Source organism: Gilliamella sp. wkB308 (genome assembly GCF_001690185.1).
GTDB lineage: Bacteria > Pseudomonadota > Gammaproteobacteria > Enterobacterales > Orbaceae > Gilliamella > Gilliamella apicola_I.
This window is the reverse complement of the sequence record NZ_LZGN01000038.1, coordinates 57,672-115,342: the sequence shown is the minus strand read 5'-3', so window position 1 is coordinate 115,342 and position 57,671 is coordinate 57,672. Positions and strand designations below refer to the sequence as shown.

Annotated in this window: 53 protein-coding genes (2 of these 53 cut by a window edge); 32 read left to right on the top strand and 21 right to left on the bottom strand. The window is 35.6% G+C overall.

Features of this window, described 5'->3' with window-relative positions; genetic code table 11:
- The 11 genes in view from A9G10_RS08445 to A9G10_RS08395 are tightly spaced (at most 34 nt apart) and all read left to right on the top strand, a layout consistent with a single transcriptional unit that may run on beyond the window.
- Positions 1-1,062 carry the 3' portion of an AMP-binding protein gene (locus tag A9G10_RS08445; RefSeq protein ID WP_065559110.1) on the top strand. Its footprint begins 324 nt before the window's first position, so the window shows 1,062 of its 1,386 coding nt (coding positions 325-1,386); its start codon lies off the left edge, out of view; the stop codon is at positions 1,060-1,062.
- Positions 1,055-1,432, top strand: a complete 378-nt coding sequence (locus A9G10_RS08440; RefSeq protein WP_081299161.1) for a 3-hydroxyacyl-ACP dehydratase FabZ family protein — start codon at positions 1,055-1,057, stop codon at positions 1,430-1,432. The genes A9G10_RS08445 and A9G10_RS08440 overlap by 8 nt, the downstream gene beginning before the upstream one ends.
- A complete protein-coding gene (locus A9G10_RS08435) occupies positions 1,423-3,174 on the top strand; it encodes a glycosyltransferase family 2 protein (protein WP_065559109.1) in 1,752 nt (583 codons plus the stop codon). Before A9G10_RS08440 ends, A9G10_RS08435 begins: the two co-directional genes overlap by 10 nt.
- Entirely contained in the window at positions 3,164-3,580 is a 417-nt protein-coding gene (locus A9G10_RS08430; RefSeq protein WP_065559108.1) for an acyl-CoA thioesterase, read from the top strand. Before A9G10_RS08435 ends, A9G10_RS08430 begins: the two co-directional genes overlap by 11 nt.
- Before the next feature lie 2 nt (positions 3,581-3,582).
- Positions 3,583-4,188, top strand: a complete 606-nt coding sequence (locus A9G10_RS08425; protein WP_065559107.1) for an outer membrane lipoprotein carrier protein LolA — start codon at positions 3,583-3,585, stop codon at positions 4,186-4,188.
- Between the two features lie 4 nt (positions 4,189-4,192).
- A complete protein-coding gene (locus A9G10_RS08420) occupies positions 4,193-6,481 on the top strand; it encodes an MMPL family transporter (RefSeq protein WP_065559477.1) in 2,289 nt (762 codons plus the stop codon).
- 34 nt (positions 6,482-6,515) lie between these two features.
- The gene (locus A9G10_RS08415) at positions 6,516-7,094 is read left to right on the top strand and encodes a DUF3261 domain-containing protein (protein WP_065559106.1); all 579 of its coding nucleotides are present in this window, start codon (positions 6,516-6,518) and stop codon (positions 7,092-7,094) included.
- Positions 7,091-8,272, top strand: coding sequence for a beta-ketoacyl-[acyl-carrier-protein] synthase family protein (locus A9G10_RS08410; RefSeq protein WP_065559105.1), 1,182 nt, complete (start codon positions 7,091-7,093; stop codon positions 8,270-8,272). The genes A9G10_RS08415 and A9G10_RS08410 overlap by 4 nt, the downstream gene beginning before the upstream one ends.
- On the top strand, positions 8,272-8,742 hold the full coding sequence (locus tag A9G10_RS08405) for an ApeP family dehydratase (RefSeq protein ID WP_065559104.1): 471 nt from the start codon (positions 8,272-8,274) through the stop codon (positions 8,740-8,742). The genes A9G10_RS08410 and A9G10_RS08405 overlap by 1 nt, the downstream gene beginning before the upstream one ends.
- A gap of 13 nt (positions 8,743-8,755) precedes the next feature.
- Positions 8,756-9,487 carry a 3-ketoacyl-ACP reductase FabG2 gene (locus A9G10_RS08400; RefSeq protein WP_065559103.1) on the top strand — a complete coding sequence of 244 codons (732 nt, stop codon included), beginning with the start codon at positions 8,756-8,758 and terminating at the stop codon, positions 9,485-9,487.
- On the top strand, positions 9,484-10,710 hold the full coding sequence (locus A9G10_RS08395; RefSeq protein WP_065559102.1) for a beta-ketoacyl-ACP synthase: 1,227 nt from the start codon (positions 9,484-9,486) through the stop codon (positions 10,708-10,710). Before A9G10_RS08400 ends, A9G10_RS08395 begins: the two co-directional genes overlap by 4 nt.
- 40 nt (positions 10,711-10,750) lie before the next feature.
- Here the strand turns inward: A9G10_RS08395 and A9G10_RS08390 are convergent, their stop codons facing one another.
- Together A9G10_RS08390 and sohB are read right to left on the bottom strand one after the other, a co-directional pair.
- Complete coding sequence (locus A9G10_RS08390) at positions 10,751-11,158, bottom strand: hypothetical protein (protein WP_065559101.1); 408 nt, start codon at positions 11,156-11,158, stop codon at positions 10,751-10,753.
- Between the two features lie 45 nt (positions 11,159-11,203).
- Positions 11,204-12,313 (bottom strand): protease SohB, encoded by a 1,110-nt coding sequence (sohB, locus tag A9G10_RS08385; RefSeq protein ID WP_065559100.1) that lies wholly within the window; start codon positions 12,311-12,313, stop codon positions 11,204-11,206.
- A 152-nt stretch (positions 12,314-12,465) separates the two neighbouring features.
- Here sohB and A9G10_RS08380 point away from each other — a divergent pair, with 152 nt between their 5' ends.
- The gene (locus tag A9G10_RS08380; protein ID WP_218837375.1) at positions 12,466-14,166 is read left to right on the top strand and encodes a formate--tetrahydrofolate ligase; all 1,701 of its coding nucleotides are present in this window, start codon (positions 12,466-12,468) and stop codon (positions 14,164-14,166) included.
- Entirely contained in the window at positions 14,166-14,588 is a 423-nt protein-coding gene (locus A9G10_RS08375) for an RnfABCDGE type electron transport complex subunit B (RefSeq protein ID WP_065559099.1), read from the top strand. Before A9G10_RS08380 ends, A9G10_RS08375 begins: the two co-directional genes overlap by 1 nt.
- 62 nt (positions 14,589-14,650) lie before the next feature.
- Here the strand turns inward: A9G10_RS08375 and typA are convergent, their stop codons facing one another.
- A complete protein-coding gene (gene typA / locus A9G10_RS08370) occupies positions 14,651-16,477 on the bottom strand; it encodes a translational GTPase TypA (RefSeq protein ID WP_065559098.1) in 1,827 nt (608 codons plus the stop codon).
- Between the two features lie 155 nt (positions 16,478-16,632).
- The gene (hemG, locus tag A9G10_RS08365) at positions 16,633-17,175 is read right to left on the bottom strand and encodes a menaquinone-dependent protoporphyrinogen IX dehydrogenase (RefSeq protein ID WP_081299159.1); all 543 of its coding nucleotides are present in this window, start codon (positions 17,173-17,175) and stop codon (positions 16,633-16,635) included.
- A gap of 137 nt (positions 17,176-17,312) precedes the next feature.
- On the opposite strand from hemG, the gene glmU reads away from it, so the two are divergent.
- Both glmU and glmS read left to right on the top strand, forming a co-directional pair.
- Positions 17,313-18,689: a bifunctional UDP-N-acetylglucosamine diphosphorylase/glucosamine-1-phosphate N-acetyltransferase GlmU gene (gene glmU, locus A9G10_RS08360; protein WP_143425986.1), complete on the top strand. Its 1,377-nt coding sequence runs from the start codon at positions 17,313-17,315 to the stop codon at positions 18,687-18,689.
- Between the two features lie 13 nt (positions 18,690-18,702).
- Positions 18,703-20,535: a glutamine--fructose-6-phosphate transaminase (isomerizing) gene (gene glmS, locus A9G10_RS08355; protein ID WP_065559097.1), complete on the top strand. Its 1,833-nt coding sequence runs from the start codon at positions 18,703-18,705 to the stop codon at positions 20,533-20,535.
- A 144-nt stretch (positions 20,536-20,679) separates the two neighbouring features.
- On the opposite strand, the gene A9G10_RS08350 is transcribed toward glmS, so the two are convergent.
- Positions 20,680-20,919 (bottom strand): LPXTG cell wall anchor domain-containing protein, encoded by a 240-nt coding sequence (locus A9G10_RS08350; RefSeq protein WP_143425985.1) that lies wholly within the window; start codon positions 20,917-20,919, stop codon positions 20,680-20,682.
- Between the two features lie 1,146 nt (positions 20,920-22,065).
- Between A9G10_RS08350 and A9G10_RS08345 the strand changes: the two genes are divergently transcribed.
- Complete coding sequence (locus tag A9G10_RS08345) at positions 22,066-22,665, top strand: retropepsin-like aspartic protease (protein ID WP_065559095.1); 600 nt, start codon at positions 22,066-22,068, stop codon at positions 22,663-22,665.
- Between the two features lie 512 nt (positions 22,666-23,177).
- On the opposite strand, the gene A9G10_RS08335 is transcribed toward A9G10_RS08345, so the two are convergent.
- Positions 23,178-24,482 (bottom strand): PAAR domain-containing protein, encoded by a 1,305-nt coding sequence (locus A9G10_RS08335; protein ID WP_065559093.1) that lies wholly within the window; start codon positions 24,480-24,482, stop codon positions 23,178-23,180.
- A 451-nt stretch (positions 24,483-24,933) separates the two neighbouring features.
- On the opposite strand from A9G10_RS08335, the gene A9G10_RS08330 reads away from it, so the two are divergent.
- The 4 genes from A9G10_RS08330 (at position 24,934) to rlmKL (ending at position 30,877) form a co-directional block, all read left to right on the top strand.
- A complete protein-coding gene (locus A9G10_RS08330; protein WP_065559092.1) occupies positions 24,934-26,829 on the top strand; it encodes a PTS mannitol transporter subunit IICBA in 1,896 nt (631 codons plus the stop codon).
- Between the two features lie 77 nt (positions 26,830-26,906).
- Entirely contained in the window at positions 26,907-28,085 is a 1,179-nt protein-coding gene (locus A9G10_RS08325; RefSeq protein ID WP_065559091.1) for a mannitol-1-phosphate 5-dehydrogenase, read from the top strand.
- Positions 28,075-28,626: an MltR family transcriptional regulator gene (locus tag A9G10_RS08320; protein WP_065559090.1), complete on the top strand. Its 552-nt coding sequence runs from the start codon at positions 28,075-28,077 to the stop codon at positions 28,624-28,626. The genes A9G10_RS08325 and A9G10_RS08320 overlap by 11 nt, the downstream gene beginning before the upstream one ends.
- A gap of 130 nt (positions 28,627-28,756) precedes the next feature.
- Complete coding sequence (gene rlmKL, locus A9G10_RS08315; protein ID WP_065559089.1) at positions 28,757-30,877, top strand: bifunctional 23S rRNA (guanine(2069)-N(7))-methyltransferase RlmK/23S rRNA (guanine(2445)-N(2))-methyltransferase RlmL; 2,121 nt, start codon at positions 28,757-28,759, stop codon at positions 30,875-30,877.
- A gap of 81 nt (positions 30,878-30,958) precedes the next feature.
- Here rlmKL and A9G10_RS08310 read toward each other — a convergent pair whose 3' ends face one another.
- A complete protein-coding gene (locus A9G10_RS08310) occupies positions 30,959-31,387 on the bottom strand; it encodes a universal stress protein (protein ID WP_065559088.1) in 429 nt (142 codons plus the stop codon).
- A gap of 455 nt (positions 31,388-31,842) precedes the next feature.
- Here A9G10_RS08310 and A9G10_RS08305 point away from each other — a divergent pair, with 455 nt between their 5' ends.
- The gene (locus A9G10_RS08305; RefSeq protein WP_065559087.1) at positions 31,843-32,427 is read left to right on the top strand and encodes a Maf family protein; all 585 of its coding nucleotides are present in this window, start codon (positions 31,843-31,845) and stop codon (positions 32,425-32,427) included.
- Positions 32,428-32,461: 34 nt separating this feature from the next.
- On the opposite strand, the gene A9G10_RS08300 is transcribed toward A9G10_RS08305, so the two are convergent.
- From A9G10_RS08300 to A9G10_RS08255, 10 genes are all read right to left on the bottom strand, one after another.
- The gene (locus A9G10_RS08300; RefSeq protein ID WP_065559086.1) at positions 32,462-33,130 is read right to left on the bottom strand and encodes an ABC transporter ATP-binding protein; all 669 of its coding nucleotides are present in this window, start codon (positions 33,128-33,130) and stop codon (positions 32,462-32,464) included.
- Positions 33,130-34,341, bottom strand: coding sequence for an ABC transporter permease (locus A9G10_RS08295; protein WP_065559085.1), 1,212 nt, complete (start codon positions 34,339-34,341; stop codon positions 33,130-33,132). The genes A9G10_RS08300 and A9G10_RS08295 overlap by 1 nt, the downstream gene beginning before the upstream one ends.
- 50 nt (positions 34,342-34,391) lie before the next feature.
- On the bottom strand, positions 34,392-34,865 hold the full coding sequence (locus tag A9G10_RS08290; RefSeq protein WP_065559084.1) for a DUF4418 family protein: 474 nt from the start codon (positions 34,863-34,865) through the stop codon (positions 34,392-34,394).
- Positions 34,866-34,880: 15 nt separating this feature from the next.
- Positions 34,881-35,540 carry an ABC transporter ATP-binding protein gene (locus tag A9G10_RS08285; RefSeq protein ID WP_065559083.1) on the bottom strand — a complete coding sequence of 220 codons (660 nt, stop codon included), beginning with the start codon at positions 35,538-35,540 and terminating at the stop codon, positions 34,881-34,883.
- 9 nt (positions 35,541-35,549) lie between these two features.
- Positions 35,550-36,692, bottom strand: coding sequence for an ABC transporter permease (locus tag A9G10_RS08280; RefSeq protein ID WP_065559082.1), 1,143 nt, complete (start codon positions 36,690-36,692; stop codon positions 35,550-35,552).
- Positions 36,693-36,708: 16 nt separating this feature from the next.
- Entirely contained in the window at positions 36,709-37,995 is a 1,287-nt protein-coding gene (locus tag A9G10_RS08275; RefSeq protein ID WP_065559081.1) for an ABC transporter permease, read from the bottom strand.
- Between the two features lie 23 nt (positions 37,996-38,018).
- Positions 38,019-39,269, bottom strand: coding sequence for a Fe-S-containing protein (locus A9G10_RS08270; protein ID WP_065559080.1), 1,251 nt, complete (start codon positions 39,267-39,269; stop codon positions 38,019-38,021).
- Positions 39,270-39,367: 98 nt separating this feature from the next.
- The gene (locus tag A9G10_RS08265) at positions 39,368-39,931 is read right to left on the bottom strand and encodes an iron transporter (RefSeq protein WP_065559079.1); all 564 of its coding nucleotides are present in this window, start codon (positions 39,929-39,931) and stop codon (positions 39,368-39,370) included.
- Between the two features lie 77 nt (positions 39,932-40,008).
- Positions 40,009-41,208: an FTR1 family iron permease gene (locus A9G10_RS08260; protein WP_065559078.1), complete on the bottom strand. Its 1,200-nt coding sequence runs from the start codon at positions 41,206-41,208 to the stop codon at positions 40,009-40,011.
- Positions 41,209-41,220: 12 nt separating this feature from the next.
- Complete coding sequence (locus A9G10_RS08255) at positions 41,221-41,859, bottom strand: nitroreductase family protein (RefSeq protein ID WP_065559077.1); 639 nt, start codon at positions 41,857-41,859, stop codon at positions 41,221-41,223.
- 511 nt (positions 41,860-42,370) lie between these two features.
- On the opposite strand from A9G10_RS08255, the gene A9G10_RS08250 reads away from it, so the two are divergent.
- Positions 42,371-43,327, top strand: a complete 957-nt coding sequence (locus tag A9G10_RS08250) for a TIGR01212 family radical SAM protein (protein ID WP_065559076.1) — start codon at positions 42,371-42,373, stop codon at positions 43,325-43,327.
- A 62-nt stretch (positions 43,328-43,389) separates the two neighbouring features.
- On the top strand, positions 43,390-43,719 hold the full coding sequence (locus tag A9G10_RS13015) for a DUF2645 family protein (protein WP_081299158.1): 330 nt from the start codon (positions 43,390-43,392) through the stop codon (positions 43,717-43,719).
- Positions 43,720-44,059: 340 nt separating this feature from the next.
- Here A9G10_RS13015 and A9G10_RS08240 read toward each other — a convergent pair whose 3' ends face one another.
- Positions 44,060-44,530, bottom strand: a complete 471-nt coding sequence (locus tag A9G10_RS08240; protein ID WP_065559075.1) for a hypothetical protein — start codon at positions 44,528-44,530, stop codon at positions 44,060-44,062.
- 228 nt (positions 44,531-44,758) lie between these two features.
- Between A9G10_RS08240 and A9G10_RS08235 the strand changes: the two genes are divergently transcribed.
- The 3 genes from A9G10_RS08235 to A9G10_RS08225 are packed head-to-tail and all read left to right on the top strand — an operon-like array spanning position 44,759 to position 48,326.
- On the top strand, positions 44,759-45,883 hold the full coding sequence (locus A9G10_RS08235) for a glycosyltransferase family 4 protein (RefSeq protein WP_065559074.1): 1,125 nt from the start codon (positions 44,759-44,761) through the stop codon (positions 45,881-45,883).
- Positions 45,876-46,679 (top strand): lipopolysaccharide core heptose(I) kinase RfaP, encoded by an 804-nt coding sequence (rfaP, locus tag A9G10_RS08230; protein WP_065559073.1) that lies wholly within the window; start codon positions 45,876-45,878, stop codon positions 46,677-46,679. Before A9G10_RS08235 ends, rfaP begins: the two co-directional genes overlap by 8 nt.
- A 15-nt stretch (positions 46,680-46,694) precedes the next feature.
- Complete coding sequence (locus A9G10_RS08225; RefSeq protein ID WP_065559072.1) at positions 46,695-48,326, top strand: ATP-dependent nuclease; 1,632 nt, start codon at positions 46,695-46,697, stop codon at positions 48,324-48,326.
- Positions 48,327-48,380: 54 nt separating this feature from the next.
- Here the strand turns inward: A9G10_RS08225 and ettA are convergent, their stop codons facing one another.
- Positions 48,381-50,048: an energy-dependent translational throttle protein EttA gene (gene ettA, locus A9G10_RS08220; protein ID WP_065559071.1), complete on the bottom strand. Its 1,668-nt coding sequence runs from the start codon at positions 50,046-50,048 to the stop codon at positions 48,381-48,383.
- Positions 50,049-50,278: 230 nt separating this feature from the next.
- Here ettA and A9G10_RS12810 point away from each other — a divergent pair, with 230 nt between their 5' ends.
- Together A9G10_RS12810 and A9G10_RS08215 are read left to right on the top strand one after the other, a co-directional pair.
- Entirely contained in the window at positions 50,279-50,440 is a 162-nt protein-coding gene (locus tag A9G10_RS12810; protein ID WP_179855826.1) for a hypothetical protein, read from the top strand.
- Between the two features lie 107 nt (positions 50,441-50,547).
- A complete protein-coding gene (locus tag A9G10_RS08215) occupies positions 50,548-50,787 on the top strand; it encodes a hypothetical protein (protein WP_065559070.1) in 240 nt (79 codons plus the stop codon).
- A 481-nt stretch (positions 50,788-51,268) separates the two neighbouring features.
- On the opposite strand, the gene nfsB is transcribed toward A9G10_RS08215, so the two are convergent.
- On the bottom strand, positions 51,269-51,913 hold the full coding sequence (gene nfsB / locus A9G10_RS08210) for an oxygen-insensitive NAD(P)H nitroreductase (protein ID WP_065559069.1): 645 nt from the start codon (positions 51,911-51,913) through the stop codon (positions 51,269-51,271).
- A gap of 448 nt (positions 51,914-52,361) precedes the next feature.
- Here nfsB and leuA point away from each other — a divergent pair, with 448 nt between their 5' ends.
- The 4 genes from leuA (at position 52,362) to leuD (ending at position 57,149) form a co-directional block, all read left to right on the top strand.
- Positions 52,362-53,909: a 2-isopropylmalate synthase gene (gene leuA, locus A9G10_RS08205; RefSeq protein WP_065559068.1), complete on the top strand. Its 1,548-nt coding sequence runs from the start codon at positions 52,362-52,364 to the stop codon at positions 53,907-53,909.
- Positions 53,910-53,978: 69 nt separating this feature from the next.
- A complete protein-coding gene (gene leuB, locus A9G10_RS08200) occupies positions 53,979-55,058 on the top strand; it encodes a 3-isopropylmalate dehydrogenase (RefSeq protein ID WP_065559067.1) in 1,080 nt (359 codons plus the stop codon).
- 68 nt (positions 55,059-55,126) lie between these two features.
- Positions 55,127-56,536, top strand: coding sequence for a 3-isopropylmalate dehydratase large subunit (leuC, locus tag A9G10_RS08195; protein ID WP_065559066.1), 1,410 nt, complete (start codon positions 55,127-55,129; stop codon positions 56,534-56,536).
- A 10-nt stretch (positions 56,537-56,546) separates the two neighbouring features.
- The gene (gene leuD, locus A9G10_RS08190) at positions 56,547-57,149 is read left to right on the top strand and encodes a 3-isopropylmalate dehydratase small subunit (RefSeq protein ID WP_065559065.1); all 603 of its coding nucleotides are present in this window, start codon (positions 56,547-56,549) and stop codon (positions 57,147-57,149) included.
- Between the two features lie 319 nt (positions 57,150-57,468).
- On the opposite strand, the gene A9G10_RS08185 is transcribed toward leuD, so the two are convergent.
- A protein-coding gene (locus A9G10_RS08185; protein WP_065559472.1) for an RNA polymerase factor sigma-54 crosses the window boundary here: on the bottom strand, positions 57,469-57,671 show its final stretch. The gene runs 1,213 nt beyond the window's last position; the window shows 203 of its 1,416 coding nt (coding positions 1,214-1,416); its start codon lies beyond the right edge, outside the window — the gene reads right to left on this strand; its stop codon occupies positions 57,469-57,471.

Below are 57,671 nucleotides of genomic sequence, written 5' to 3'. Positions count from 1 at the left end.
TTTATCGATAAGAAGATCATCAATATTAATCAATTACCTTTACCAAATTTTTGCAATGAAAACCAACAATTAACTTATGATTTTAAACAGCAGACATTAACGCTCTTTACCTCTGGCTCAACAGGTCTGCCAAAACCAATTGAAAAATCGGTTTATCAGTTACAACATGAAATTGAAATACTTAATAAGGATTGGGGAAAAACAACTTATGATCTTGTCATTGCATCTGTGTCACATGAACACATGTATGGATTAACGTTTAAAATCATGTTATCACTGTGCTGTAAAATACCTTTTGTTTGTGAACCCGTGCTTTATCAAGAACATTTGGCAACATTCAAGCATAAACGTATTATATACATCACAACCCCGTCGATTATTAAAACGTTAGATAATCATTTACCCGTGATAAATTGTGATAAAGTGATTTCATCCGCAGGTAAACTAAGTTATCAAGAATCACAATTTTGTTTCGAAAATTTGGGCGTTTTACCAAATGAAATCTATGGTTCAAGTGAAACCGGTATTATCGCTACTCGACAACAAACCCAGCCGAACACGCCATGGACGATCTTTTCTTCAATGCGAATTGAATATGATCAAAGTTTGCAGCATGCCATTTTATACACGCCATTATTAGATCAACCTGAAGTTTTGAATGATAAAATTAAAATAGTCAATAATCAGCACTTTCATTTATCGGGACGGAAAGACAAAATAATTAAGATCTCTGAAAATCGAGTATCACTTACCCATATAGAAAATAAAATTAATCAACTTAACGAAGTTGAACAAGTAATAATTATTCCATTAGAACAAAATAATCGAACAATACTTGGTGCTGTAATTCAATTAACGCCAAGCTATAAAAAACTTTTGCAAACTCACAATCACTTAAAATTAACACAATATTTTCGACTTTTATTAAAAGATACATTATCATTAATTGAAATGCCCAAAAGATGGCGATTTGTTGAGTTTCTTCCTAAGAATTCTCAAGGAAAATCCAGTTACATTGAATTAAAAGCATTGTTTAATGCGTTAAAGAAGAATAATGAATAAAAAATATGTAAATGAAATAATAACCAATGTTAGCGAAATAGATCATTTGACTAAAACAGAAGCAAGCATTGAATTTACTGTTCCAGATGATCTTTTCTGGTTTAAAGGACACTTTCCGTCTCAACCATTATTACCGGGCGTTGTTCAACTAAACTGGGCGATTTATTATGCTAATCAAATCTTTGGCAAAAAATTTAATCTAATATCAATCGATATAGTTAAATTTCAATGCCCTGTTTTGCCTAATGATCCTATTATTTTAAATTTAGTTTGGCATAAACAATCCAATAAACTTGAATTTAAATATACCATTACCAACAATGATAGCCTTAAAGTTGCGAGTTCAGGAAAGCTAACCTTATGTCAGTAGCGTCATTACATTCAGCAACAGATTATTGCTTTGTTATTCCTTGTTATAATCATAGTCAAACGCTATCAGACGTACTTAAACGCATTGAATCTTATCAATTAGCTTGTATTCTAGTCGATGATGGTAGCGACCCCGATGCAGCGGAGCAACTTAAACAAATCACAAGCCAATTTACGTGGGTAACTTTAATTCATTTACCGATTAATCAAGGTAAAGGAGCGGCGGTTATGGCGGGGCTCAATTATGCTTTAAATCAAGGCTATACCTATGCGATACAAATCGATGCAGACGGACAACATGATACCAACATTATTGCCGAATTGATTCATCAGTCACAATTAAATCCGCATGCACTTATCTCGGGTTGCCCTGTTTATGATAGCTCTGTTCCTAAACATCGGCTCATTGCCCGATATATTACTCATTTTTGGGTCTGGGTTGAAACCTTATCATTTTCAATTAAAGATAGCATGTGTGGATTACGTATCTATCCTTTGCAACAAACGTGTAATTTAATTTCACATTATCAAATTGGCAAAAGAATGGATTTTGATACAGATATTATGGTGAGGTTGTATTGGCAAGGTATGCCATCGATTTTTGTTCCTACTCAAGTTACTTATCCTAAAGATGGGATTTCTCATTTTAAACCATTAAAAGATAATTTACTCATCACATGGATGCATACCCGATTATTTTTTGGAATGTTGCCACGTATCCCAACATTACTTAAGCGAAACACATCCCAAAAGACTTTACCATCACATTGGTCACAGATAGAAGAAAGAAAAGGTCTTTGGGGAATCAAATTGATCCTCAAACTTTACCAAATTTTTGGCAAAAAAGTGGCAAAAACGATCATGTTTCCAGTTATTAGCTATTTTTGGTTAACCGGAAAAAAACAACGTCAGGCATCTAAAAACTATTTGCAACAAATTAAACAATTTTATGAAAATGTCCCATTAGTTGATAAAAAACACCTTACTTCCTTTTGGCATTTTCAGCGTTTTGGCGATTCCCTATTAGATAAATTAGCCAGCTGGCAAGGTGATATCAACATTCAAGATATTTATTCATCCAGCAAACAAATATTTTTCGATTTAATAAATGAAAAACAGGGCATAGTGTTGATCTGCTCACATCTCGGTGACATAGAAATGTGCCGAGCCATTGCAGAATGTTCACATGATGTAAAAATTAATGCATTAGTGTTTAAAAAAAATGCCGCTCGATTTAACCAAGTATTAAAAGAAGTCAATCAAGCCTCAACCTTTAATTTAATTGAAGTTGATAGCTTAGGGCCAGATACAGCAATCTTACTTAAACAAAAGCTTGAAGCAGGTGAATGGGTCGCTATTGTGGGTGATAGAACATCAAGCAATCCTCACCAAAGAATTCAAGAAAACAGCGTAATCTGGGCTGATTTTTTGGGTAAACCAGCGCCATTTCCTAAAGGTAGTTTTGTTTTGGCATCAGCTTTAGGTTACCCTGTCTATTTAGTTTGGGGATTGAAACCCAATGGGCGTTATCAAGTCTATTTAGAACATTTTGCCGATAAACTAATTACATCAAGAAAGAATCGCCAAGCTGAACTGGAAATGATCATCCAAACTTACGCAAAAAGATTAGAATATTACTGCCTTTTATCCCCTTTAGACTGGTTTAATTTTTTTGATTTTTGGCAACTCAGTCAACCCGATCCCAATAAATTAAATATAAGAAATAAAAGCAATGAAAAATGATTTGAAACACAGCGTAACCATCGAATATACCACTTCATTCCATGATACAGATGCAATGGGAGTCGTATGGCATGGTAATTATCTAAAATTTTTTGAAAAGGCAAGAGAAGCCCTATTCCAAAAATTTAATTACGGTTATCAAGAAATGATCGACTCTGGCTACTTGTGGCCGATTGTTGATACGCGAATAAAATACATATCGCCGACAATAGCAGAACAAACATTAAAAATTGTTGCTACCTTGGTAGAATACGAACATCGGATAAAAATTAATTATCTCATTTTAGATGCTAAAACCGAAAAAAAAATGACATCGGGCTATACCATACAAGTTGCCGTTTCTGCTTCAACACAAGAAATGAGCTTTATCACCCCTCAAATTTTTTTAAATCAATTTGGATTATAAAAATGAATAAATTTATTGCTCTCCTATTGACTACTCTTGCAATATTTTTTTCAAGCCTGACTTACGCTATCACACTTGATGAACTGCAACGCCAATTCAGTAAAAATGAGGTGATTCGAGCTGATTTTACACAAAATCGTTATATAAATGGATTATCCAATCCGCTTCATTCAACCGGAAAGATGATTTTATCCCCAAAATGGGGACTATGGTGGCAACAACAAACACCTTTTACGATGACTTTGAAAATGAATAATCAAAGAATGGAGCAACGCATCGATGATCAAACGCCTCAAATTATTACCGCTGAAAATCAACCTCAATTATTCGAATTTAACCATTTGCTAACAGCTATTTTCACTGCTGATAAACAAAAGTTAGAAAATAACTTCATGATAAATTTGTCAGAACAAAATCATCAATGGACTCTTATCCTTACCCCCAAACTTGCGCCATTGAACAAAATATTTAAAGAGATAATTCTAACTGGTCATAAACATTTAAATACGATAACCCTTAATGATATGCAACATGATAAAACAGTGATCACTTTTTCAAAACATCAAACGGCTAATTTGACAGAACATGAACTATCATTATTCAAATAATTCAATGAAATCAAAAAAACGAGCTATTTGGTGGCTATTAGCGGTTTTGGGTTTAATGCTAGCGCTCGGTTATCTTATGTTGAATAGCAAACTCAACAGTAGTGTCCTATCACTGTTACCGAAAGAACAAACTCACGATGTGCCAACAGAACTTATTAATGGATTTCAAGACAGGCTTGATAAACAACTGGTTTGGTTAATCAAACCGACTGATCCCAATAATTTAGCCCCCATAGCATGGTGGTACCAAAATCTAAAACAACAATCTTTCATCGCTCAAGTTAATGGGCTAATTGATGAAAATTTTCAACAAAATTGGGGGGCTTATACTTATCAATATCGTTACCAATTATTGGATGTAAAAACCATTGAGCGACTTAAGACTGGTACCCAATTTAGTTGGATTCAAAGTCAACTTTATTCGCCATTTAGTGGTGTTAGTGCAACCGAACTTAACCACGATCCCTTATTACTTACCCGTTCATCTCAACTAAATCAACTAAGTGATACACATCATTTAACCGTAAAAAATAATTGGCTGGCAGCCCAAGATGCACAAGGTGATATCTGGTATATGATTTATGCCGAATTAAACGGTTCATCGTTTAATATGAATAGTTCCCATCAAATAGTGACACAACTCAATTTGTTAGCTGAGCAGTTAAAAACAAAGTGGCCTGATACTCAAATTTTAAAACGGGGCGTACTATTCTATAGTGATCACGCAAGTACTGAGGCAAAAGCAGATATTACCACGATTGGCAGTTTATCCATTATTGGCATTATTATATTAATGATTACGGTATTCCGTTCTGTCAGACCTGTTTTTCTTTCATTATTATCAATTTTTATTGGTATGATTTGTGGATTAGTTGCGGTACTCTCTATATTTGGTGAAATTCATATTATGACACTTGTCATGAGTACCAGTATCATCGGCATCACAATTGATTATTCATTGCACTATCTAACCGAACGTTTGCTTCATGGCAATCGTGAATCAGCAATGAGCAGTTTGATAAAATTAATTTCTACATTGTTCATTGCATTATGCACCAGCTTTATAGCCTATCTTATTTTATTAATTGCCCCATTTCCTGGTTTAAAACAACTTTCTGTTTTTGCTGTATTTGGTTTAACTGGTGCATTTTTAACAGTCGTATGTTGGTATCCTTTTTTAGTTAAAAAATTACCTGTTCGTGAACAAGTTGGTCAACATTTATTAACTTTTTGGCTTCAGCTTTGGCAATCGAGCGTGATGCAATGGGGCATGGTGATCTTTGCATTAATCTTCATTGCTTATGGATTAATACATTTAAAAGTTGATGATGATATTAGTAAATTACAAACTTTGCCAGCCGAACTACAACAACAGGAAAAACAGATAGTCAGTATTACACACCAATCAAACGAACAAAAGTGGTTTATTGTTTTTGGCGATAATGCTCAGCAAACATTACAGCGGCTTGAAAATTTTATCCCACAATTAGAACATGCAAAACAACAAGGCGTATTTGCACAATATCAAACAATTAATTTACCTTCTATTAAAAAACAGCAAAAAAATGTTGCGCTGATTCAGCAATATGCCCCTGAAATCCTAGCTTCATTGCAACAATTAGGTATTAATGCAAATCCACCAAACATTGTGCAACCTATTGATGTTATCACTCCCGAACAATGGCAACAAAGTGTAATTAGTCAAGGTAGAAAGTTACTCTGGTTATCATTGAAAGATGGGAAAAGTGCAACATTAATTCCCATTAGTGGTATTAAGCAATTAACTGAACTTAAAGCGTTATCCAAACCAGATCAAGGTATTTATTGGTTAGATCGTCGTTCGGAATTTAATACGATGTTTACCCATTATCGAATTCATTTATCACAGTTAATGACTGGAGCCGTATTAATTATTTGTTTGTGCTTTATTTTTTATAATATCAAACAAGGTTTGATATTTGCGTTAAAAAGCACATTACCGACACTGTTATCAATCGGTATCGCGCTATCGGTACATGGTATAATTGGACAAACAATAAATTTATTCTCAATGTTAGCGCTGATTCTTGTCATTGGCATCGGTATAGACTATAGTCTATTTTTAAGTAATGATAAAAGTCAAACTCAAAGTGCACTACTGGCAGTGACTTTGGCTGCCTTAACAACATTATTATCGTTTGGTTTACTTATTATTAGCCATACTAGTGCAATTATGGGATTTGGTTTAGTTTTAACAAGTGGCATATTTGGCGCTTTTTTATTTGCTCCGCTTGTTATAAGAAATAAAACATAGAACACAAATAAATAGAATAATCAGGAAATTTTGGATGAAGAAATATTTAGTTTTACTGGTTTTAGTATTAACAATACTCATTTCAGCGTGTGCACATCAATCAGAACAACCAAAAGCTTGGCTAACTAAACAAGTTAACATTAAATTGCCATCGCCTAAGTTTGATCAAACTTATCACGACCAACAACTTCTTAAATTTAAATACCACAATCACGAAAATTCAATTATTACTTTAGTGGATGCGAATCAAAATCAATTGAAAGTTGTTGCCCTATCTGCATTAGGAGTGCGACTATTTGAACTCGAATATGACGGAAAAAATATTAAAACGAAACAGAACATTTTTGTTAAAGAACTGCCTCCTCCTGAGCAAGTTCTATCAGATATTTTGTTTAGCATTTTACCAACCAAAGCGTGGCAATCTTCATTACCGAAAGGTTGGATTCTGGTTGATAATGAGTTTAATCGAATCTTATCAGATGATAAAAATGAACCTATACTGACCATAACTTATCAAGAAAAACTGTCTGATCAGATCCGCAAACCGATCCGAATTGAACATCAAATATTTGGATATCAAATTATTATACAAAGTATGGATACAGCTAAATGATATATATAGCGGCACTTGGTGCAATTAATGCTTTAGGTAATAACCTTACAGAGATAAAACAAAATTTAACAGCAAAATCTGGCGCCAGACACTGTCTAGTTGAAGAAAATCACTGGTTATTAAATGGGAAAAAAACCTGGTTAGGCAAAGTGAAAGATAACTTACCTGATATACCGGAACATTTATCCCAATATGGAACACGCAATAATCAATTATTGTATGCAGCTTATTTACAAATTCAGCATGAAATTCATCAAACTATCAAAAAATACGGTACTCAACGTGTTGCTATCATAATGGGAACCAGCACATCGGGAATTCATGAAGGTGATATTTATATTAAACATTGTTTAACCAATAATAATCAACAAAACTTATTTACCTACAATCAACAAGAGTTGGGGGATCCGTCTTCCTTCCTTAAGGCTTTACTAAAATTACAAGGCCCAAGCTATACCATATCAACTGCTTGTACGTCGAGCGCCAGAGCAATTATCAGTGGTAAGCGACTTATTGAAGCAGGTATTGTTGATGCTGCAATAGTGGGCGGTGCAGATAGTCTAGGCAGAATGCCTATTAATGGTTTTAATGCTTTAGAAGCTCTATCAGAAAATCCTTGTATGCCTTTTGCCCAAAATCGTAACGGAATAAATATTGGTGAAGCAGGCGCAATATTTTTATTAACGAAAACCGAAACGAGTAACATTGCCGTTTTAGGTACTGGCGAATCCTCCGATGCTTATCATATATCTTCACCTCATCCCGAAGGCATTGGTGCTGAACAAGCGATGCAATTAGCTCTTAATGATGCAAAATTGCAACCAAGCCAAATTGGTTATATCAATTTACATGGTACAGCAACCATATTGAATGATATCGCTGAAAGTAAAGCAGTCTACCGACTATTTAATCAAACATTGCCACCCTGTAGCTCAACGAAACACCTAACTGGGCATACTTTAGGTAGTGCTGCGGCCACCGAATTAGCAATTAGTTATTTATTACTTGAACAAAACATTTATCTACCTAAACAAGATTTTTCAATATCGCAATATGATGAAAATCTGGATGAAATTAACATAGTTACTCAAGAAATGATGTTAAAAAAACCGATCATAATGTCAAATTCTTTTGCATTTGGAGGCAATAATACATCACTTATAATTGGAAAAGTTTAATGCAATATCATTTAGCAAGTTATTATTTACCACATGAAAAACCAATGGTCATGATTGAAAAGGTTCACTTTGTTGATGAGCAGCAATGTATTTGCAGTGTTGAGGTCAATAAACAAGGCATACTATCCCCTTTTTTAAATGAAGATGATGCTTTACCAAATTTTTATGCCATCGAGTTAATGGCTCAAACCATAGGTGTATGGAATGGTTATCATGGCATGGTGAATTATCAGAAACCCACACTTGGTATGTTATTAGGCGGACGCGCAATTAAAAGTACGTTAAACGCCTTTCCATACAATAGTCATTTAATGATTCATGCAGATCTAGTACTTAATGATGCCAAATTGGCTAATTTTGAATGCAAAATTACGATAAATCAACAAATCGTTACAACCGGAAAATTAAATGTTTATGAACCAGATGAATGCGAATTAGACAATTTATTTGGTCAACAACGATTTGGATAGGAGAAGAACAATAATGGAAAGAACAGTACTTGTCACTGGGGCAAGTAAAGGAATTGGTCAAGCGATTGCTTACAAACTTTCACAAGATGGTTTCACTATCGCCGTTCATTACCACAGTGATAAGCAAGGAGCGCTTGATACTCAAGTCACCATTGAAAAATTGGGTGGTAAAGCACGTTTAATACAATTTGATGTCAGTAACCATTCGCAATGTCAACAAACGATTGAGCAAGATATTGCACTTAATGGCGCCTATTATGGTGTTGTTAATAATGCAGGAATCATACGAGATGGCGCCTTCCCTGCATTAACAGAAAATGATTGGAAAGATGTTATTCATACAGATCTCGACAGTTTTTATAATGTTCTTCATCCTTGTATTATGCCAATGATTGGACTACGCCGTGGCGGTCGTATTATTGTTATCTCATCTGTCTCTGGCATAGCAGGCAATCGAGGGCAAGTTAATTATAGCGCAGCAAAAGCAGGGGTAATCGGCGCAAGTAAAGCCTTAGCACTTGAACTGGCTAAACGAAAAATCACTGTTAATTGTATTGCTCCGGGATTAATTGATACTGGCATATTAGATATGGAACCCATTGCACTGCAAGAAGCAATGAAAATGATTCCATTAAAACGAATGGGACAGGTTGAAGAAGTTGCGGGGCTTGCCAGCTATTTAATGTCAGATTTAGCGGGATATATCACACGCCAAGTCATTTCAATCAATGGAGGAATGATATGACCAAAAGAGTCGTTATAACAGGTATGGGAGGGGTCACGGCATTTGGCAATGACTGGTTGAGTGTGCAAACGAATTTAAAGCAATTAAATAATGCCGTCAGATATATGCCTGAATGGGAAATTTATGACGGACTGCACACAAAATTGGGTGCCCCTATCGACAATTTTACCTTGCCAGAACATTATACCCGTAAAAAAACTCGCTCTATGGGTAGAGTATCATTACTGTCGACCAAAGCAACAGAACTCGCGTTAGAAAAAGCAGGATTATTAGATGATCCAATCCTAACGAATGGTGAAACAGGTATCGCTTTTGGTTCTTCAACAGGAAGCACTCAGCCGGTTGCTGAATTTGCAACTATGTTAAACGAAAAACATACTAACAACATAACGGCGACTACCTATATACAAATGATGCCACACACAACAGCGGTAAACACTGGCTTGTTTTTTGGATTAAAAGGTAGATTGATAACAACCTCGAGTGCTTGTACTTCCGGAAGCCAAGCTATTGGATATGCTTATGAAGCCATTAAATACGGGATGCAAACTATTATGGTTGCTGGAGGCGCTGAAGAGTTATGCCCTTCCGAAGCTGCTGTATTTGATACGTTATTCGCAACAAGCCAATTAAACGATCAACCAAAAAAATCACCACGACCTTATGATCGAGATAGAGACGGACTGGTTATTGGTGAAGGAGCCGGTGCACTTATACTTGAAGAGTATGAACATGCCAAAGCCCGAGGTGCTAAAATATATGGTGAAATTATCAGTTTTAAAACCAATTGTGATGCTAGTCATATCACACAACCACGCCAAGAAACCATTCAAATTTGTATGGAAGAAGCGTTAAAACAAGCCAAATTAGATCCTAAACAAATTGGTTACATTAGTGCACACGGAACAGCAACAGCCAGAGGCGATATAGCCGAAAGTAATGCTGTAGCCAATATCTATGGTAACCAAACCCCAATATCATCATTAAAAAGCTATTTTGGACATACACTTGGGGCTTGTGGTGCAATAGAAGCTTGGTTATCTGTCGAAATGATGCATAGTGGTTGGTTCAACCCAACTATTAACCTTGAAAATGTTGATCCTGCTTGTGGAGACTTAGATTATATTGTCGGTTCAGGTCGAAATTTGGATATTGAGTATATGCAAACCAATAATTTTGCTTTTGGCGGCATCAACACTTCAATTATTATTAAACGTATTTAATTTTTCTTGAAATAACAACTGTATAACTTAATTACAGTTGTTATTTTCTAGGTGTGTGCAACCAAGTCTTAAAAAAATCTTCTTGTTTTTTTGTAGAAACAATATTTTCATCGTCAAAATCAAAAATAGGCACTAAATCTTTTTGTTCAGCATGTTTACCAATGGTTAATTGATAAGCGACTAACCCACCCCCCATATCTCTCGCCATTCTAGATGGGTAAACGTTTTCTTTCGCTCCTTTGCAAAGAAAGGTGATATCGGTGAAATGATCCCTAATTTGACAAAAACAGTTAAAACAATCATTATCAGTTACTTCAAAACTATCATTATTGCCAAACAAAATTTTTAAATGGTATTCATCAGTTTCTGTTTTTTCAAAGTAAATTTCAGCTTTTTCCGTTTTCCCTTGACGGATTAAGGTTATCTGAATATGCTTTTCATCGGTCATTTTTATATTCAATCTACGCTCAGTTTCTTACTAATGAAAAGGGCATTACAGCCCATTTCCTTGTCTGAAAAACAATCTTTCAACGCTTTTTACCACATTTTTTGAGATTTTCTCAGAAAGTTTTTGTCTACGTTGATAACTTACAGATATAATTTTATGCGAATCTAAATGAGATAAAATAAAATCATCACTGGTACTTATTTCATCCACCAAGCCTTTATCTTTCGCTTGCATTGCAAACCAGTGTTCACCCGTTGCCACTTGATCGATATCGATATTGGGACGATACTCTTTAACAAAATCTTTAAATAACAGATGAGTTTCTTCAAGTTCTTGTTTGAATTTTTGGCGACCTTCATCAGTGTTTTCACCAAACATAGTTAACGTCCGTTTATACTCCCCTGCTGTTTGCAACTCAATATCCACATCATGCTTTTTAAGTAATCGATTAAAGTTAGGAATCTGAGCAACCACACCAATCGAACCAACGATAGCAAAAGGTGCTGCAACAATTTTATTGGCAGTACATGCCATCATATATCCACCACTCGCTGCCACTTTATCAACCACAGCAGTAAAAGGAATATTACGAGTTCTGAAACGTAATAATTGTGATGCAGCTAATCCATAACCATGTACCACACCACCAGGGCTTTCAAGTTTAATCACGACTTCATCTTCAGGTTTAATAATCGCTAATACCGCCGTAATTTCTTGACGTAATTCTTCAACTTCGTGCGCATCCATACTACCATTAAAAGACAACACAAATAGTTTGGGTTTGGTCTTTTCGCCCGTTTGGTCAATGGTCTGTGAATCAGCCGAATCTTCGGTAAGCCCTGCTTTAGGCTGTTCGCCCGCTTTTTCCTGTTTCTTTTTTTGCTTAGCTGCTAATTTTGCCTGTTTTTTCTCAAGCTTTTTCTGTTTTTTGAGATCTTTCATAAACTGCTTAGCTTCGAGCTCGTCCATGCTCGACATAAACATGTCATCTTTAACTTGTTCATACTCTTGACTGATATCCTTCACCGATAAGCGACCGGCAATCGTTGACGATTTGCGACGCTGACTTAATATGAAGATAAGCACAGCTAAAATTGCAACAACAACAGTAGCTGTTTCAGCTAAGAAAAGAGAATATACTGAAAACCAATTCATTTAACTATTATCCTTTGATTGAATATTTTGTTTATTATAACAATATAATTGAGGATTGTGCCGAAAATCAACAAAGATAAAAATTGTCGCTTTATTCGGCAATTCAAATTATTTATACTGTTAGCCCAATTTATTGTTATATGAGAACGAATATGTCTTTACGCCCAATTACCGAAATTGCCAATCACTGTAATATACCTGAAGAATTTGTCCTTCCTTATGGTAAACATGTAGCCAAGATCGATTTATCCATTATCAAAGAAAATCAAAACAAAACAACAGGAAAATTGGTACTTGTTACTGCTATTACGCCAACTCCCCTTGGAGAAGGTAAAACGGTCAATACCATTGGGCTAAGTGAAGGATTGAATTACTTAGGCAAAAAAGCGATTGCTTGCATTCGTCAACCCAGTCTTGGACCGGTATTTGGCGTAAAAGGTGGCGCAGCCGGTGGTGGGCAAGCCGAAGTATTACCGATGGAGACATTAAATTTACATTTAACGGGTGATATCCATGCGATAACAGCAGCGCATGATTTAGCATCGGCAGCATTAGATTCACGACTTTATCACGAAGATCGTCTTGGTGATGAATTCACAAACGAAACGGGATTACCTCGTTTGAATATTGATATTCATCGCATTGTTTGGAAACGCGTCATTGATCATAACGATCGAGCATTACGTAAAATCACTGTTGGCGTCGGTGGTGGTGTAAATGGCGTTGAACGTCAAGATGGATTTGAAATTACCGCTGCTTCTGAGCTTATGGCAATTTTAGCTTTAGCTTCGGATTTACAAGATATGCGTGAACGCATTGGACGTATTATTTTAGCTTATAATACTAATGGCGAACCGATAACGGCTGAGCAACTTGAAGTTGCAGGTGCAATGACAGTATTACTTAAAAATGCCATTAACCCAAATCTGATGCAAACTGTCGAAAATACACCGGTTTTAATTCATGCTGGGCCTTTTGCTAATATTGCGCATGGTAACTCTTCTGTTATTGCGGATCGCATTGCATTAAAACTTGCTGACTATGTGGTGACTGAAGCAGGATTTGGCTCGGATATGGGGATGGAAAAATTCTTCAATATCAAATATCGCCAAGCAGGAATCAAAGCCGATTGTGTTGTATTGGTAGCGACTGTACGAAGTTTAAAATCTAACAGTGGTAAATATAACATTAAACCGGGTCAACCCATTCCAAAAGAGATATCGGAATCTAATGTTGAATTACTTGAAATTGGTGCAGCTAACTTGGCGTGGCATATCAATAATGCTAAAAGTTATGGTTTACAAGTCATTGTGGCTATAAACCGCTTTCCACATGATAGCAAAGAAGAACTTGCTTTCTTACAAAAATACGCGGTTGAACATGGCGCATTGGCGTGTGAAATTAGTGAAGTCTTTACACAAGGTGGTAAAGGTGCTGAAAAACTGGCTGAGCATGTTATCAAAGCTTGTGCTATGCCGAGTAAAATTCAATTGCCCTACCCAGATAACATGCCATTGATTGATAAGATTCAAACTATGGTAAAAAAATATGGTGCTAACAAAGCAAATTTATCAGCTAAAGCATTGGAAAACATCAAAGAGATCGAAGCATTGAAACTGGATCATCTGCCACTTTGTATTGCAAAAACACCCATGTCAATTAGTGCTGATGCCAACTTAAAAAATGTTCCTACTAACTTTGATGTCGATATCAGTCATCTAGCCATATCCGCTGGTGCTGGTTTTATCCGAGTTTATGCAGGAAACGTCATGACCATGCCAGGACTTGGTACCAATCCAGCATATAGGCAAATTGATATTGACAAAGATGGTAATATTATAGGTTTAAGCTAATGCAAGAAGTGATTATGCAAACCAAACAACAATATAAAGCATTTATAGATGAACAAAACTGTATTGGCTGTGGCAAATGTATTCGCGTTTGCCCAACCGATGCAATTGTTGGCAGTAAACAAGTTTTACATACCATTTTGCCACAATTATGTACCGCATGTAGTAATTGTATTAATACCTGCCCAACGGACTGTATCACTTTAAGCACTTTAGGCATGAGACTAAGTGACACAGAAGAGTTACAGTTAACGCAGAAAAAGCAGCAACGGCTCAATCACAATCAGTTAGTTCCACCGACAATATTATTTCCTCGCTCTGTGCCAGCAAGTAATACTCAAAATGTAGTAAGCCAAACCGATCGAAAACAGTCGATTGCTGATGCTATTGCTAGAGTAAAAGCCAAAAAAAACCTCGCTAAATAGCGAGGTTTTTATTTAAGACTTAATGCCAACCAATTATTCATTCGGTTAACATCAAACATGTATTAGTCTTTATTGCCACTTCTAAATGCTCGTTTACGATCATTTTCAGTTAGATGACGTTTACGAATACGAATCGATAATGGCGTAACTTCGACTAATTCATCATCATCAATAAACTCTAATGCTTGTTCTAATGACATCTTAACAGGTGGTGAAAGCGTTGTCGCTTCATCGGTACCTGACGCACGCATATTGGTTAATTTTTTACCTGTCAAACAGTTAACCGTTAAATCATTTGATCGAGTATGAATACCAATAATTTGACCTTCATAAACTTCAGCACCATGACCTAAGAACAATTTACCGCGATCTTGCAAGCTATAAAGCGCATACGCTAATGCTTTACCGGTACCGTTGGAAATCATAACCCCGTTATTACGTTGTCCAATTTCACCTGGGCGCACATCATCATAATGACTGAATGTAGAATAAAGTAGACCAGTACCCGACGTCATTGTCATAAATTCAGTTCTAAAACCGATAAGACCACGGCTTGGAATCACATAATCTAGACGTACACGTCCTTTACCATCAGGTAACATATTGGTTAAATCACCTTTACGTAAACCAAGTGCTTCCATCACTGAACCTTGATGTTGCTCTTCGATATCAAGCGTCACTTGTTCAAATGGTTCTTGTTTTTTACCGTCAATGTCACGATAAATAACTTTAGGGCGTGATACCCCTAGTTCATAACCTTCCCGACGCATATTTTCGATTAATACTGATAAATGCAATTCACCTCGACCAGATACTCTAAATGCATCCGGATCTGGCGTTTCTTCAACACGAAGCGCAACGTTATGCACGAGTTCTTTTCTTAAACGTTCTAAAATTTGACGTGAAGTAACATATTTACCTTCTTTACCAGCAAAAGGAGAACTGTTGACATTAAAGAACATCGTTACGGTTGGTTCATCAACACTTAAAGCAGGTAAAGCTTCAACACAACTATTATCACAAATCGTATCAGAAATACCTAACTCACCTAATCCAGTTAAAGCAATAATATCACCGGCTTCAGCAACTTCTGCTTCATAACGTTGCAAGCCTAAATGACCTAAAACTTGCCCTACTTTACCCGTGCGTTTATTCCCTTCACTATCAATAATAGTGACTTGTTGATTTGGTTTTACACGACCTCGTTTAATGCGACCAATGCCTATAACACCAACATAATTATTATAATCAAGTTGTGAAATTTGCATTTGGAATGGGCCGTCTAAATCAACTTTCGGTGGCTCAACATATTTTACAATCGCTTCGAATAATGGCGTCATATCTTCAGCCATATTTTCATGGTCAAGCCCTGCGATTCCCATTAAAGCGGAAGCATAAACAATCGGAAAATCTAATTGTTCATCAGTCGCACCTAAATTGACAAACAAGTCAAACACTTGATCGACAACCCAATCAGGACGCGCACCCGGACGGTCAACTTTATTAATAACAACGATTGGCTTTAAACCATGAGCAAATGCTTTTTGTGTCACAAAACGTGTTTGTGGCATTGGGCCGTCCATTGCATCAACCAGCAATAGCACAGAATCCACCATAGACATAACACGTTCAACTTCACCACCAAAATCAGCATGTCCTGGGGTGTCAACAATATTTATTCGGTAACCATTCCAGTCAATCGCTGTGTTTTTAGCTAAAATGGTAATACCACGCTCTTTTTCAAGCGCATTTGAATCCATTATTCGCTCGTTATCGTCACCACGCAAATTATCAAGCGTACCTGACTGTTTCAACAATTTATCAACCAAAGTTGTTTTACCATGGTCAACGTGAGCAATAATGGCTATGTTTCTTAAATTTTCAATCACAATTAAAATCCCAATTAGGAGACAGATTCTTTAGGCGCAATATTGTACACCTTTTTGATCCAAATGTTGATCTATATCATAAAGTTTCTTTAAAAGAGTGCAATAAATTGGTAACCATTTAGAATTTTTAAATTATATTACAAAAAATTAGATTATTAACACACTTCGGCATAAAACTGATCAGCAAACTCTTCTACTTTTGACCAATCTGTATATTCAATCATGGGTTTACTTACATCGGTATCGCCTTTTCCAAGCCACATAATAAAACGGATCATATTACGGTCAAACCAATTATATTGTGGATAATAAAGTGCCCCAGCAAAGACAGCTTTGATGGTCGGTTTCCATAATATTTTAGCTAAAAACTTTCTGGTATATAAATTGTTTTCAGGAGTATTTTTATTGGGCTTTCTTGCCACCATATTCACCCCAAAAAATCCAGACTTTATTTGATTTAATTGCTGATAATGAGCATCAATAAATTTTTTCATTATTTTACTGTAAAAACCATAACGAATTGAACTTCCAAGTAGCACAGCTTGATAGGGTGTTAAATCGATTTTGGTATCCGGTAATAATTCAATCACGTCACAATCACACTTGTGACCCAAACGGTTTTTTATTCGCTCCATAATTTTGAGTGTTTGTTTTTCGTGCGTAGTATAAAGTAACAAGACTTTAATAGCAGTGGTCATAACATTGCCTCTTTATTTTAAATATCGACTAATTATCAATATTACTTTTTTTATGATAAAAATTAACAAATTCGGGATGATTTCATGCAAAACTTTGATTATAGTATTAAGCTAATTTAACCAGACCGGAACTGAATATGACGATTTCACCTCCAAAACTGAGTGCAATTATTTTGGCGGCAGGAAAAGGCACACGGATGTATTCCAACCTTCCTAAAGTTTTACACAAAATCGGCGATAAACCGATGTTACAACATGTTATTGATACTGTTCAACAACTTAATCCCCATTATATCAATATTATCTATGGACATGGCAAAGATCAGCTTGAAAAGGCACTGGAAAATCAATCTGTAAATCTTGTTTTTCAAGCTGAGCAACTTGGAACAGGACACGCAGTCCAGCAAGCCATACCTTATATTCAAGATGAAGAAGATATTTTGATTTTATATGGTGATACGCCACTTATATCGGCTCAAACATTGCAAACTTTAATTAACAATAAACCCAAACAAGGTATTGCACTGTTAACCGTTAAACTGGATGATCCAACTGGCTATGGACGTATTGAGCGTAAAAATGGCAAAGTGACTGCCATTGTTGAACAAAAAGATGCCACGCCAGAACAGAAAAAAATTAATGAAATTAATACGGGCATTATGATCGTAACAGGAAAACTATTGAAAAACTGGTTATCTCGTTTAACCAATCATAATGCACAAAAAGAGTACTATCTCACTGATATTATCAATTTTGCTTATCAAGATGGATATGACATTATTACTGCTCACCCTATTGAACAATTTGAAGTTGAGGGAGTTAATAATCGTCTACAATTGGCCACACTAGAACGCCACTATCAACAGCAACAAGCGAAACGTTTACTTAATGCAGGCGTGACTCTACTTGATCCCGAACGATTTGACTTACGAGGTACACTTTCACATGGTATGGATGTCACCATTGATTGTAACGTCATCCTCAAAGGCAATGTCAAATTAGGGAATAACGTCTTTATCGGTGCTGGATGTATCTTAAAAGACTGTATCATTGGCGATAATAGTGAAATTAGTCCTTATAGCATAATTGAAGATTCAATCATTGCTGAACAATGTACGATAGGGCCTTTTGCTCGATTACGACCAGGCTCAAAACTCGATGAAAAGGCACATGTCGGCAACTTTGTTGAACTTAAAAAAGCCCATTTAGGCAAAGCCAGTAAAGCGGGTCATTTAAGTTACCTTGGAGATAGTGAAATAGGGAGTAACGTTAATATCGGTGCAGGCACTATCACTTGTAATTATGATGGTGCAAACAAATTTGAAACCATTATTGAAGACGATGTATTTGTTGGCTCTGATACACAGTTAATTGCCCCAGTGAAAATTGGTAAAGGCGCAACCATTGCAGCAGGAACAACGGTTACTAACAACGTAGGGGACAATGAACTTGTGGTAAGCCGTGTTAAACAAAGACAAATTAGTGGCTGGAAGCGACCTACAAAATCAAAATAGCGAGGAGTAAACTGTGTGTGGAATTGTCGGTGCCATTGCTAACCGTGATGTAGCAGAAATTCTGTTAGAAGGCTTAAAACGATTAGAGTATCGGGGTTATGATTCGGCTGGTCTTGCAATTATATCACCACAAGGTGAATTACAAAGGGTAAGGCGAGTTGGAAAAGTCAATAAACTGAAAGAAGCACTTGATAGCAAACCATTAAAAGGCTCGATAGGCATTGCGCATACACGTTGGGCTACACATGGTGAACCGACAGAACACAATGCGCATCCCCATATTTCCGATTATATTGCTGTTGTTCATAATGGTATTATTGAAAACTATGAACCACTCCGTGAAAAGTTGATTGCTAAAGGCTATCAATTTCGCTCTGAAACAGATACGGAAGTTATTGCCCACTTAATTCACGATATCGTTTCAACTGATAATTGTTCATTATTTGATGCGGTAAAAAAAGCCATACCATTACTACGAGGAGCTTATGGTACCGTAATTATGGACATACGAAACCCTGACCAACTTGTGGCAGCTCGTTCCGGTAGCCCATTAGTGATTGGTTGTGGTATCGCTGAACATTTTATTGCCTCAGATCAACTTGCTTTATTACCCGTGACCAATCAGTTTATCTATTTAGAAGAAGGTGATATTGCACTAATTACACACAAAACCGTTTCTATATTTGATAAAAATAACAATCAAGTTAAGCGCCCATTTGTCACCTCTGATGTTAAATATGATGCAGGGAGTAAAGCAGGCTATAACCATTACATGCAAAAAGAGATATACGAACAACCTAATGCAATCAAAAATACATTGGAAGGTCGTATACAGCATGGTAAAGTCAATTTATCTGAATTAGGCGAACAATCTAACACGATACTTAAGCAAGTTGAACATATCCAAATTGTTGCTTGCGGTACCGCTTATAATGCTGGTATGGTTGCTCGCTATTGGTTTGAAGCATTAGCAGGGATTCCTTGTGATGTTGAAATAGCATCAGAATTTCGCTATCGTAAACCTGCTAAGCGTAAAAAAAGTTTATTTATTTCAATATCTCAATCGGGTGAAACCGCTGATACACTTGCCGCATTAAGGTTAGCAAAAGAAAATCACTATTTAAGCACCCTAGCCATATGTAATGTCGCTGCTTCAACGTTAGTACGTGAAACCGAACTGGTATTATTAACCAAAGCAGGGGTTGAAATTGGTGTAGCTTCAACGAAAGCATTTACCACTCAATTGACTGTATTACTACTACTTGTTGCAAAATTAGGTCGATTAAATCAGATGGCTCAAAGTACGGAACAAGCAATTGTCCATGCTCTCCAAACCTTGCCCAATCGTATTGAACAAGTACTTATGGCGGAACCGAAAATCAAAAAACTGGCCGAACAATTTGTTAATAAACATCATGCGCTCTTTTTAGGTCGTGGCGAGCAATACCCGATTGCCATGGAAGCATCATTAAAATTAAAAGAGATATCTTATATTCATGCAGAAGCCTATGCAGCAGGTGAACTAAAACATGGGCCTTTAGCTCTTATTGATGCCGATATGCCCGTCATAGTGATGGCACCCTCAAACGACATGCTAGAAAAGCTAAAATCAAATATTGAAGAAGTTCGGGCTCGGGGCGGCCAACTTTATGTTTTTGCCGAACAAGATGCAGGATTTATAAGCGATGATACAATGCATATCCTTAACCTACCTTATATTGAAGAGTTAACGGCACCTATCTACTACACCGTACCGACACAATTATTAGCGTATCATGTGGCTTTAATAAAAGGTACAGATGTTGATCAACCTCGTAATTTGGCAAAATCGGTGACTGTTGAATAGCTTTTTAAATATATTATCTAACGGCCTTTAGTTCCAAATTGATCTATTAGACGAGTCTCTTTTTTAACGAGTTTGAATAACCCAATATCATCCATAGACTGATTGGGTTAAGCAAAAATTGATTAATTCAAAAATTATTTGAGTTTAAGCTGCAGCTTTTTTCTTTTTGAATATAAAAAATAGAATGAATGCGATTAGCATTAAAATGACATGGAAACCTACATAGAAAAAATAAACACCGCTATTTTCGCCATTATTAGCTGCACTTGCTAGTAATAATGAAGGTGATAAAAACGCAGTACTAATAATATTGATTCCGAATGTAACGCCTGAAAGTGTAGGGAATTGGACAAATGTGATTAAAGCTAAAATGCTACAACCCATAGCAATCCATAAACCACCAACTGGAATAAAAATAGATAATAATTTAATGTATACATCAATGTAAAAACTAATCCTAAAATGAATGTTTCATTTTCGAAATTATAAATATAAAAACTGCCTTACAAAGGCAGGTGGTAATGAAAACAGAAATTAACTTTACATCAAGTTATAAGAATCATATACTTATCTAAAATATTTCGCTAAAAAACCACTGAAAATCTTTTTTGAATTGGACTTCAATAACAATCAACTACCGATAAACGGAGTTATACAAAAGGTGTTTGCAAAAATTTACTTAAAATATCTTTGATTAAATTCATATAAAATAAGAAAAATTATTAAATCATATAACGAAGTTAATTTTTCTTAACTCATTTAAAGCTATTTAACATAATGATTAACTACAAAAATACAATATTATTTCTAATTCAAATAATTATTTCCTACGATTGAAAATTAAATTTTTACCTATGTTAAAAAATTAACGAATAATTTAAATTTTCGTTGACTTTAAAAATTCAATAACTTAGCATTAATTTTACTTTGTTAACATTTTCTTTACGCATTTATTATAAGAAGCTATTATTTACATAAAAAAAGCAAATCGCTAGACACATCTAAACTCAATGGGTCTCAAATAAATGACCTTGCCGAAAAATGAGATAAATTAGCTAACGATACTCATTGAGAAGTCATTAAAAGCGGTTGTCAAATTTCAATAGAAAAAGGTAAAGATGAATGGCATTATGGTATAAGTATCGGCACGTCATGGTAAATTCTAACTGAGTTTCACTAATATTTATGCAGTAATATAAACTTTTACTGCATAATTTTTTGTCATACAAATTATAGAACAGTTAAAATGAAAAAAATATTATTAAGTGTAGTTTTTTTACAATAATTCCATTTTTATCACAATCCCAAGAATTAGAATGGTTCTTAGATGAAGATGAGCAAGGTCAAATAATTATAGCATTAAAAATTAATGATCTTGATGAAGAACTTGTATGTATACTAGATACAGGAACTACAGAGGCCTTAAATTTACCAATAGATATTATTAATAAAATTGAAGATAAAGTTGAAAAAGATGATAAACGAAAGCGCACTGATATACTAGGCAACATCCAATATTCTCGTCAATTTATGTTACGAAACGTTAAAATTAATAATTTATTTTATGAAAAATTAGAAATTGAAGAGTATAAACCTTGGGGAGCTATTTTAGATATAAATACTGGAGAGAAAAAAGCCAAAAAAGAGCAAAATTCTGATTATCAACATGTTGCAGTAGCTGGTTTAGGCTTTTTTGTAAATAAAGTCGTTACTTTTGATATCATAAATAACAAACTCATTTTATCTGATAATTTTACAAAACAAATTGAAAAAGATTGGTTAGAAATACCTTTCACTAAAGGTTCAAAAGGACATTTAATATTAAATGCTACTGATGATGTCAAAAGTTATGCATTAATATTCGATACTGGTGCAGGAAAAAATATAATTAGTTCTAAAAAACTTTCTAAAAACAAAGAATTAATAAAATTAAAGGAGTTTCCTTTTTATATTACGGAACTATCGTTTGTCGATATTCCTAATTTCAAAGATGATTTTATAGTACTTGATGGGTTAACTGATGATTTGCCTTCTGATGGCATACTTGGCAATGATTTTTTATATAGTTATATCGTTAAGATTGATTTTAAAAATCAGAAAATGTGGATAAAACCTCAACCAGAAGAATAATATATCGTAAATTTACGGTATTTAAACTTACTAATATATCAACATATGCAATATATAAACAAGAACCAATTTAAAACAATAAAATGGGCATTACATAAAAAAACTCCATCATAACTAAATTTATAGTAAAAATGGAAAAAATTGAATAAGTTAAAAATTAAATTAGAAAGCATGACAAGCAAAAAATATAAAGATTTATTTCCATTTTTTGTTAAATTCTTTAGGATATTCAACCCACCATATCGCAAAAAAATCAATAAAAAACAATACAAACGTTGACCATATTAAAAAATTATAATCTGAATTATACTTGGAAATATCTCCCCCTTTAGATAATAAAACACCATGAGATATAGTGACAATATAGCTATAAATCAGACTGATACGCCTCTTCCATATTAACTTAGTATTATATCGATAATCATTAACGGTATATTTTCTAAATTGAAAAGAAATAATAATTCCGAGAAAAGAATAAAAATAAAATAAAAAATAATTTAAAAACACCACGTTTATTCATTAACCTCTTCATTATTTTCATCGGAATATATAGGATATGTTGAACCGTCTGGTGTGATACATTTGTAATAACCCGAACTTTTATTAGGATCCGAATTGTCTGCCATAACAAAATTACATGAATGGATTATTTCACCTACATTATTAATATTTTCTGGTTGAGGAATATATAATGCAGGTTCATCAGTCTCTTTATTTTTAAAGAAAATATTTTTAGCTTCATCTACAATGTCAGTTAGAGATATAGCATCACTTACTATCTCAACCGTTAGCCATTTTCCACTCATCCTTTTGAACGCTCTTTGCAAATCCTGAACACCATAATAATATAATTTAAAAACCTCTTTATTTACTGGATTAAATTCATTGATTTTTAATGTTTTATCTAATTTAGGTTCTAATTTTAGTTTACCATGAACTGAAATGCCCAAATCGACGAAATCATAAGCAAGCGAACCAACATATTTAGACATACCCAGCGCTTGAGCAACATTTTGATATGCTGATTTCATAAAACCATCTTCACCTGTAACAACTTCCTGTAAATTACTTGTAGCATGTGCCATCATATAAACACCGATAATAATACCTCCAGGGCCTGTCGCACAAAGCGCTAAACCACTACCCGCTAACATAATAGCTCCTAAAACTGCCAGTCCTTTCTTAATCCATTCCCAGCTCTGCTCTAATAAGCTTTGCTTTTCAGTCTGTATCGCATTTGATCCCTCATCATAGCTTACCACACCATTTTCAACTTTATCGACAATATCCATAGCAAAATTGTCAACCTCTTTGATAAAAGACTGTTTAACTTCATCATAATAAAGGTGTTTTTCACATAACTCATGAGCACATTCCATGAGACGTTGTGCATCAAGACGAATATTTGAATTTTGCCTATTCGAATCAACAATTGAATTACTAAAAGGTTTTACAACATTATGGTAAGTACGAGAAGTTGTACGTAAAACGTTTAATTTGGATGAATTTGAAATTTTAGTAATTGAATCATTTGAAATACCGACAATTACATAACTTTTGGTAGCAATAATTCGATTATGACCCATTGGACATCCACAAGCTACAATACAGCCGTCATAAGCAGCTGGTTTACCATCTATTGTATAATTATAAGTACCTTCAATAATTGGCCCCATTCGCTTGGTACATTTTGGACAAGTAGCATAATCTCCTTGACATGCAATCCCCTGACCGTGTGAAAAACTCCTGTTTGATGCTGAAATAACTTTACCTCCAGTCGTTGTAGGATCTCCAAAAACGGCTAATAATTTTTGCATCGTATGCTTTCCTTTTAAATTGATTGAGCAAATTTTGATCGTAATGATTTTATAAATATTAAACGATATTATCAAGGCAAATAATTTAATTAACTTTATGATTTAAAATTTCTTTTTTTATTATTGGTTATATTTTAAACCGATTACATATAACCATGATCAACTATAATCAGTCTTTTTGATATTCATTTTTGTTATCGTTTTAAATTATCAATTAAAAAATATTAAATACTGTTTTTTCGAAACTTTTCAGATTTTTTGCCTGCTGTTTTTGAATATTTTTAATTCATCACTCTTAAAATGTGATTTAAATCACAAATTTTAAAAATACCCCTCCTTTTGCAATGTGATCTTGATCACGTTTACTGACTTTTTCTAATGAATCCACGCCATGAACGTATCTAAAATAGTGTTAATTCAATGACATCAATCAATAAGGAAGGTAACGAAAATGAGTCGTTCAAACATAAAAGTTAAAGTCCAAAATTTTGGGCGTTTTTTAAGCAATATGGTTATGCCAAATATTGGCGCATTTATCGCATGGGGGTTGATCACCGCTATTTTTTTATACAACGCAAGGGATCCCAGTGCTGGGGGATGGTTTCCAAATGAGCGTGTATCAACCTCGTTTATTGGACCAATGATCTCTTATTTACTGCCACTATTAATTGGTTATACCGGCGGTAAACTCATGTATAACGAGCGGGGTGCCGTTGTTGGTGCGATTACGACTATTGGCGTAATTGTCGGGTCATCTATACCAATGTTTTTAGGCGCAATGATAGCTGGTCCTTTAGGCGGCTTTATGATCAAGCAATTTGATTGCTTAATAGATGGTAAGGTTAAAAGTGGTTTTGAGATGTTAGTCAATAACTTTTCAGCTGGCATTCTTGGTATGATGCTTGCACTAATTGCTTATTTTGCTATTGGTCCAGCCGTGGCTTGGTTAACAAGTATATTGATTATCGCCGTCCAATTTATGGTTGATCGTGGATTATTGCCACTCACCTCTATTTTGGTGGAACCGGCTAAAGTTTTGTTCCTCAACAATGCCATTAATCATGGTGTCTTTACCTCATTGGGTGTTACACAAGTAGCAGAAACCGGTAAATCGATTTTCTTTTTAATTGAAGCCAATCCTGGTCCCGGTTTAGGGCTTTTATTGGCGTATATGTTTTTTGGTAAGGGCGCCGCAAAAGGATCGGCTAGTGGTGCTGCGATCATTCATTTTTTTGGCGGAATTCATGAGATCTACTTTCCCTATGTATTAATGAATCCCCGCTTAATTATTGCCGTTATTATGGGCGGAATGACCGGAATATTCACGTTAACAGTTTTTCATGCAGGTTTAACAGCTCCAGCTTCGCCCGGTTCGATTTTTGCTGTGATGAGTATGGCAAAAGGTTCCTACCTTGGCGTAACGCTTTCGGTCATGTCGGCGACGGCTGTCTCTTTTGTTATGTCAGCGATTTTATTAAAAACAACCAAAACATCGTCTAAAAGTCTTGATGATGCCAAATTAAGTCTTTCAAGCATAAAAGATGAGGCTAAAGGAAGAAAAAATGAAACGTTTGATCTAACTAAAGTCAAAAAAATAATCGTGGCTTGCGATGCAGGCATGGGCTCAAGTGCAATGGGTGCCGGTGTTTTACGCAAGAAGATTGAAAATGCCAACTTGGCAATCAATGTTAGCAATCTAGCCATTAATGATCTGCCCGATGATGTAGATATCGTCATTACACATCAAGATTTAACGCACCGAGCCAGACAGTATGCCCCCAATGCTTGGCATATATCGTTAACTAACTTTTTAGATAGTGAGCTATACAGTCAATTAGTCGACCAACTTAACCAGGCATTAGGAATTGAACAAAAGATAACGACAAAAAATCCTCCCCAAACTTCCGAAAATTCCTCTCTCTTCCAATTAACCGACAAAAATATTTTTTTAAATTTAACCGCCAAAACAAAAGAAGAAGCAATCCGATTTGCCGGTCAAAAATTAGTAGAAAATGGCTATGTTGCCCCTGCCTACATTGAGTCGATGCTAAAACGTGAAAAACTGACTTCAACCTATTTAGGTGAATTTATCGCTGTCCCTCATGGCACCATTGAAGCTAAAGACAGTGTAATTAATACAGGTATCGTATTTTGCCAATACCCCTCAGGTGTTCAATTCGGAGATAACAAAGAGGATTACGCCAAAATTGTTATTGGGATAGCTGCACGAAACAACGAACATTTGGACGTGATTGCAAAGCTGACCAACGCTCTCGATGACCCCAATACCATTACAAAACTCACAACCACTCACAGCGTGAAAGAGGTTTTAGCCTTATTAGGCTAATGACGTTTTTGTACGCCTTACGTTTAGGTAAGAAAACTCGAACATTATTGAAACTCACAAGATATAAGGTATAAATTATGAAAGCATTACACTTTGGCGCGGGTAATATTGGACGCGGTTTTATTGGTAAATTATTATCCGATGCAGGATTTCACGTCACTTTTGCTGATGTCAATCAGCAAATTATTGATGAATTGGCACATCGTCATCAATATTCAGTCAATGTAGTTGGAGAAGAAGCAAGTACTGAGATAGTCTATCATGTCGACGCCATTAACAGTACATCACCTAACATCTGCCACCTTATTGCAACGGTAGATTTAATTACAACCGCTGTTGGTCCACAAGTATTGAATAAGATTGCCCCAATTGTTGCTCAAGGTATTTTGACAAGATATCAACACGATAATCAAGCACCGCTAAATGTTATTGCCTGTGAAAATATGGTTCGTGGTACCACTCAATTTAAACAAGCAATCTTTGCACAATTACCAGAAACCTTACATCAATGGGTAGAAACTCATATTGGTTTTGTTGATTCAGCAGTCGATCGCATTGTGCCACCGACCCTATCACCATCAGGCGATATATTAGCCGTAACGGTTGAAACCTTTTCAGAATGGATCGTTGATAAAAAACAATTTATTGGTACTATTCCGAATATAGCCGGTATGGAGCCTGTCGAAAATCTTATGGCATTTGTTGAACGAAAATTATTCACACTCAATACTGGGCATGCCATTACGGCCTATTTGGGCTTTTACTACAATGTTGCCACTATTCGTGATGCAATATTGAATGAGCAAATTCGTTTCATTGTTCGTGGAGCAATGGAAGAAAGTGGGCAAGTATTGATTAATCGCTATAATTTTGATGTTCAAAAACACATGGCATATATCGAAAAGATTTTATCGCGTTTTGAAAATCCCTATTTACACGATGATACTGCCAGAGTTGGACGTCAACCCATACGAAAATTAGGAGCAAGTGATCGTCTTATAAAACCGCTACTTGGCACATTTGAATATCAGATTAGCAATCGTAATCTATTAATTGGTATAGCTGCTGCCCTTAACTATCGGAATAGTGATGATGAACAAGCTGTTCAATTGGCAAAACAGATTGTTAATCATGGAGTGATACCCACTTTTTGTCAAATTTCGAGCATTGATAGTCATAATCCAGTTGTTCAACCAATCGAAGAACTTTATACTGCAATGCAAAATCATCAATTTTTATTAAAAGATGTCGGATAAAAGGCTACAAGAAGATAGAATTCTGGAAAAACTCAATCAGCAAACTGATATTCACAGTTTGCTGACTGTCGCCATTAAACTGATCAACAAAAGTGTGAATCGGTTGATTCTCAAAATTTTTTGTAAGGAACCCCATGCCATTAAATTTGTGATTCCCTCACTCATTGGTAAAAATGGGCCTTTAAATGATACATCTGTTTGTTTAAAATTGCTTTTTGCTTTGGGCATTTTGAGCCGTGCAGATTATGAAGATATCGAATTACTTATTGCCATTTTAGATGAACTGGATCTTAGTGATAAACACTATCACTATAGTGACGACGAAATTCTTGGCCCGATAAGCTTATTGCATGATATGGTATTACCACAAAATTGGGTGTTACAACATGATCAAGTTGCCGAACTCGGGATTGTCGATAATTTTAAATCATCCATTTTACAAAATCGTTATCAGCAAATGATCCGTTCAGCTTTGATTATTGCAATCACCGATCTTATACTTCGAATTAGTAATAAACCCAAACATAAAGATCATGATTAACTATTTTTTACCGGCTTTTTAACGTAAAAATCGTTTTTATTGGTAAAATGAGTGGTATTGATCGGCTTTATTTCCCACTCTTTCATTTAGTCGGTATAATGCCACCATTTTATTGTAAATTAGGTTATTCATGAAAACGTTATTTGCCAGCACCTCGCGCGGACTTGAGGAGTTACTTAAGAAAGAGTTAGAAGAGTTAGGCTCGATCAATTGTAAAATTACTCAAGGTGGCGTCTATTATGATGCCGATGAAACAACGTTATATCAGTCTTTATTATGGTCTCGGTTAGCATCACGCATTTTATTACCCCTTGCTGAATTTGATATATATAGTGATTTGGATCTCTATTCTTGCGTTTTTAATCTAAAATGGACTGATATTTTTGCCGTCGATAATTCATTTGTCATCAATTTTGTCGGGGTAAATGATTTTATTCGTAACAGTCAATATGGTGCATTGAAAATTAAGGATGCGATTGTCGATCATTTTGTCCGACAAACAAATATGCGTCCTAATGTTGCAAAACACGATCCCGATATTCGCATTCATGCTTATCTTCACAAAAATCGTGTTACGCTATCACTCGATTTAAGTGGTGATAGTCTGCATCAACGTGGTTATCGTCAACAAACAGGTCAAGCACCACTAAAAGAGAGTTTAGCGACATCAATCATTTTACGATCAGGCTGGCAAATTGATGAACCGCTACTTGATCCTATGTGTGGTTCGGGTACATTGTTAATTGAAGCAGCCATGATTGCCGCTAAAATCCCACCTGGACTTCATCGAAAACAATGGGGCTTTTTAGCATGGAAAGGGTTTAATCCTACACTTTGGAATGATTTGCTATTGAGTGCAAAACAGAACATTTGCCAACCCAAAGGCGTTTTTATTGGTTATGATAATAATGCAACAGTGTTGGAACGTGCACAACTAAATGCACGTTATGCAGGTGTGAGCGATTATATTAGATTTGCCAAACAAGATGTTACCCTATTAACCAATCCACTCCCATCCGAATCACTAGGCATGATTATCAGCAATCCGCCTTACGGTGAGCGTTTAGAAAGTGAACCTGCACTCATTGCTCTACATACTGCGTTAGGTCAACTTATAAAACAACATTTTGGTGGTTGGCGCTTATCACTGTTTAGTGGTGCCCCACAACTATTAGATTGTTTACAAATGCGTGCAGATAAGCAATTTAAAGCAAAAAATGGCCCATTGGATTGTGTGCAAAAAAATTATGTTATCGCCAAACGTGATAACACGCTACCGGTTTCTAATCCTAATTTACCGGCAGCGGATTTTGCGAATCGATTACGTAAAAATAAACAGAAACTGGAAAAATGGGCTACTCAAGAGCAATTGGAATGTTATCGCCTTTATGATGCTGACCTGCCTGAATATAATGTTGCCATTGACCGTTACAAAGATAAAGTTGTCGTGCAAGAATATGCAGCGCCCAAAAATATTGATCCTCAAAAAACACGGCAACGGCTATTTGATATCATTAATGCGACTATGTCTGTATTAGAATTAACAGCCGATCAATTGATCTTAAAGACACGGGAAAAGCAAAAAGGTAAACAACAATATCAAAAACTTGCTCAAAAGCAGGATTATTTTTTAGTGCATGAATACCCCATCAATCACCGTAAAACCCAATTTTGGGTAAATGTGACTGATTATTTAGACACAGGCCTATTTTTAGATCATCGCTTAGCTCGTAAAATGATAGGTGAAATGAGTGATAATAAAGATTTTCTTAATCTGTTTGCTTATACTGGGACTGCCACCGTTTACGCAGGGTTGGGCAATGCAAAATCAACCACCACCGTGGATATGTCACGTACCTATCTGGAATGGGCTGATCGCAATTTAAAACAAAATGGTTTAACGGGTAAAAAACATCGCTTAATTCAAGCTGATTGTTTGCTCTATCTTGCACAATGCAATGAACAGTTTGATCTCATTTTTATTGATCCCCCGACATTTTCAAATTCTAAACGCATGAATGAGACATTTGATGTTCAACGCGATCATCTTAAGTTAATGAGCGATCTGAAACGATTATTAAGACCAAATGGCGTTATTGTCTTTTCGAATAATAAACGTGGTTTTAAAATGGATGCTCAAGGCATGCAAAAATTGGGCTTGACCTTTCAAGAAATCACTAATAAAACACTTTCATTAGACTTTAAACGCAATAAACAGATTCATTGTTGTTTTATTGTCAAACATCGATAATTACAAACCCTCTTACGAGGGTTTGCTTTATCCCTTATTGTATATTTTGCTATTTGGTTAAATTAATTGTTTTTGTTTTCTTTAGCGTACCACTAAAACCGATGTTTGTGCGCCACGAACAACACCTGACGCATTCGATCCAAGCAGGTGAGTGGTGATATTAGGACGTCTGGATCCTAAAATAATTAAGTCTGGTTTGATTTCGTTTGCTATTGATAAAATTTCGTCACGTGGATTACCAAATGCTATCGAAAAGGATAAATTTTCGCGCGGAAGATTGATGGTATCGAGTAATCGGTGAAATGCTTGTTCTGTTTGCACCGTTGCCTTATCTTTAAATTCATCAAAACCAAATGAATAAGCATTTACAATAGCGGATGCAATAGGTAAAACGTGGAAAAAAATAACATCCGCATTCGATAATTTGGCTAAACATTCCAAATGTGGAATCACTTTTTTGGTTAGATTATCTTCAAGAATATCAATGGGAACTAGAATTTTTTTATACATAATAAGTACCTCGCAAATAACATCTGATAACATATTTTTTTATGTTAAAAATAGAGTTAGTACAAATTATCATACTAGTTTTAAATTTATTTGCTAATGTTTTAACTTACTATTAATCAAACTGAAGGTAAGATGCAATTGTGTTGATCTTATTTATAATGGTCGAATTTTGTTACAGTTGTAATATTAAACCAACTTTAGCATAAGCAATAAACGGATATAAAAAGTACCTTATAACTACGTCATCCCATTGATAATGCTAATATTATTATTACTGTATGAAATAAATACTGACTGGTATTGTCCTTTGTATAACCAATTAATAAAAAAGTTCCCTAAAAAATCTATTAACATTTTGCAATTACATTACTTACTGTGCTTAAGATTATTGATTATTAGGATCATATCGGGTTTAATGCTCTTCTTTCAGCTTGAATTTTAAAAGATAACTTACCATGAGAATCATATTAGCATCGACATCACTTTCACGAAAAAAAGTACTGGAAAAGTTAGCCATTCCGTTTGAGTGTGTTGCCCCTATTTGTGATGAAACCCCACTCAAAGGGGAAGCGGCAAAACAATTAGTTGTGCGTTTAGCAACGCTTAAAGCTCAATCATTAGTGGCACAATATCCAAATAGCTTAATTATTGGTTCTGATCAAGTAGGCGTTTTAGATGATCAGATTGTTTGTAAACCCCATACTGTCGAAAACGCACGTATGCAATTAAAAAATAGCAGTGGCAAAGCATTTTATTTCTATACTGGTATGACCGTTATCAATACCATCAATGGACAATCGACCACAATTTGTGAACCTTTTAAAGTCACATTTCGCCAGTTAACCGATGCTGAAATTGATGCATATATTTCAAAAGAGATGCCATTACAGTGTGCTGGTAGTTTCAAATGTGATGAACTCGGCATTACTTTATTTGATAAATTAGAGGGTGAGGATATCAATTCGTTGGTAGGTTTACCCTTGTTAAAATTGAATAAAATTATGATAACAATGGGATACAATCCACTTTTGATCTCTTAAGTCAGTGTTCACTAAATAACACACTGACTTATCTTTATTTATCGGTCAATCGACCCGCTGACATTTTCATGATTTTTTGGCTATAACTTGCCACATCATTATCATGAGTGACAATTAATAACGCAGTACCTTGATGATGTATATCGGATAAAAGTTGCATAATATCGGCTGCACTTTCATCATCCAAATCACTTGTTGGTTCATCAGCGATTATGATTTGAGGCTGGCAAATTAGGGAGCGTAAAATAGCAATGCGTCGCATTTCACCGCCTGACATATTAGCAGGATAGGCATCTTGGAGATAACTGACCTTCGCCTTTTCAAGTAGGCTTTGAGCATAACTTAAACATTGTTGGTTTTGGCGTTTGGTTAAATAGAAAGGTAAGCGAATATTTTCTAATGCCGTTAAATTTGGCAATAAACTGCTACCTTGTGGAATGTAACCAATTTGTTGATTACGAAACGCAGACACTTGCTGATCATCAAGCTCAAATAAATTGGTATTATTAAGCATAATTTTGCCTTGCGTAGGGGTGAGTAAACCGGCAATCATATTAAGTAAGGTGGTCTTACCACTACCTGATTTTCCCATTATGCAAACAAATTCATCTTTATTCATTGTGAAACTTACGTTATTCACTGCCGAGAAAATTTGCTTACCTCGTTGATAATCCTTACGTAAATTTTTAATCTCTAACAACATTATTCACCCTCTCTTAATGTGCAATAAGTATCAAATTTAGTTATAGATAATGCAGAATAGATACATGAAAGAGGCCCAATAATTAAAGTAAGAATAAACACTATTGTGGCATAGATTAATGCATTTAACAGTGAAATGCTCATACACGGTAAACCAATTGATTGGCAAATCAATAAGCTAAATGCATATAACAACACGCCAGAGATGATGATTCCGGCAATAGCGCCTAATGCACTAATAATTAATGATTCACGTAGTAACATGCTGACAATATCACGACGTGAGGCGCCTAAAATACGAAGTAGTCCAATTTCTCGTTTACGCTCATTTAATGTCGAAGAAAAAATGATAAAGATCACCGCAATAGCGAGTATCCAGAAAGTAGCAGACAAACTATAGACAATGGTCGAAAAGCTGTTTAAATATTTAGCTATATTGCTTAACATACCTTTAGTCATAACAAAGTCAATATTGTAATCTATAGCATATTTGGGCATGATTTGATTGACGATATCTTTAGGTTGAAAATCGGGATCAACCTTGATAAAAATCGATGAGGCATAATTGGCAAAATGATCAACATCACCTTCAATTAATTTTGCTTCTTTCATTAAAGACTGTGCTGCTGACATGGTCATAAATACAGAGGTGTCAAACCCCATACCAGTTGAATCCATTTTTGCTGCCACTTTATAGGGATGATTAAAAAACATAATTTCATCCCCAATATTTGATGTAATTTTTGCGCCGACGACCACTTCATTATCGTTTAATGGTTTAGTTAGCTGGGTTTGCAACCAAGGTTTTATAACAAAATCGCTATGTTGATCAAACCCAATTAATTGCACTTTAGAACTGCAACATCCAGCATTTAGCGAAGCAATAAAAAGTTGCGGTGAAATGGACTGTATCCCTTTAATATTTTTTATTTTATCCATTAAATCAACTTTCAAATAGAAACTACTCGGCTCACCTCGCAACAATGCCACTTCAAGATTTTTTTCATAACCATAAGGGACAATCAGGATATCCGCTCCTAGACGATCCGCCATACCTGAAATCCCTAAACTCAGGTTTTTCATTAAGACACTTCCACCAAACAACGTCGCCGAAAATAGCATGATAATGATAATTAAACTACAGCTACGAAAAGGTCTACGCTGTATATTTCGCCATGCTAAATTAGCAATGGTTATAGGGGTTTCTTGCATGTTTTATGTCCATCTATCTACTATTTTTTTAATATTCTTATAATTCACATTCAAATTTTTTTAACGATTTTATTCAAATATAATACATTAAGTGAAGACACCAAAAATAGAACACCAGACAGTAAAATTAAAGCTGGTTTTGCGCCCATATTACAACGCATCATCTCGTTTGAGCATACCCCAATTAAAATAGTCGGAATAGCAATAGCCAAAAGTGAAATACACACTAATGCCATACTTAAACCAAGACGAACAAAAATTGTCCGACTCAATAACATTAATGTGCCAACCGCTATAATTAACACACCAATACCTAATTCGGCTTGGGCTGTCCAAAAGCATTTCATAATTTTACCGGCACCTGTATGCATATGCCCGGCATTAGCAACCTGATTATGTATGTCGGTAGTCGTATTTATTAGGGCATCGGGATGTGGACAGACAGGTAAAATATACAAAGGAAATAGGATAATCATCAATCCAAGAAACATAATAAATAGTGATAAAATTATTCGATTTTTCATATTATTGAAGCCTTATTAATTATTAATCACACGGGCAACTTTGCCATGCTCTAAAACAACCGTGGTTTGTGCATGTTTTGAAACTTCAACCGAATGTGTTACGACAATAATAGTACTGCCCTCTTCATGTAGCTGATGAAGTAAGTTCATCACCATTGCTTCATTACTTTCATCTAAATTGCCAGTAGGTTCGTCAGCTAATATTAATTTTGGATAGTTAATTAAGGCTCGAGCAATACATACACGTTGTTGTTCACCACCAGACAACTGACGCGGTAAATGTTTAGCTCTTGCAGCCAACCCTACTCGTTCTAATGCTTGCAAAGCTTCGTTTTCGTCAACCATACTATGATAATATTGCGCTACCATAACGTTTTCGAGTGCCGTTAAATAAGAGACTAAATGAAACTGCTGAAATATTAATCCAATTTTATCACGGCGAATTTCGGTTAATTGTGGTAATGAAAGTTGAGTAATATCCTGCCCATCAAGTATTACTGACCCAAGTGAAGGTTTATCCATGCAACCAATAATATTCATCAACGTGGTTTTACCACTCCCCGACGGTCCCATTATAGACAACCATTTTCCTTCTTCCACGGTTAAATTCACGTCCGATAATGCATGCAGTGAACCATAAATTTTAGAGACATTATTAACTTCGAGTATATTCATACTTATTTCCTATTCGCCACGTAACACAAGCGCTGGCTCGACTTCAAGCGCCCGTTTTACAGGAATTAAACACGCAATGACTGTCACCATAGCTGAAATCACAATTGTTGTTGGGATAAGATAAAATTCAATTACAATAGATCGACCAAATACATTAGTGCTTATCACCTGTGCAAAAATCAGTCCACACACGACGCCTATCATCCCGCCGATAATGCCTAAGATTAACCCTTCGGCCAAAAACTCTTTAGCGATACTTTTATTATTTGCACCAATGGCTTTTTTCAGTCCAATTTCTTTTCGACGCTCCATGACAACCGTCATCATAGTCGTCGCAACGCAAATCATGGTCAATATTAGTACCACCAAAGTGACTAAATAAAGTAATGAAGACAGTTTACCCAATACGGAGGATTCCGATTGTGTTACCCATTTAATTAAATGAGGATCGACCGTTAAAGAGTTTGCTTTTATTTTATCAATATAGTGTTTTAACTCATCTTGTGTAGCTGTAATACTCACTTCTACCACTTCGGCTTTATCGCTATCTTTCAAAAACTCATCTAAATCATGTAAACTAATAAAAATATAACCGTCTTCAGTGCGTCCTGTTTTAACAATACCCGTAATTGTTAACTCTTCGTTGTAGCGAGAGTCTTGTTTGGTTTTTCCTAAAACCGGCATTGTGCTACCAATGGTTAATTTGGTAAAGTTTGCAATATCGGTACCAATTAAAACTTCATGGGAATGTTTAGGTAGTTCACCTTCAATTTTCCAATAAGGACTTGTTTTAATCACTTGTTCAAAATCCGTACCGACCATAATATAAGGCTGTTGGTTACTGCGAATCGATTCATAACGAAACGGAGTTACGCCAAGTAGTTTTTCTTTGGGTAATAAACTTACCGCTTGCGAAACATCTGCCATTGTCATCATTGATTGATTATCTGTAGGCAAAAACAACATATTGGCGCCATAGGAGCGAAACTCTTTTCCCATTTGGCGAGGAATATCATAACAAAGTGTTATCATACCAAGTAAAACTGTTGCCCCTATTGCTACACCAAGTAAAGCAATAAGAATACGTGAACGGCGACGGATAAGAGAGCTAAATACTGTTTTAATGATAAAGCGCTGATTTTTATTAATCATGATTTTGACCTTTCAATTACCGTCCATGTAAAACATCAGTTGGGCGTAAAAACATCATAAAACGCAATGCCGGTAAACTTCCCATAAACGTAATAAAACTCACCATAATAAATACCAATGGGATGATGAGCATTTTAGGCTCAATAAATGAACCAAATACCGTGTGACCAATTATTTGTGCAAAGCCAAGACCGATAAAATAGCCGAAAATTCCGCCTAATAATGCAATAATAAAAATCTCGGTTAATACTAGCATTGCAACAGCTTTATTGGTTGCACCAAGGGCTTTTAAAAGTCCAATTTCAGTACTCCGCTCAATGACATTAGCAGTTACTAAATTCGAAATAGCTAGTGCTGAACAAATAAGTGATAGAACCGTTAACAAAAGCATTAATAACTGCGTTTTTTGTAAAATAGATCCTTCTGATTCGGCGACTTGCATAATGGCTTTTACTCGCACATCTGGCATCAACTCTTCTATTTGATAGGCAATCGAACTAATATATGCTGTACAATACCACGTATCCCATTCTGCTCTTGATAAGCTATTGGGATCTTGTGCTGCTTTACGAGCCAGTTCATTCTCTGGCGTTGTTAATGCACTCACTTCGACCCGTTCAACAAGCCCTTCTTTATTGGCCAAGTGTTGCGCAACAGGGAGAGAAACATAAAGTTGAGAATCCTCAATTCCGCCACTATGAAAAATGTTATTAATGGTCAATGTTAGGGTATTTTTAGTGTGTGGCGAAACCAGTTCAATAGTATCACCGATTTTTAAATTCCACTGTTTAGCGACTGTCTCGCCAACCATCACACCTTGCAAGTTATCATCTTTCATGGTGCTTCCTTCTATTGTCCACCATGACTTCATGGCTAACATTCCCGTATCCACTTCATCACCCGTTGGAATGTTAAGATGCTTATTAAACCATGTTCCAACCAAAGTAATTGGCTTATCGTTAAAGGTTGCTTGTGTGGTGAGGTACGGAGCAAAATCAACAATATTATATGCCCAGAAAATCATTTTAATTTTGACTAAATCATCTTGCTTAATATATTGAATAGTGGCTTGATTTTCATCATTATCAATTTGATACAGTTCACTGACCAAAGCCGTTCCACGTGGCACAATGTTTAAATTAGCACCATAGGCTTTAAGTTCTTGATTCACTTTATCACCCACATCAAACATGACATTTAACATGGCGGTTGCTAACGATACTCCCAAAGCAACGGTTAATGCGATCAAAAACAGCTTCTTTTTTTGACGAACTAATACGCTTAGTAACATTGTGCGAAACATATCTTCTTCCTTTGGGAGACCATTTACTTAAAGCGACTTTTTTCTGCTTCAAGGTGAACAGTACGAATTACCATGTTACCGTCAATAATTTCATATTTAAGTGGAACCGGATTACAACCACCTGAAAATCCGATAGTGGCAATATTCATAACGACATCACATAAAATACAAACCACTTGATTGCCACGCTGATAATAACCACTTGCACCACAGATATCACAAGCATCAAAGCCTACTCCATAAGCATTTTCACTCTTCTTGATAACGATAAAACGTACTAGCGTTCCATCGTTTGCTTGAAAACCATACCGATGCAAATTACCATCATTGACTTGAGTGAGTGGGATAACAATTAACCCCTCTTTATTTGCTGAAACTGGTTCAGCTGGCGTTAACTCTACCCCTTTTTCAAATATATAACGCGCACGTGTGACGGTATAAGCGGTCATTGCCACACCTGCCATAAGTAATAACGAGGTTCTTCTATCTGTGCGTAGCTGTGCTTTAAGTTTACGAATTTGAGCCGGATTACTGCCGACTAACGAAGTCGTTTTAGATTTTATATATAAAACAACCGTGAGTAATATCACAATTGCCATAAAAATAAATGTAAACAAATTGACATGAGCCAGAATAAAAATAACTAAATCCATCATCCATTTTTGTGTGGAGATGAGACGTCTGACAATTAAAATTTGAAGTAAATTAATGCTGTTTGCAATCGTGTATATCAGCAAGGATAAAACAAAAATGGGAATAACCCACTTAGTTGATAACCGTTCACATATTCGACAAGTAAATTGGCCAATTAATACCGCTAATAGTAGCGCAAAACCATAACCAATCCATTTAAACAAATAATCATTATTAAAAATCGACTCCATTCCCACATCAAATTGGAAAGGATAAAGCATTAGATTAGGTAAGCACTGCGCCATTATTAATCCAATTGCAAGTACCACTAAACCATTAAACATGCGATTAAAAAATAGCGTAGACGAGCGGACTTGAATAAGTAAGACAATGAACAACGGAATAGTAATAACCAACCAACAAATAATGACACCAAGATCATAATATTCACGCACAGCAAATGCTGTGTTACGTTTTAAAATTGTATAAGTTAATGCAACAATAGAGCCTAGAATAAAACCAACAACGATAAATGTTTTGATAGGACGGGTATTGAATTTAGTGAGTAGCGCACAAAGCAACGCTATCATAATTGCGGGAACAAAAGTATTATCAGTGACGTTGATAAGGTATTGAAGCATAATAATTGCCTAGCCATTACAATTTATTATTGACGAGTTTAATTCTCGTCAATAATAGAGTACTTTTTAGAAATTTTCTTATTGTTACAAAACGAAAGTTACCAAGCTCGTGGGATATAATCAAAGTCCCAAGATACTTCAATAGGTTTGCTCCAGAAACGACCTTCTACGCCAGTTTCTTGATCTACATGTAATAAGTAACCTTGTTTTTCTGGATTTTCAATAGTAAAGGTAACTTTATATTTTCCAGCACCATCAAGTTTAACGTTATTACCATAGTGAGGACCGTCAGAAGCATTCATTGGCATGAAGTTGCCTTCGATTGTTTTATCACTGCCTTGTTTTTGAATTTTATATTTTACAGTTAAGTAAGGAACAAAATCACCGACACCATACCCTAAATTATTATCAGCAGTAGCTGAAATGTCAGCTTCAAGGTGCATATCCGATTTTGATGCAGGAAGTCCTCCCATTCCAGCAGGTTCCATATCCACTGGTTGGAAATATACGGCACCGATATGCAAAGGTCCTACCGTCACTTCATCACCAATAGGAAACTCTTCAAACCCTTTTTGCTCACCTGGAGCTGGTGCTGCAGCATGAGCAAACGAAGATATTGCAAGTATTGACGAAATTCCTGCGGTTAATAATATTTTTTTCATTTCAAACTCCTCTAATTTTAACTACTCTTTATTACGAAATAACTAAATTGCTATCGCTACCAATACTTGCTTTTTTTCTATTTTTTCCGTCTTTTGAGATACTTTGTTTTATAGTACGAAATGGAAAATGCAACGACTATCATCATAAATATTTGTGGGAGTAATGTTTCAACCGTTGGATATATTCCAAGCACTTCAATTGAACGTACAAAATCAACGGGGGTTACATGGATAATATCAGCTTCTTGTAACTCTTTGACACCTCCACCGGCAAAAGCAATAGCCATGATATACATTAAGATACTTGTGCCAATAAAAAATGGTTTGAGAGGCAGTCTCATTGTTCCAAAACGAATGATAATGAAGATAACTGCTAAAACTAGCGTTCCAATTGCTAGCCCATACCAAACCATGTCCATGTGTTCTTTACTTTCACTCAACATAGCTTGATAGAATAAGATTGTTTCTGCACCTTCGCGGAAAACCGCTAAAAAGGCAGCAAAGCCTAATGCAATACTACTGCCTGAAGATATAGCACTTTTCACCTTGCCTTCTACATAATTTTTCCAAGCTTCTGCTTCAGCTTTTGAAAACATCCAATTACTTATGAAAAATAAGACAACTGTCGCTAATAACATTGCGACACCTTCAATAATCTCTTGATTAGCTCCGCTAAGATTGACAATGGAATTAAGTGCAATTGCAGCAAGAACACTAGCAAAAACGGCGAAAAGCGAACTCATATAGACCACTTTTACCATTCGAATATTTCCTGAACGCACTAAGTAGGCCGAGATAGCAGCAATCACTAATATTGCTTCTAAACCTTCACGGAAGATAATGATAAATGAAGCTAATAACACACTCCAACCGCTCTCTTTTTTGCCATCTAATTCGTTAGCATCTTCATGAAGCATTTTCAAAATAACATCAATTTCGGCACGAACAGTTTTGTTTGGTGCACCATCTGACATTAAACGCTTAATTTTTGCGAATTGATATTCAGTATCAGTTCCACGCTTACCCGAAATATAAGACATAACTGCGCGTTCAACACCGTGTTTTTCATAAAAACCAAAATAAGCATTATTAACACGCGCTTTAGCCTTTTCAGGATCTTTCATAAAATAGAGATCATAGGCATCATTAAGAATGACATCCATTTCATCAATAATGGCATTCCATGTCTCATATTTTTTTTCAGCCGCATAAGATGAAGAAGCAAAAGCAACTACGCTAACAAAAATTAGCCATGTTAGCGTTAAATATTTTTTCACAGCTGTACCCTCTTATTTTCCTAATAACATTAAACCTATTGGTTTATTATCTGAAGGTAACTGCAATTCTTGACTAATAACGTCTGGTTTTATGGCATGAATATAACGTGCACTTAAGTCCAAAGCCGCTGAAGCCAAGTAGACGTTTTGACTCATTGCACCTACAGCAATATTGCCAAAATTATTAGCTTTTTCTTCTTTGATATTATTAAATGCGGCTGAATCAGTAACAAAAATCAGCACATAATTAGCTCGTTTTACAAAATTTTGTAAACCAACATCGGCACGAATATCTTTATTGTTTATTTCTTTTAGATAGTGCCCTTCCCATTCATACAAAAAGGTTCCTTTTTCACTTGCAACATAGATTCTTACATAAGGTTGTTTACCCGTACCCATTGGAACAGTCCATCCGGTTGTTCCTCGATTCAAACCACTGGCAGCCCAAAGCACAGTAGAAAGTTCTTCATCCGAAATCTGTCCATTAGGAAAACCAGGACCAGGGGTTGATGACCGTTTTGTTAAACTTTCAAATAAACTCATGCCATCTTTTGTTTGAGGAGCTGGTAAAGTAATATCGGCATAACATAAAGAGATAGAAAATAATGATGAGAATAAAATGACAACTATTTTTCGCACAATATACTGCATAATTACCTCTGACTTTTTTGTAATCTAATGGAGGTGCTATCTTATTGCTAATAATTCCAATTATCAATACAAACTATCATTTTTATCATTAAAGTAGTAAGAAAATTAGCGATAATTTTTTAACGTATTGATTTGTCATCATCTATTTTTTAAAAAAGATTTAATGCCTTTAATCCTATTAAAAGACCTTTAATTAAATTTTTTATAACCAACTTATATCTTAATTTATTACTGAAATGTTATATAAACTTTGTATAAGCAGGTTTCATCATATTGAATGACGACTCTGAAAATTTTGTTACACATTCCTCTTACCATTAACACTATTTTTTATTCAAAATTAAAATACTTCTAATCGAATTTCTGTTAGCAGGCTAGGGACATTGATAGAACTCCCTTTGGAAGGTTGATTTTTTACTCGCAAAGGCGCACAAGAATATAAAAATTTGCCACAAGTTGAATTTAATCCATTTGCTTCGTAAAATAGCCAAAATTTTATTTTTGGCTGATTATGCAACTTCATTTAGTCGTTAATACATTTGGCTCTGACCTGCAACGCCGTTACGGCGAAAAAATTTATAAACTAACTTTACATGGTGGTTTTAGCTGTCCTAATCGTGACGGAACTATCGGTGTTGGTGGTTGTACTTTTTGTAATGTCGCCTCGATCATTGATGAGTCCATTCAAGTAAATACGATTTCACAGCAGCTTGCCCAACAAGCGCATCAGATGAAAAAATCCAAACGCTATCTTGCCTATTTTCAAGCTTATACGAGCACTTATGCCGAAGTTGAAATACTCAAAAATATGTATGAAGAAGCACTCAATAGTGCGGATATTGTCGGGCTTTGTGTTGGTACTCGCCCTGATTGTGTGCCTGATGAAGCGCTGAATTTACTTGCCAGTTATCAAGCAAAAGGCTTCGAAGTTTGGCTTGAGCTTGGCTTACAAACCGCACACGATAAAACATTACACAATATTAATCGTGGACATACATTTGATGTCTATCATCAAACTGTGCAAAAGGCTCGTCGTCTTGGCATAAAAGTTTGTACTCACTTAATTATTGGTCTGCCTAAAGAAACCAAGCAAGATAACTTAATGACGCTTGATAGAGTGTTAAACTGTGGTGTAGATGGTTTAAAACTGCATCCGTTACATATCGTAGAAGGCAGTATTATGGCTAAAGTGTGGCGTGCAGGTCGGCTCGATATACTTTCTTTAGAGCAGTATGTCGATATTGCTGGCGATATTATTAGACAAACACCAGCCCATATTTTATATCACCGCATCTCTGCCAATGCTCGTAAACCTACCCTACTTGCCCCTGATTGGTGCGAAAATCACTGGCAATCAATGAATGCTGTAGACCACAATTTAAGGCAATTTGGTGCTCAAGGTAGCGCGATTAACGACACATATCATTTTAAACAATCTAAAGATTCAATTGACAATTTAGGCAGTTAGCGGTTTAATTCTTAACAAAGATTTCAAAAAACAAAATAATTTAAGGATTCTATTTTTTAAGGATGAAAACATCAAGAGTTAACATTGCTTCTAAAAGATTTGTAAGCGTTATTAAAGTTAATATTCTTCCATTTATATACTGTATTTTTTTATTCTTTTTAATAAAGATTTTTTCAGCAGATAAATATGAATGGCTGGTTGATTCAGGCGTGTTCAATAATCTATGTCAATTACCAGTAGGTGGACGATTAACAACTGAACCCATCATTGTTTTAATTCCTTGCTTTCTCATTTTATTTTTACTTAAAAATAAAATGATCCGATACACATATATGTTAATTGTGCTTATCTATCTTTTATGGTCTTTTTATTTACGATTCAATTGGTGCTAAGGTAAAATAAAAAATTCTGTTTAAATAAATTGTTTTGAACAGCCTCATTAAGGTTTAGTTTTGCTAATAAAGCTGTGGAGTATAATTTTGTGAAAATTAGATCCTTTGTGCCTTTAAAAAAGGATCTAAAACGGCATTAAGAATCAATATCAACATTGATAGAATTGCCCACAACAATGCATGTTAACGTATTAGTATGAATTAAAATAAAAGTGTAAAGATCGTTAGGTTGTGGACCCGAAATAAGGAATAACCAAAGCGAGATTACCGATTTAAAATCATGTAACATCGCTTTGGTTCATTAAGATTTAGAGGGATTTTCAATAAAAATGATTCAAATCTAAACTTTTGAATGATTGTTTAAACGTCCATTTATATCGCTGACAATTTTAGATAATGTTTCACGCTCTAAAAGTGAAATATCAATTTCACACTCTTTGTTATCATACTTAATGCATAATGTTTCATTAACACTACAAAATAATACTAATAATCCTAATGGCAGTAGTAAAATAGATAGAATGATTTGTCCAATATCCCCAAAATGTGAAAACAAATCGATAATTTCTTTTATTCCTAAACAGACTATTATTGCGCCGATCAATCCGCCTTTAAGATTATATGTACGAGTAATCGAAAGAGAATGAATACTTTTTATTGGAATTTCTCTTTTTTTACCGGCAAGATTAAATAAAGGATTCTTGCTAAAAGAATTAGTTAATTCATCAATTTTGACAACATCATCATTAATTTCAATTTTAGTTTTCTGCCAAGGAGTTAGCAGTGATTGTTTGAATTGATATACGACCATTTTTTTCCTTGTTATAATTTTTAGATAAAAATAAAGCGTTAACTTTATGGGCGCAGAATATTATCATTTAAAAATCATTCAAACAATAAAATTCATCATATTTTTAAATTGAAAGCGCAAGCAAAAAACGACCTATTTTTTTCGCTAAAAACTAACGATAAAATCTATTTTTTGTACCTTGTCTAGCAACAAGTATATAATATGCCTTTCAAACTTGAGGCAATGTGCATGCAACTCGCTTTTTGTATCTATAAATATTTTCCTTTTGGTGGTCTGCAACGTGATTTTTTGCAGATTGCTAATGCTTGTCTGGCTCGTGGACATAAAGTTCGTGTCTATGTGATGGACTGGCAAGGCGATAAACCTGTCAATTTTGATATCATCTTAGTGCCCCAAAAAGGGCTTTCAAACCATCGTCGAAACCAAAATTATTACTATTGGGTGAAAGATCATTTAAATGCAAATCCTGTTGATAGTGTAGTCGGATTCAATAAAATGCCTGGATTGGATGTCTATTTTGCTGGCGATACTTGTTTTGCAGAAAAAGTATCACATAAAGGTCTTTTTTATCAATTATCACCACGCTGTAAGCATTATTTGGCATTCGAAGATGCGGTATTTAATCCACATCACCATACACAAATAATGGTTCTTACTAAACAGCAAATACATGACTTTGAAAAGTATTATCACACCCAATCTTCACGTTTTTCATTATTACCACCCGGTATTGCACAAAACCGTCAATATAATTCTAATTCACCAATAAAACGGCAACAATTTAGACAAGCCAATCAGATAAAACAAGATGATTTTGTCATCGTGCAAATTGGTTCAGACTTTAAACGCAAAGGGGTTGACCGTACATTATATGCGATTGCTGCATTGCCTGAAGAGTTAAAAAAACAGGTGATCTATTTAGTTGTAGGACAAGACAAACCAGACGCTTACCAAAAATTAGCTAAACAACTTGGTATTTTACAGCAAGTGCATTTTTTTTCGGGTCGTGATGATATTCCTGATTTTCTATTTTCAGCAGATTTACTACTGCATCCGGCAAGACAAGAAGCCGCAGGCATGGTATTAGTTGAAGCATTAGCAGCAGGTGTACCGGTCATTGTATCGGGCATTTCTGGTTATGCTTATCATATTAACGATGCCAATGCCGGCGTTGTGCTTAACGAACCGTTTGTTCAATCAGAACTTAATCAAGCTGTCTATCATGCCATCACGGATAAACAACAATTGTTAACTTGGCATAATAATGCCATTCACTATGGCGAAACAGCGGATTTATATCATTTGGCTGAACATGCCACAGACATTATTTTAGGTTGCAGACATTATGAATGAAATCAAACTTAAATCACCATTCGATCAGCTATGGAAAGATAAAGATCCGTTTACTGAAGTTGAATTGATTTCGGGCACTATCTATCGAGCAGTTAAGCAACGAAAAACATTAAATTTTGAACAAGATGGTCAGTCTTATTTTATTAAAATTCATCGTGGTACAACAATAAAAGAGATCTTAAAAAATTTGTTATCATTCAGATTGCCCGTTGTAGATGCCAAACAAGAATGGGATGCAATACATCGTTTAGAGCAAGCCGGTGTCAATACGATGGATGGACGCGCTTTTGGGCGTAAAGGTTTCAATCCACTTACCCGCCACTCATTTATCATTACCCGTGATCTTAATCCTGCTATTAGTTTGGAAGATTTCACTCAATCATGGGCGACAACACCGCCTAGTTACCACTTAAAGCGTTCATTAATTATCTATCTGGCACAAATGATTGCCAATATGCATGCAGCAGGTGTTAATCATCGTGATTGTTATCTGTGCCATTTTTTACTTGATTTACCACTGTTTGAAAATCATCAACAAATAAAATTGTCGGTTATTGACTTACACCGAGCACAAATTCGTCAGCATGTACCCACCCGTTGGCGTGATAAAGACCTAATTGGACTCTATTTTTCATCTCGTAATATTGGCTTAACACCGCGAGATATTTGGTTATTTTTAAAAGTTTATTTTAATAAGCCGTTAAAAACGATTTTACGAGATGAACACAAGCTGATTAGTCACACTCAACAAAAAGCAGAAAGAATTCGTAAACGTACGGAAAAATATCATCTTTAGCAATAAGGAGATACTATGTTTATTGAACAAATCGATATCGAAGGATTTCAAGGAATAAGCCGATTATCGTTAACATTAAATTCACAAGCCAGTGTTCTGATTGGTGAAAACCGTTGGGGCAGATCAAGCTTAATCCGTGCACTAACCCTTTTATCACTGGATAAAAAATTCTATCAATTTGTTGATTCCGATTTTTATCACGATAAAGATGAAAATTACGGTACTAGAATTAGTATTACTGCAACTTATTGCGAATCTTATGAAAATGAACTAAATAACCAAAGTCATCAACCTTTACAGGCTGTTGCTTATCAAATAGAACAAGATAATTTTAGACGAATTACTTATCAACTCACGGCTAATAAATACAATACAAATATTATTAGCCAACATAATTTAGTTGATTATCACAAAAAGCCCTATACGCTTTCCGATCCAAATTCATTCATTACAACCCTTATTGAACTTAATCCAGTAGTCGCTCTTAAAAATGCAACGAATACGCCTAACCTACCTGTCACCAATCAACCTTTATCAGAATATTTTACAGATCAACTTTCTAAACAGTTAAACGAACACTCAGCACAGTTAAGTCAAGATGAATTGCAACAAGGCTTAAAAGCGGGACGTGCTTTATTAGAATACTATTTTGGCAATCCTGAACAACGTTATCAAAATGTCGCAAAGAAAAATAGCCCTCGTAGTGAAGATTGGAATTCACTTGAACGCATGAATAATATTTTAGATGAGCTTGATAATCGCTATTTGCGGACAGCTTTGTTAGGTATTTTCGGCTCTATCATGATTACCAAAAGTAATAATCCTTTATCGCAAAGCGCGGTACCAATTTTAATTTTAGAAGAACCAGAAAGCCAACTTCATCCAATTATTCTATCAATTGGTTTCCGATTACTTAAAAATCTACCCACACAAAAAATCATCACATCCAATTCAAGTGATCTCGTCTCTCTTTTTCCATTAGAAAATATTTATCGATTGATTCGTCTACCTGATCAGATAGTGACAAAATATATTGCACCGAATTCATTGAGCGTTGATGATAACCGTCGAATCTTATTTCACGTTCTCTATCGACGGGCAAGTGCTATCTTTGCTCGTTGCTGGCTATTAGTAGAAGGTGAAACGGAAGTCTGGTTACTACGAGAACTTGCGGAACAAAGCGGATACCACCTTAGTTCTGAAGGCGTGCAGTTACTGGAATTTGCTCAATGTGGTTTGAAACCATTAATTAAGTATGCTAATAAAATGGGGATTCACTGGTATGTCATTACCGACGGCGATATGGCAGGTAAAAAATATGCTGAAACGTTAAAATCTTTGTGTCCTTCGGATAAAGACCAAAATGATTATTTAACTATTTTGCCCGCACGAGACATCGAGAATTTTCTTTTTAAAAATGGTTTTAGCCATGTGTATAAATTAGCAGCCTATCATACTGTTGAATATATTGATTTGCCCGTCCATAAAATTATTCAAAAAGCGATCCACAATAGCTCAAAACCTGATTTAGCGATTGCGGTTTGTGATGATGCAAAATCAAGAGGAGTAAAATCGATTCCTCCTCTTTTAATTGACGCTTTTTCGAAAATAATTAAAGCCTCAAATAAGCTCGATCCAACATTATAGCCAGTTAAGCCCCTGTCATGTTCCGCCGTGGTTATCGGCGGAAGTCGATACAACCTATTTTGCTATACGTTTGTATTTGGCACGTTTCGGCTCTAAGGCTTCTGCCCCTAAAGTCCGTTTTTTCCACTCTTCATATTCTGTAAAGTTACCTTCAAAGAACTCCACATGCCCTTCGTCTTGGTAATCTAAAATATGGGTTGCAATACGATCTAAGAACCAACGGTCATGCGAAATAACTAATGCACAGCCCGGGAACTCTAATAACGCATTTTCAAGCGCGCGCAGTGTTTCGACATCTAGATCATTGGTTGGCTCATCGAGTAATAGTACGTTTCCACCAACTTGTAATAACTTAGCTAAATGCACACGACCACGTTCACCACCAGACAGCTCACCCACTCGTTTTTGCTGATCAACGCCTTTAAAATTAAAGCGTCCCACATAAGCTCGGCTTGGAATTTCGAAGTTACCAATACGCATGATATCTTGCCCATTGGATATTTCATCCCAAACGGTCTTTTTATCATCCATACTGTCACGGAATTGATCGACAGAGGCAAGTTGTACGGTATCACCTAATGTGATAGTTCCTGAATCTGGTTGTTCTTTGCCCGATAACATTCTAAATAGTGTCGATTTACCCGCACCATTTGGACCAATGATCCCAACAATCGCCCCTTTAGGAATACTAAATGACAGATTATCGATTAATACTCGATCACCATAGGATTTAGTTAAGTTTTGCACTTCGATAACTTTATCACCTAAACGTTGCCCAGGCGGAATAAAGAGTTCATTAGTTTCATTACGTTTTTGGTAATCATTACTGTTTAATTCTTCAAAACGCGCTAAACGAGCCTTGCTTTTAGCTTGGCGACCTTTAGGGTTTTGGCGCACCCATTCTAATTCTTTTTCAATCGATTTACGGCGAGCAGATTCTGTTGCCGCTTCTTGCGCTAGACGCTGATCTTTCTGTTCAAGCCAAGATGAGTAATTGCCTTCCCATGGAATACCTTCACCACGGTCAAGCTCTAAAATCCAACCAGCAACATTATCTAAGAAGTAACGGTCATGGGTTACAGCGACAACAGTGCCTTCATAGTCATGTAAAAAACGTTCTAACCAAGCTACAGATTCAGCATCTAAATGGTTAGTCGGTTCGTCAATTAATAACATGTCCGGTTTTTCCAGCAATAATTGGCAAATCGCCACTCGACGGCGTTCACCACCCGATAAATTTTCGATTTTTGCATCCCAATCAGGCAGGCGTAACGCATCGGCAGCTCGTTCTAATTGATTATCCAGATTATGCGCATCTTGCGATTGAATAATTGCTTCAAGTTCAGCTTGTTCTTTGGCTAGTTTGTCAAAATCGGCATCTGGATCAGCATAAGCCGCATAAACTTCATCTAAACGAGCCAATGCTTTTTTGGCATCACCAACGGCTTGTTCAATTGCTTCACGTACAGTTTGCTTAGGATCAAGTTTAGGTTCTTGCGGTAAATAACCTATTTTTATGTCCGGCTGTGGACGAGCTTCACCTTCAATTTCGGTATCCACTCCTGCCATAATTCGTAGTAATGTCGATTTACCTGCCCCATTTAAGCCAAGAACACCAATTTTGGCTCCGGGGAAAAAACTTAATGAGATATCTTTTAAAATATAACGTTTAGGAGGAACAATCTTCCCAACACGATTCATGGTATAAACATATTGCGCCATAAAACATCATCCGTTTGTTAAATTAATCATAGCAAAGTTAATTTTACTTGCTATAAAAGTCATGCCGTATATTGTAACGATTCTGTCAATGGGGTCTAGGGTTATTTGTCGAATTGATTAGATTTATTCACTCTCTTTTATGTTTAACATGCAATATAATTGGTTTTATATATAATTAATAACCTATTAAATTGACAGTATGAGTGATAAAGACCATTTTAGGAGCAAGAATGAGTAACATCAAAGTTAATTGCCATATTGATCGACAATATATTGTCGATACTTATTACGCGCTGCAAGATTGTTTGGATGATGAGTTTACACAAAAATTAGATGATTCAATTGCTGATAATATGCGTAATTTTACCTTCACTTCCGATAATGAAAAATAGTGCAGCTAAATAAAGATAACTTGAAGTTGTCCCGTAGGACAAAATTGTCATTCTTTTCAAGAGAAAATGCTAAAAGATTTGAATTTAGAAATAAGGAAATGTAAATAATGAAAAAAATATTTCTTTTAATCCAAGTTTTATTTTTCTCTTTCTACACTCAAAAAAGTATAGGTATGGAAGAAGTGAAATATTATGAAAGTTTTTCTGGATATGATCATCCAGTAAAATTAAACAATGAGATCGATTTTAATAGTTTAAAAGATAAAAATATTTATTTAAAAGCTATTTATATAAATAATAGACTTGAAGTAGTTGAAAAATATATAAACAATAATCTTTTTTTTTAGTATGTTTACGTTTATGAGAAAAATAAACTAATAAAAATAGAAACTACTAATATTAATGGAGAAAAGAAAATAATATTAAATGATTAATAATTCTTAAAAATAAAAGCTAACTTATATAAGTTGGCTTTCTTTATTTCCAAAACCATTGACACTTGATGGAGTAAAAGTTTTAGAAGAATTCCCAATATTAAAGATAAATTAATATTTAGTAAGTTATGATAGAATATTGCAAACAATTACCCAAAAAAGAGGGTTCGACTAATATCAACTATGCTGAATTTTATAATATTTAAAAAAACATCAAAAAGTTATGTGTTTACCTTCCACGAAAATTCGGCTTTTTACTTTTTTTTTATGAAGAGTTTACTTTAGAACAACAAGCGCTGGAAGAGAAACTGAAAGACTATAGCAATTATTCAGAGAAGTAATACCATACCCTTATTACTCATCCCACCGAATACAAGGTGGGATGTTAATCAGATTATAAAAAGGTGAAGATTTGATCTTTCGGCAGACGTGATTTAGGACGATGCGCATTACCATCATCTTGAGCACGATAACCTAATGTTGCAACCACAATGCTTTTCAATCCTTTGTTTTTAAGATCTAAAATTTCATCCATTTTTGCAGAATCGTAACCCTCTATTGCAGTAGAATCCACACCAATTGCCGCAGCCGCAAAAAGCAATTGCCCTAATGCAATATAGGCTTGTTTACCTTCCCAACACTGTTGCGATTCAGGCGTCTTGCTGTTTAAATTTACAAAATAACGTCGACCCTGATCTTGAGACGCTTTTAATTCTGCCGAAGGCAAACGGCCGTCTTTCTCTTCTTGATTAAGGAGATTGACTAAATGGGCTTCATCCAACGGGGTTTTAATGCAAAAAACAATAGTATGTGATGAACCGGTGACACGTGGTTGATTAAAATCAGCTATTGCTGGCAAAATTTTATTTTTAGCGGCTTCGTTGTCAATAACATAAAAATGCCACGGTTGAGAGTTAACTGAAGATGGACTGTTTCTTAATACTGTTAAGAGTTGTTCAATCACCTCAGCCGGAATTTTTTTAGTTGGATCATAATGTTTTGTGGTATAACGTTTTTCTGAAATTTCAACTATGTTCATTTTAATGTCCTTAATTAATGATTTAAATAATTAATACCATAAGAAATAGTATAACCAGAATGATAAGACGCTCAATATATTATTTTGATAGGACGAACTTTGAAAATTAGTCGAGAATAATAGTTAGAATAAGGCATAGACATTTTTAGTTTAGAATATTTTTTATTCATTGACAAATAATCGTTGACACATTCATCAGCATTTGATAAAAATAACACCAATTTATTTTGTATAACTGTTGAATTTAGAGATTTTTATGTTTATTAACTTTTTAACTCACAACCTCAGCCTCCTCCTCGCATTATCTTGCGCGGATAGCTTGTGTTTGGAGTAAAAGTTTTAAATATAAAATACTCGACAAATTAACAAGAACCCGCGCTAAAGTGCGGGTTTTTTGTTTTATAACGCTAAACACCGAGATAGCGCAAAAAAGAAAAGGAAAAAAACAATGAGCAATCAAGTCATTATTTTTGATACAACATTACGTGATGGCGAACAGGCATTACAAGCAAGTCTAAGTGTAAAAGAAAAATTGCAAATTGCATTAGCTTTAGAACGAATGCGAGTTGATGTTATGGAGGTTGGTTTTCCTGTTTCATCTCCCGGTGATTTTGAATCGGTACAAACCATTGCAAAAACCATTAAAGATAGCCGGGTTTGTGCGCTATCACGCTGTATTGATAAGGATATTGATGTTGCAGCTGAAGCATTGAAAGTAGCGGATCAGTTTCGCATTCATACGTTTATGGCAACATCGACGTTACATGTACAAGATAAATTAAAAATGACATTTGATGATGTCGTTGAACGGGCTGTGCACTGCATTAAGCGTGCACGTAATTATACTAATGATGTGGAGTTTTCTTGTGAAGATGCAGGTCGTACCCCAATTGATAACTTATGTCGGATCGTTGAAGCGGCAATTAAAGCCGGGGCAACGACGATCAATATCCCAGATACTGTCGGTTATACTGTTCCTTATCAATTTGGTGGCATTATTCGTACCTTATTTGAACGTGTCCCGAACATTGATAAAGCGATTATCTCTGTTCATTGTCATGATGACTTGGGTATGTCGGTGGCTAACTCGATTAGCGCGATTCAAGAAGGTGCTCGGCAAATTGAAGGGGCGATGAATGGTTTAGGTGAACGAGCAGGAAACACCGCTTTAGAAGAAGTGATTATGGCGATCAAAGTTCGTCAAAATATCCTAAATGTTCATACTAATATCAATCATCAAGAAATTTATCGTACCAGTCAAATTGTCAGTCAAATTACAAATATGCCAATACCGGCGAATAAAGCCGTTATTGGCAGTAATGCTTTTGCGCACTCATCCGGTATTCATCAAGATGGTATTCTGAAAAACCGAGAAACCTACGAAATCATGACCCCTGAATCAATTGGGTTAAATCAAGTTCAATTAAATCTTACCTCACGATCAGGTCGTGCAGCCGTTAAACATCGCTTAGGAGAATTAGGCTACCATGACACAGACTATAATTTAGATCAAGTTTATGAAGCTTTTCTTGAATTGGCAGACAAAAAAGGACAAGTTTTTGATTATGACCTTGAAGCATTAATATTTATTAATCAATTAAAAGATGAACAAGATCATTACAAATTAGATTACTTCAATGTTCAATCAGGTTCAACGGTCGTATCGACTGCATCAGTAAGCTTAATTATTGGTGATCAAAAATTCTCTGATGCAGCAACTGGCAATGGCCCCGTCGATGCCGTTTATCAAGCAATAAATCGTATTACTGGCGAACCTATTTCAATTGTTAAATATCAATTAGCATCAAAAGGTCAAGGCGAAAATGCGCTAGGTCAGGTTGATATTGTTGCTGAATATAAAGGTCGAAAATTTCACGGCGTAGGGCTAGCTACCGATATTGTACATTCGTCAGCTTTAGCATTGATAAATGTCTTAAATAATGTTTATCGAGCAAACCAAGTTGCCGAGGAAAAACAAAAATTACATCATGATTGATTACGAATCTTGTTTTGTTCATCAGGGACAAAATAACCAATTTTAATGAGTTTGTTAAGGAATAAAAACATGTCACAAAATTACCATATTGCAGTATTACCCGGGGATGGAATTGGGCCAGAAGTGATGAAACAAGCCTATAAAGTGCTTGACATTATCCGTCAAAAATATCAACTTTCAATTACCACAAGTGAATATGATGTGGGTGGCGCAGCGATTGATATTCATGGCTGTCCACTACCTAATGACACACTTGAAGGTTGTGAAAAAGCCGATGCCATATTGTTTGGATCTGTTGGCGGGCCTAAATGGACACATTTACCCCCTGACCAACAGCCAGAACGTGGTGCATTATTACCGCTACGTAAACATTTCAAATTATTTGCTAATATGCGTCCAGCAAGTCTTTATCAAGGTTTAGAAGAACTTTGTCCTTTGCGTGAAGACATTGCAAAACGTGGCTTTGATATTTTATGTATGCGTGAATTAACTGGCGGTATCTATTTTGGTTTACCAAAAGGACGTGAAGGCACAGGTGCCCAAGAACGTGCATACGATACTGAAGTTTATCATCGATTTGAAATTGAACGTATCGCAAAAATGGCTTTTGAAGCTGCTAAAATCCGACGTAAAAAAGTTACCTCGGTAGATAAAGCCAACGTCTTGCAAACATCAATATTATGGCGAGAAGTTGTCACAGAAATTGCTAAAGATTATCCTGATGTTGCGCTTGAACATATGTATATTGATAATGCCACTATGCAACTGGTGAAAGACCCTTCACAATTTGATGTGCTTTTATGTTCAAACCTATTTGGTGACATTTTATCGGATGAATGTGCCATGATAACTGGGTCAATGGGAATGCTACCTTCTGCGAGTCTAAATGAGCAAGGTTTTGGGTTATATGAACCCGCTGGTGGTAGTGCGCCCGATATAGCAGGAAAAAATATTGCTAATCCAGCCGCGCAAATACTCTCTTTAGCATTATTAGTCCGTTATAGCTTAAAACGAGATGATATTGCTAAAGCAATTGAAAATGCAGTTAATCAAGCGCTTGAACAAGGTATCAGAACAATTGATTTAGCACGAGGTGGTCAGTATGTTTCAACCGATGAAATGGGTGATGCTATCTGCCGTTTTATCTAACAATATTTATTATGCTTAAGTTAAAAAAATTCGGTTAATCTTCAGGATAACAATAAAGGAATAAAGCAATGTCAACGAATCCAAAAACATTGTATCAAAAATTATATGATGCGCATGTTGTGTATGAAGCGCCAAATGAAACACCTATTTTATATATCGACCGTCACTTAGTTCATGAAGTGACCTCACCTCAAGCTTTTGATGGTTTACGGGCGATGAATCGAAAAGTGAGACAACCCCATAAAACCTTTGCAACCATGGATCATAATACCTCGACCAAAAGTAATGATTTAAATGCATGTAGCGAAATGGCACAAATTCAATTAACTGAACTGGCAAAAAATGCTGAAGAATTTGGTGTTTCACTTTATGGGCTACACAGTCCATTGCGAGGTATCGTCCATGTTGTCGGCCCTGAACAAGGGATGACATTACCTGGTATGACAATAGTTTGTGGGGATTCACATACCGCAACACATGGCGCATTTGGCGCACTGGCTTTTGGTATCGGCACATCAGAAGTTGAACATGTATTAGCAACGCAAACCTTAAAACAAGGTCGTGCTAAAACCATGAAAATTGAAGTGAAAGGTCAGGTGGCCGACGGCATTACCGCTAAAGATATTATTTTAGCCATTATCGGTAAAACAACCAGTGCTGGAGGCACAGGGCATGTCGTTGAGTTTTGCGGTGAAGCCATTAAAGCCTTATCAATGGAAGGACGTATGACACTATGTAATATGGCAATTGAAATGGGGGCTAAGGCTGGGCTGGTAGCACCCGATGAAGTCACCTTTGCATACTTAAAAGGTCGCCAATTCTCACCTAAAGGGGAGGATTTTGAACAAGCGGTTGCCTATTGGAAGACATTGAAAACCGATGACGGTGCACATTTTGATCGTATTGTCACTCTTGAAGCCAAAGATATTGCCCCACAAGTCACTTGGGGAACCAATCCCGGACAGGTCACATCCATTGATGCCACCGTGCCAAATCCAAATGATTTTGCCGATCCCATTGAAAAACAGTCTGCTCAGCGAGCTTTAACTTATATGGGGTTAACTGCTGGTACAAAAATGAGTGATATTAAGATTAATAAAGTCTTTATTGGATCCTGCACTAATTCTCGAATTGAAGATCTCCGTGCTGCTGCAAAAATTGCTCAAGGACGTAAAGTCGCCAACGGTGTACAAGCTTTAGTGGTACCAGGTTCTGGGCCTGTGAAGCAACAAGCTGAAGCCGAAGGTTTAGATAAGATTTTTATCGATGCAGGTTTTGAGTGGCGTCTACCCGGCTGTTCTATGTGTTTAGCCATGAATGACGATAAATTAGCACCGGGGGATCGCTGTGCATCGACCAGTAATCGTAATTTTGAAGGGCGACAAGGACGAGACGCCAGAACACACTTAGTCAGTCCTGCTATGGCAGCCGCAGCAGCAATCACTGGCTATTTTACCGATATTCGCAAACCATTTTAAGGAGACAGTCATGGCACAATTTACAACACACACAGGACTAGTCGTTCCTTTAGATGCGGCTAATGTTGATACTGATGCGATTATTCCAAAACAATTTTTACAAAAAGTGACTCGCACTGGATTTGGTAAACATGCTTTTCATGAATGGCGGTTTTTAGATGATATTGGCGAACAACCTAATCCTGATTTCGTTTTAAATAAACCTCGTTATAAAGGCGCCAGTATTTTATTAACACGTGAAAATTTTGGCTGCGGTTCATCCCGTGAGCATGCACCATGGGCATTAGCAGATTATGGATTTAAAACGATTATAGGTTCGAGTTTTGCCGATATTTTTTATAACAACTCGTTTAACAATCAACTATTGTTAGTGAATCTGTCAGAAGAAGACATTGATGAACTTTTCAAAATTGTTGAAGCCAATGAAGGAATCGAATTTACTATCGATCTGGTTAACGAAGTCGTGATTGCAGGCGATAAGCAATATCCTTTTAAAATTGATGCGTTTAAACGCCATTGTTTATTAAATGGATTAGATAATATTGGTTTAACGCTACAACATGAAGATGCAATCAGTGCATTTGAACATAAAATCCCTTCTTTTTTAGCATAAAATCTTAATGTAGATATCATCGTTTATTACTATTTAAGCGATGATATATCACCCTTTTTAAATAAATCACTCAACGACACTTAACTTAGATGACCATTATAATATATACTCCCGCTACTTATTTTCACGTCAGAAAATTATGACTATAAATTGTTCATAAGGAATAAAAATAACAAAAAATAGGGCAATAAATTATCACGATGAGTGAATTCAATTAAATAATCTAGCGATCATTTTCAATGGTTGATAGATTGTGCTTCATCACCCGCAGTAAAGCTATCACTCATAAATGATGATTGAATGAAAATAAACGGTATAACTAAAGTTGTTTACGTTGGCTTGACGGTGGAATAGATAATGCTTCTCGATATTTGGCGACGGTACGGCGTGCAATAATAATACCTTGATCTTCAAATATTGAGACTAACTTGCTATCACTTAACGGTTTTTTTCGGTCTTCTGCTGAAATATATTTTTTGATTAAAGCTCGAATTGCAGTAGATGAAGCTTCGCCACCCGATT

Bases quoted from the DNA above. Each gene is read 5' to 3' on its own strand.
- A9G10_RS08440 (WP_081299161.1), top strand. From the start codon at position 1,055: ATGAATAAAAAATATGTAAATGAAATAATAACCAATGTTAGCGAAATA.
- A9G10_RS08435 (WP_065559109.1), top strand. From the start codon at position 1,423: ATGTCAGTAGCGTCATTACATTCAGCAACAGATTATTGCTTTGTTATT.
- A9G10_RS08430 (WP_065559108.1), top strand. From the start codon at position 3,164: ATGAAAAATGATTTGAAACACAGCGTAACCATCGAATATACCACTTCA.
- A9G10_RS08425 (WP_065559107.1), top strand. From the start codon at position 3,583: ATGAATAAATTTATTGCTCTCCTATTGACTACTCTTGCAATATTTTTT.
- A9G10_RS08420 (WP_065559477.1), top strand. From the start codon at position 4,193: ATGAAATCAAAAAAACGAGCTATTTGGTGGCTATTAGCGGTTTTGGGT.
- A9G10_RS08415 (WP_065559106.1), top strand. From the start codon at position 6,516: ATGAAGAAATATTTAGTTTTACTGGTTTTAGTATTAACAATACTCATT.
- A9G10_RS08410 (WP_065559105.1), top strand. From the start codon at position 7,091: ATGATATATATAGCGGCACTTGGTGCAATTAATGCTTTAGGTAATAAC.
- A9G10_RS08405 (WP_065559104.1), top strand. From the start codon at position 8,272: ATGCAATATCATTTAGCAAGTTATTATTTACCACATGAAAAACCAATG.
- A9G10_RS08400 (WP_065559103.1), top strand. From the start codon at position 8,756: ATGGAAAGAACAGTACTTGTCACTGGGGCAAGTAAAGGAATTGGTCAA.
- A9G10_RS08395 (WP_065559102.1), top strand. From the start codon at position 9,484: ATGACCAAAAGAGTCGTTATAACAGGTATGGGAGGGGTCACGGCATTT.
- A9G10_RS08390 (WP_065559101.1), bottom strand. From the start codon at position 11,158: ATGACCGATGAAAAGCATATTCAGATAACCTTAATCCGTCAAGGGAAA.
- sohB (WP_065559100.1), bottom strand. From the start codon at position 12,313: ATGAATTGGTTTTCAGTATATTCTCTTTTCTTAGCTGAAACAGCTACT.
- A9G10_RS08380 (WP_218837375.1), top strand. From the start codon at position 12,466: ATGTCTTTACGCCCAATTACCGAAATTGCCAATCACTGTAATATACCT.
- A9G10_RS08375 (WP_065559099.1), top strand. From the start codon at position 14,166: ATGCAAGAAGTGATTATGCAAACCAAACAACAATATAAAGCATTTATA.
- hemG (WP_081299159.1), bottom strand. From the start codon at position 17,175: ATGACCACTGCTATTAAAGTCTTGTTACTTTATACTACGCACGAAAAA.
- glmU (WP_143425986.1), top strand. From the start codon at position 17,313: ATGACGATTTCACCTCCAAAACTGAGTGCAATTATTTTGGCGGCAGGA.
- A9G10_RS08350 (WP_143425985.1), bottom strand. From the start codon at position 20,919: ATGGGTTGTAGCATTTTAGCTTTAATCACATTTGTCCAATTCCCTACA.
- A9G10_RS08345 (WP_065559095.1), top strand. From the start codon at position 22,066: ATGTTACGAAACGTTAAAATTAATAATTTATTTTATGAAAAATTAGAA.
- A9G10_RS08335 (WP_065559093.1), bottom strand. From the start codon at position 24,482: ATGCAAAAATTATTAGCCGTTTTTGGAGATCCTACAACGACTGGAGGT.
- A9G10_RS08330 (WP_065559092.1), top strand. From the start codon at position 24,934: ATGAGTCGTTCAAACATAAAAGTTAAAGTCCAAAATTTTGGGCGTTTT.
- A9G10_RS08325 (WP_065559091.1), top strand. From the start codon at position 26,907: ATGAAAGCATTACACTTTGGCGCGGGTAATATTGGACGCGGTTTTATT.
- A9G10_RS08320 (WP_065559090.1), top strand. From the start codon at position 28,075: ATGTCGGATAAAAGGCTACAAGAAGATAGAATTCTGGAAAAACTCAAT.
- rlmKL (WP_065559089.1), top strand. From the start codon at position 28,757: ATGAAAACGTTATTTGCCAGCACCTCGCGCGGACTTGAGGAGTTACTT.
- A9G10_RS08310 (WP_065559088.1), bottom strand. From the start codon at position 31,387: ATGTATAAAAAAATTCTAGTTCCCATTGATATTCTTGAAGATAATCTA.
- A9G10_RS08305 (WP_065559087.1), top strand. From the start codon at position 31,843: ATGAGAATCATATTAGCATCGACATCACTTTCACGAAAAAAAGTACTG.
- A9G10_RS08300 (WP_065559086.1), bottom strand. From the start codon at position 33,130: ATGTTGTTAGAGATTAAAAATTTACGTAAGGATTATCAACGAGGTAAG.
- A9G10_RS08295 (WP_065559085.1), bottom strand. From the start codon at position 34,341: ATGCAAGAAACCCCTATAACCATTGCTAATTTAGCATGGCGAAATATA.
- A9G10_RS08290 (WP_065559084.1), bottom strand. From the start codon at position 34,865: ATGAAAAATCGAATAATTTTATCACTATTTATTATGTTTCTTGGATTG.
- A9G10_RS08285 (WP_065559083.1), bottom strand. From the start codon at position 35,540: ATGAATATACTCGAAGTTAATAATGTCTCTAAAATTTATGGTTCACTG.
- A9G10_RS08280 (WP_065559082.1), bottom strand. From the start codon at position 36,692: ATGATTAATAAAAATCAGCGCTTTATCATTAAAACAGTATTTAGCTCT.
- A9G10_RS08275 (WP_065559081.1), bottom strand. From the start codon at position 37,995: ATGTTTCGCACAATGTTACTAAGCGTATTAGTTCGTCAAAAAAAGAAG.
- A9G10_RS08270 (WP_065559080.1), bottom strand. From the start codon at position 39,269: ATGCTTCAATACCTTATCAACGTCACTGATAATACTTTTGTTCCCGCA.
- A9G10_RS08265 (WP_065559079.1), bottom strand. From the start codon at position 39,931: ATGAAAAAAATATTATTAACCGCAGGAATTTCGTCAATACTTGCAATA.
- A9G10_RS08255 (WP_065559077.1), bottom strand. From the start codon at position 41,859: ATGCAGTATATTGTGCGAAAAATAGTTGTCATTTTATTCTCATCATTA.
- A9G10_RS08250 (WP_065559076.1), top strand. From the start codon at position 42,371: ATGCAACTTCATTTAGTCGTTAATACATTTGGCTCTGACCTGCAACGC.
- A9G10_RS13015 (WP_081299158.1), top strand. From the start codon at position 43,390: ATGAAAACATCAAGAGTTAACATTGCTTCTAAAAGATTTGTAAGCGTT.
- A9G10_RS08240 (WP_065559075.1), bottom strand. From the start codon at position 44,530: ATGGTCGTATATCAATTCAAACAATCACTGCTAACTCCTTGGCAGAAA.
- A9G10_RS08235 (WP_065559074.1), top strand. From the start codon at position 44,759: ATGCAACTCGCTTTTTGTATCTATAAATATTTTCCTTTTGGTGGTCTG.
- rfaP (WP_065559073.1), top strand. From the start codon at position 45,876: ATGAATGAAATCAAACTTAAATCACCATTCGATCAGCTATGGAAAGAT.
- A9G10_RS08225 (WP_065559072.1), top strand. From the start codon at position 46,695: ATGTTTATTGAACAAATCGATATCGAAGGATTTCAAGGAATAAGCCGA.
- ettA (WP_065559071.1), bottom strand. From the start codon at position 50,048: ATGGCGCAATATGTTTATACCATGAATCGTGTTGGGAAGATTGTTCCT.
- A9G10_RS12810 (WP_179855826.1), top strand. From the start codon at position 50,279: ATGAGTAACATCAAAGTTAATTGCCATATTGATCGACAATATATTGTC.
- A9G10_RS08215 (WP_065559070.1), top strand. From the start codon at position 50,548: ATGAAAAAAATATTTCTTTTAATCCAAGTTTTATTTTTCTCTTTCTAC.
- nfsB (WP_065559069.1), bottom strand. From the start codon at position 51,913: ATGAACATAGTTGAAATTTCAGAAAAACGTTATACCACAAAACATTAT.
- leuA (WP_065559068.1), top strand. From the start codon at position 52,362: ATGAGCAATCAAGTCATTATTTTTGATACAACATTACGTGATGGCGAA.
- leuB (WP_065559067.1), top strand. From the start codon at position 53,979: ATGTCACAAAATTACCATATTGCAGTATTACCCGGGGATGGAATTGGG.
- leuC (WP_065559066.1), top strand. From the start codon at position 55,127: ATGTCAACGAATCCAAAAACATTGTATCAAAAATTATATGATGCGCAT.
- leuD (WP_065559065.1), top strand. From the start codon at position 56,547: ATGGCACAATTTACAACACACACAGGACTAGTCGTTCCTTTAGATGCG.